General features: G+C 71.6%; 50 protein-coding genes and 1 pseudogene (1 of these 51 only partly in view). 19 read left to right on the plus strand and 32 right to left on the minus strand.

The features are described 5' to 3' along the window. Positions 1 to 232: 232 nt before the first annotated feature. A complete protein-coding gene (locus tag ACFVYL_RS31050) occupies positions 233 to 1,126 on the minus strand; it encodes a D-alanyl-D-alanine carboxypeptidase family protein (RefSeq protein WP_389721833.1) in 894 nt (297 codons plus the stop codon). Positions 1,127 to 1,295: 169 nt separating this feature from the next. Here ACFVYL_RS31050 and ACFVYL_RS31055 point away from each other — a divergent pair, with 169 nt between their 5' ends. Beyond that, entirely contained in the window at positions 1,296 to 2,042 is a 747-nt protein-coding gene (locus ACFVYL_RS31055; protein ID WP_389721835.1) for a GntR family transcriptional regulator, read from the plus strand. Then, the gene (locus ACFVYL_RS31060) at positions 2,039 to 3,358 is read left to right on the plus strand and encodes a nitrate/nitrite transporter (protein WP_389721836.1); all 1,320 of its coding nucleotides are present in this window, start codon (positions 2,039 to 2,041) and stop codon (positions 3,356 to 3,358) included. Before ACFVYL_RS31055 ends, ACFVYL_RS31060 begins: the two co-directional genes overlap by 4 nt. 57 nt (positions 3,359 to 3,415) lie before the next feature. On the opposite strand, the gene ACFVYL_RS31065 is transcribed toward ACFVYL_RS31060, so the two are convergent. After that, on the minus strand, positions 3,416 to 4,240 hold the full coding sequence (locus ACFVYL_RS31065; RefSeq protein ID WP_389721838.1) for a maleylpyruvate isomerase family mycothiol-dependent enzyme: 825 nt from the start codon (positions 4,238 to 4,240) through the stop codon (positions 3,416 to 3,418). A gap of 134 nt (positions 4,241 to 4,374) precedes the next feature. Between ACFVYL_RS31065 and ACFVYL_RS31070 the strand changes: the two genes are divergently transcribed. After that, positions 4,375 to 5,181 (plus strand): carbon-nitrogen family hydrolase, encoded by an 807-nt coding sequence (locus tag ACFVYL_RS31070; RefSeq protein WP_389721840.1) that lies wholly within the window; start codon positions 4,375 to 4,377, stop codon positions 5,179 to 5,181. Between the two features lie 184 nt (positions 5,182 to 5,365). Here ACFVYL_RS31070 and ACFVYL_RS31075 read toward each other — a convergent pair whose 3' ends face one another. The 5 genes from ACFVYL_RS31075 to ACFVYL_RS31095 all read right to left on the minus strand — a co-directional run bounded on the left by ACFVYL_RS31075 (position 5,366) and on the right by ACFVYL_RS31095 (position 9,754). Continuing rightward, a complete protein-coding gene (locus tag ACFVYL_RS31075) occupies positions 5,366 to 5,878 on the minus strand; it encodes an LURP-one-related/scramblase family protein (protein WP_389721842.1) in 513 nt (170 codons plus the stop codon). Positions 5,879 to 5,989: 111 nt separating this feature from the next. Next, a complete protein-coding gene (locus tag ACFVYL_RS31080; RefSeq protein ID WP_389721844.1) occupies positions 5,990 to 6,217 on the minus strand; it encodes a DUF6458 family protein in 228 nt (75 codons plus the stop codon). Positions 6,218 to 6,307: 90 nt separating this feature from the next. Then, the gene (locus ACFVYL_RS31085) at positions 6,308 to 7,606 is read right to left on the minus strand and encodes a M18 family aminopeptidase (RefSeq protein WP_389721846.1); all 1,299 of its coding nucleotides are present in this window, start codon (positions 7,604 to 7,606) and stop codon (positions 6,308 to 6,310) included. A 42-nt stretch (positions 7,607 to 7,648) separates the two neighbouring features. Beyond that, positions 7,649 to 7,804: a hypothetical protein gene (locus ACFVYL_RS31090; RefSeq protein WP_389721848.1), complete on the minus strand. Its 156-nt coding sequence runs from the start codon at positions 7,802 to 7,804 to the stop codon at positions 7,649 to 7,651. A gap of 123 nt (positions 7,805 to 7,927) precedes the next feature. Continuing rightward, on the minus strand, positions 7,928 to 9,754 hold the full coding sequence (locus tag ACFVYL_RS31095; RefSeq protein ID WP_389721850.1) for an acyl-CoA dehydrogenase: 1,827 nt from the start codon (positions 9,752 to 9,754) through the stop codon (positions 7,928 to 7,930). 120 nt (positions 9,755 to 9,874) lie between these two features. Here ACFVYL_RS31095 and ACFVYL_RS31100 point away from each other — a divergent pair, with 120 nt between their 5' ends. From ACFVYL_RS31100 to ACFVYL_RS31115, 4 genes are all read left to right on the plus strand, one after another. Continuing rightward, positions 9,875 to 10,366 (plus strand): SseB family protein, encoded by a 492-nt coding sequence (locus ACFVYL_RS31100; protein ID WP_389721852.1) that lies wholly within the window; start codon positions 9,875 to 9,877, stop codon positions 10,364 to 10,366. Between the two features lie 160 nt (positions 10,367 to 10,526). Next, positions 10,527 to 12,119 carry a glycerophosphodiester phosphodiesterase family protein gene (locus ACFVYL_RS31105; RefSeq protein WP_389721854.1) on the plus strand — a complete coding sequence of 531 codons (1,593 nt, stop codon included), beginning with the start codon at positions 10,527 to 10,529 and terminating at the stop codon, positions 12,117 to 12,119. 138 nt (positions 12,120 to 12,257) lie between these two features. Further along, on the plus strand, positions 12,258 to 13,214 hold the full coding sequence (locus tag ACFVYL_RS31110) for a pirin family protein (RefSeq protein WP_389721856.1): 957 nt from the start codon (positions 12,258 to 12,260) through the stop codon (positions 13,212 to 13,214). A 70-nt stretch (positions 13,215 to 13,284) separates the two neighbouring features. Beyond that, entirely contained in the window at positions 13,285 to 14,313 is a 1,029-nt protein-coding gene (locus tag ACFVYL_RS31115; RefSeq protein WP_389721858.1) for an AI-2E family transporter, read from the plus strand. 546 nt (positions 14,314 to 14,859) lie between these two features. Here the strand turns inward: ACFVYL_RS31115 and ACFVYL_RS31120 are convergent. After that, positions 14,860 to 17,037 (minus strand): SpoIIE family protein phosphatase, encoded by a 2,178-nt coding sequence (locus tag ACFVYL_RS31120; protein ID WP_389721860.1) that lies wholly within the window; start codon positions 17,035 to 17,037, stop codon positions 14,860 to 14,862. Between the two features lie 162 nt (positions 17,038 to 17,199). On the opposite strand from ACFVYL_RS31120, the gene aspS reads away from it, so the two are divergent. Next, positions 17,200 to 18,963 carry an aspartate--tRNA ligase gene (aspS, locus tag ACFVYL_RS31125; RefSeq protein WP_389721862.1) on the plus strand — a complete coding sequence of 588 codons (1,764 nt, stop codon included), beginning with the start codon at positions 17,200 to 17,202 and terminating at the stop codon, positions 18,961 to 18,963. 152 nt (positions 18,964 to 19,115) lie between these two features. Here aspS and ACFVYL_RS31130 read toward each other — a convergent pair whose 3' ends face one another. From ACFVYL_RS31130 to ACFVYL_RS31140, 3 genes are all read right to left on the minus strand, one after another. Continuing rightward, entirely contained in the window at positions 19,116 to 19,295 is a 180-nt protein-coding gene (locus ACFVYL_RS31130) for a hypothetical protein (RefSeq protein ID WP_389721864.1), read from the minus strand. Positions 19,296 to 19,387: 92 nt separating this feature from the next. Beyond that, complete coding sequence (locus ACFVYL_RS31135; protein ID WP_389721866.1) at positions 19,388 to 20,092, minus strand: TetR/AcrR family transcriptional regulator; 705 nt, start codon at positions 20,090 to 20,092, stop codon at positions 19,388 to 19,390. A gap of 101 nt (positions 20,093 to 20,193) precedes the next feature. Then, positions 20,194 to 21,120, minus strand: coding sequence for an NAD(P)-dependent oxidoreductase (locus tag ACFVYL_RS31140; RefSeq protein WP_389721868.1), 927 nt, complete (start codon positions 21,118 to 21,120; stop codon positions 20,194 to 20,196). A 108-nt stretch (positions 21,121 to 21,228) separates the two neighbouring features. On the opposite strand from ACFVYL_RS31140, the gene ACFVYL_RS31145 reads away from it, so the two are divergent. Next, positions 21,229 to 21,876, plus strand: coding sequence for a TetR/AcrR family transcriptional regulator (locus ACFVYL_RS31145; RefSeq protein ID WP_389721870.1), 648 nt, complete (start codon positions 21,229 to 21,231; stop codon positions 21,874 to 21,876). A 76-nt stretch (positions 21,877 to 21,952) separates the two neighbouring features. On the opposite strand, the gene ACFVYL_RS31150 is transcribed toward ACFVYL_RS31145, so the two are convergent. The 4 genes from ACFVYL_RS31150 to ACFVYL_RS31165 form a co-directional block, all read right to left on the minus strand. Further along, complete coding sequence (locus ACFVYL_RS31150) at positions 21,953 to 22,246, minus strand: hypothetical protein (protein ID WP_389721872.1); 294 nt, start codon at positions 22,244 to 22,246, stop codon at positions 21,953 to 21,955. 2 nt (positions 22,247 to 22,248) lie between these two features. After that, positions 22,249 to 22,635 carry a hypothetical protein gene (locus ACFVYL_RS31155; protein WP_389721874.1) on the minus strand — a complete coding sequence of 129 codons (387 nt, stop codon included), beginning with the start codon at positions 22,633 to 22,635 and terminating at the stop codon, positions 22,249 to 22,251. Positions 22,636 to 22,744: 109 nt separating this feature from the next. Continuing rightward, the gene (locus ACFVYL_RS31160) at positions 22,745 to 22,942 is read right to left on the minus strand and encodes a DUF397 domain-containing protein (protein ID WP_389721876.1); all 198 of its coding nucleotides are present in this window, start codon (positions 22,940 to 22,942) and stop codon (positions 22,745 to 22,747) included. Between the two features lie 3 nt (positions 22,943 to 22,945). Beyond that, entirely contained in the window at positions 22,946 to 23,797 is an 852-nt protein-coding gene (locus tag ACFVYL_RS31165; RefSeq protein ID WP_389721878.1) for a helix-turn-helix domain-containing protein, read from the minus strand. A 232-nt stretch (positions 23,798 to 24,029) separates the two neighbouring features. Here ACFVYL_RS31165 and ACFVYL_RS31170 point away from each other — a divergent pair, with 232 nt between their 5' ends. Both ACFVYL_RS31170 and ACFVYL_RS31175 read left to right on the plus strand, forming a co-directional pair. Next, positions 24,030 to 24,434 (plus strand): ATP-binding protein, encoded by a 405-nt coding sequence (locus tag ACFVYL_RS31170; protein ID WP_389721880.1) that lies wholly within the window; start codon positions 24,030 to 24,032, stop codon positions 24,432 to 24,434. A 52-nt stretch (positions 24,435 to 24,486) separates the two neighbouring features. Beyond that, positions 24,487 to 25,074, plus strand: a complete 588-nt coding sequence (locus ACFVYL_RS31175; protein ID WP_389721882.1) for a Uma2 family endonuclease — start codon at positions 24,487 to 24,489, stop codon at positions 25,072 to 25,074. 69 nt (positions 25,075 to 25,143) lie between these two features. On the opposite strand, the gene metG is transcribed toward ACFVYL_RS31175, so the two are convergent. From metG to ACFVYL_RS31200, 5 genes are all read right to left on the minus strand, one after another. Beyond that, on the minus strand, positions 25,144 to 26,772 hold the full coding sequence (metG, locus tag ACFVYL_RS31180; RefSeq protein ID WP_389721884.1) for a methionine--tRNA ligase: 1,629 nt from the start codon (positions 26,770 to 26,772) through the stop codon (positions 25,144 to 25,146). Positions 26,773 to 26,848: 76 nt separating this feature from the next. Further along, positions 26,849 to 27,328, minus strand: a complete 480-nt coding sequence (locus ACFVYL_RS31185) for a DUF4913 domain-containing protein (protein WP_389721886.1) — start codon at positions 27,326 to 27,328, stop codon at positions 26,849 to 26,851. Beyond that, a complete protein-coding gene (locus tag ACFVYL_RS31190; protein ID WP_389721888.1) occupies positions 27,325 to 31,611 on the minus strand; it encodes a tetratricopeptide repeat protein in 4,287 nt (1,428 codons plus the stop codon). Before ACFVYL_RS31190 ends, ACFVYL_RS31185 begins: the two co-directional genes overlap by 4 nt. A 6-nt stretch (positions 31,612 to 31,617) precedes the next feature. After that, positions 31,618 to 32,007, minus strand: coding sequence for a trypco2 family protein (locus tag ACFVYL_RS31195; protein WP_389721890.1), 390 nt, complete (start codon positions 32,005 to 32,007; stop codon positions 31,618 to 31,620). Between the two features lie 144 nt (positions 32,008 to 32,151). Continuing rightward, entirely contained in the window at positions 32,152 to 33,684 is a 1,533-nt protein-coding gene (locus tag ACFVYL_RS31200; RefSeq protein WP_389721892.1) for a VWA domain-containing protein, read from the minus strand. A gap of 350 nt (positions 33,685 to 34,034) precedes the next feature. Between ACFVYL_RS31200 and ACFVYL_RS31205 the strand changes: the two genes are divergently transcribed. Further along, positions 34,035 to 36,140, plus strand: coding sequence for a PhoX family protein (locus ACFVYL_RS31205; protein ID WP_389721894.1), 2,106 nt, complete (start codon positions 34,035 to 34,037; stop codon positions 36,138 to 36,140). A 111-nt stretch (positions 36,141 to 36,251) separates the two neighbouring features. On the opposite strand, the gene ACFVYL_RS31210 is transcribed toward ACFVYL_RS31205, so the two are convergent. Both ACFVYL_RS31210 and ACFVYL_RS31215 read right to left on the minus strand, forming a co-directional pair. Next, on the minus strand, positions 36,252 to 37,250 hold the full coding sequence (locus tag ACFVYL_RS31210; protein WP_389721896.1) for a hypothetical protein: 999 nt from the start codon (positions 37,248 to 37,250) through the stop codon (positions 36,252 to 36,254). A gap of 186 nt (positions 37,251 to 37,436) precedes the next feature. Beyond that, on the minus strand, positions 37,437 to 38,411 hold the full coding sequence (locus ACFVYL_RS31215) for a LysR family transcriptional regulator (protein WP_389721898.1): 975 nt from the start codon (positions 38,409 to 38,411) through the stop codon (positions 37,437 to 37,439). Between the two features lie 220 nt (positions 38,412 to 38,631). On the opposite strand from ACFVYL_RS31215, the gene snpA reads away from it, so the two are divergent. Further along, complete coding sequence (gene snpA / locus ACFVYL_RS31220) at positions 38,632 to 39,312, plus strand: snapalysin (protein WP_389721900.1); 681 nt, start codon at positions 38,632 to 38,634, stop codon at positions 39,310 to 39,312. 151 nt (positions 39,313 to 39,463) lie between these two features. Here snpA and ACFVYL_RS31225 read toward each other — a convergent pair whose 3' ends face one another. The 3 genes from ACFVYL_RS31225 to ACFVYL_RS31235 all read right to left on the minus strand — a co-directional run bounded on the left by ACFVYL_RS31225 (position 39,464) and on the right by ACFVYL_RS31235 (position 43,569). Beyond that, entirely contained in the window at positions 39,464 to 41,473 is a 2,010-nt protein-coding gene (locus ACFVYL_RS31225; protein WP_389721902.1) for an FUSC family protein, read from the minus strand. A 44-nt stretch (positions 41,474 to 41,517) separates the two neighbouring features. Then, positions 41,518 to 42,534, minus strand: coding sequence for an endonuclease/exonuclease/phosphatase family protein (locus ACFVYL_RS31230; RefSeq protein ID WP_389721904.1), 1,017 nt, complete (start codon positions 42,532 to 42,534; stop codon positions 41,518 to 41,520). 63 nt (positions 42,535 to 42,597) lie between these two features. After that, positions 42,598 to 43,569 (minus strand): hypothetical protein, encoded by a 972-nt coding sequence (locus ACFVYL_RS31235; protein WP_389721906.1) that lies wholly within the window; start codon positions 43,567 to 43,569, stop codon positions 42,598 to 42,600. Positions 43,570 to 43,712: 143 nt separating this feature from the next. Between ACFVYL_RS31235 and ACFVYL_RS31240 the strand changes: the two genes are divergently transcribed. Beyond that, positions 43,713 to 44,129, plus strand: a complete 417-nt coding sequence (locus ACFVYL_RS31240) for an SH3 domain-containing protein (RefSeq protein WP_389721908.1) — start codon at positions 43,713 to 43,715, stop codon at positions 44,127 to 44,129. A gap of 134 nt (positions 44,130 to 44,263) precedes the next feature. Further along, positions 44,264 to 44,656, plus strand: a complete 393-nt coding sequence (locus ACFVYL_RS31245) for a hypothetical protein (protein ID WP_389721910.1) — start codon at positions 44,264 to 44,266, stop codon at positions 44,654 to 44,656. Here the strand turns inward: ACFVYL_RS31245 and ACFVYL_RS31250 are convergent. Both ACFVYL_RS31250 and ACFVYL_RS31255 read right to left on the minus strand, forming a co-directional pair. Beyond that, the gene (locus ACFVYL_RS31250; RefSeq protein ID WP_389721971.1) at positions 44,641 to 46,071 is read right to left on the minus strand and encodes an MFS transporter; all 1,431 of its coding nucleotides are present in this window, start codon (positions 46,069 to 46,071) and stop codon (positions 44,641 to 44,643) included. The two genes, ACFVYL_RS31245 and ACFVYL_RS31250, sit on opposite strands and share 16 nt — an antisense overlap. Positions 46,072 to 46,154: 83 nt before the next feature. Then, positions 46,155 to 47,456, minus strand: coding sequence for an SGNH/GDSL hydrolase family protein (locus tag ACFVYL_RS31255; protein ID WP_389721912.1), 1,302 nt, complete (start codon positions 47,454 to 47,456; stop codon positions 46,155 to 46,157). Positions 47,457 to 47,610: 154 nt separating this feature from the next. Between ACFVYL_RS31255 and ACFVYL_RS31260 the strand changes: the two genes are divergently transcribed. Then, positions 47,611 to 48,519, plus strand: coding sequence for a LysR family transcriptional regulator (locus ACFVYL_RS31260; protein ID WP_389721914.1), 909 nt, complete (start codon positions 47,611 to 47,613; stop codon positions 48,517 to 48,519). Between the two features lie 73 nt (positions 48,520 to 48,592). Here ACFVYL_RS31260 and ACFVYL_RS31265 read toward each other — a convergent pair whose 3' ends face one another. Next, on the minus strand, positions 48,593 to 49,042 hold the full coding sequence (locus tag ACFVYL_RS31265; protein ID WP_389721916.1) for a hypothetical protein: 450 nt from the start codon (positions 49,040 to 49,042) through the stop codon (positions 48,593 to 48,595). 132 nt (positions 49,043 to 49,174) lie between these two features. On the opposite strand from ACFVYL_RS31265, the gene ACFVYL_RS31270 reads away from it, so the two are divergent. From ACFVYL_RS31270 to ACFVYL_RS31280, 3 genes and pseudogenes are all read left to right on the plus strand, one after another. After that, positions 49,175 to 50,023, plus strand: coding sequence for a helix-turn-helix domain-containing protein (locus tag ACFVYL_RS31270; protein ID WP_389721918.1), 849 nt, complete (start codon positions 49,175 to 49,177; stop codon positions 50,021 to 50,023). Beyond that, positions 50,001 to 50,048 (plus strand): annotated as a pseudogene (locus tag ACFVYL_RS31275) (hypothetical protein); the annotation flags it as partial. The gene ACFVYL_RS31270 and the pseudogene ACFVYL_RS31275, both read left to right, overlap by 23 nt. Positions 50,049 to 50,084: 36 nt before the next feature. Then, on the plus strand, positions 50,085 to 50,279 hold the full coding sequence (locus tag ACFVYL_RS31280; protein ID WP_389721973.1) for a DUF397 domain-containing protein: 195 nt from the start codon (positions 50,085 to 50,087) through the stop codon (positions 50,277 to 50,279). Here the strand turns inward: ACFVYL_RS31280 and ACFVYL_RS31285 are convergent. The 4 genes from ACFVYL_RS31285 to ACFVYL_RS31300 all read right to left on the minus strand — a co-directional run. Then, a complete protein-coding gene (locus tag ACFVYL_RS31285) occupies positions 50,248 to 51,183 on the minus strand; it encodes an SGNH/GDSL hydrolase family protein (protein ID WP_389721920.1) in 936 nt (311 codons plus the stop codon). The genes ACFVYL_RS31280 and ACFVYL_RS31285 overlap by 32 nt on opposite strands. An 88-nt stretch (positions 51,184 to 51,271) precedes the next feature. Further along, a complete protein-coding gene (locus tag ACFVYL_RS31290; RefSeq protein WP_389721922.1) occupies positions 51,272 to 52,432 on the minus strand; it encodes an abortive phage infection protein in 1,161 nt (386 codons plus the stop codon). Between the two features lie 208 nt (positions 52,433 to 52,640). Next, positions 52,641 to 53,006, minus strand: a complete 366-nt coding sequence (locus ACFVYL_RS31295; RefSeq protein ID WP_389721924.1) for a PH domain-containing protein — start codon at positions 53,004 to 53,006, stop codon at positions 52,641 to 52,643. 164 nt (positions 53,007 to 53,170) lie between these two features. Continuing rightward, positions 53,171 to 55,284 carry the 3' portion of a BTAD domain-containing putative transcriptional regulator gene (locus ACFVYL_RS31300; protein WP_389721925.1) on the minus strand. Its footprint extends 1,678 nt past the window's final position, so 2,114 of the gene's 3,792 nt are visible here — the last part of the coding sequence; its start codon lies off the right edge, out of view; its stop codon occupies positions 53,171 to 53,173.

The following is a 55,284-nucleotide window of genomic DNA, read 5'->3' on the forward strand; positions in this document are numbered from 1 at the left end:
CACACTGTCCCGTCTTTGTCCGTGCAGCGCGACGCAGGGATGGCGAGTACGCACATACCCCCACGTCCCCGCCCCCCACCACCGGACACAAGGCGCCCCGGGGGGCGGGGGGGGGGGGGCGGGGGGGGCGGGGCGTCGGGGGTGCCCCGGGGGCCCTTCCGCCCACGATCACCGCCGGGGGCCCCCGCCGGGGGCCCCGCCCCCCGCCCCTCTCGTTTCGCTGCTTTCCGGGTCAGGCGACCTTGAAGCCGTAGTCGAGGATCTTCTTCGCGTCCGCCGTGCGGTTGTTCACGGACGACGAGGTCAGAACGGTCCCGACGACCGTCTTGCCGTTGCGGGTCGCCGCGAAGACGAGGCAGTACTTCGCCTCGGGGCCGGAGCCCGTCTTCACGCCGATGGCGCCGCGGTAGGAGCTGAGCAGGTTGTTCGTGTTGGACCACGACATGTAGCGGTAGCCACCGCTCCGCGTCGTGACCTTCTGCTTGGTCGACTTCGTCTTCACGACCGTACGGAACTGCGAGTACTTCAGCGCGTTGCTCGCGAGCTTCGTCAGGTCGCGCGGCGTCGAGTAGTTGCTGCCGTTCCCGATGCCGTCGAACGAGTCGAAGTGGGTGTTCTTCAGGTTCAGGTTCTTCGCCGTCGTGTTCATCTGGCCGATGAAGTTCTTCACGCGGGCGGCGCGGGACGAGCCCTTGCCGAACTTGTCCGCCAGCGCGTACGCGGCGTCGCAGCCGGACGGCAGCATCAGACCGTAGAGGAGCTGACGGACGGTGACCTTGTCGCCGACGATGAGGCGCGCCGACGAGGCGGAGTTCCTGACGATGTAGTCGCTGTAGGCCTTCTGGACCGTGACCTTGGAATTCAGGTTCAGGTTCCGCTGGCCGAGCACGACGCGCGCCGTCATTATTTTCGTGGTCGAGCCGGTGGAACGACGGGTGTCGGCGGCCTTGGTGAAGAGGCTCTTACCCGTGCCGTTGTTCATCGCGAAGCCGCCCTTGGCGACGATCGACGGCTTCGGCGGTGCGGCCGCGTGGGCCGTGGTGGTGAGGGCGCCGCCGGCCAGCATCGCGCTCGCGGTGACGAGAACGGCCGATGTGCGACGTACGCCCTTAATGCCGGTATTCAAGTTGGATACTCCAAATGCCCCTGGGCTGCGGCTGCATGAGGATGCCGCTCACTCAGTAGACGAGTGAGGGGGGCCGATGGATGTGCCGGAACGGCCAGGAATTCTGCCGGAGGTGCCCGCGATGCGGACGGCTGTTCCTGTGTATACGTGTTGTATCTATGCTGTGCCCATGCCAGCCGCCACCACCGCCACTACCGCCACCGCTCTCACCGAGACCACCGTCGGCCTCACTGACACCACCACCGGCCCCACCGCCACCACCACCGGCCCCACCGCCGCCAAGCGTCCCCCCGCTGCCGAGCGCGTCTACGCCCACGTGAAGCAGGCCGTCCTGGAGCGCCGCTACGAGGGCGGCACGCTCCTCACCGAGGGCGAGCTCGCCGAGGCCGTGGGGGTGTCCCGCACTCCGGTGCGCGAGGCGCTGCTCAAACTGGAGGTGGAGGGGCTGCTGCGGCTCTACCCGAAGAAGGGCGCCATGGTGCTGCCCGTCTCCGCGCAGGAGATCGCGGACGTCGTCGAGACGCGGCTGCTCGTCGAGACGCACGCGGTGCGCAAGGTGGTGCCGGCCCCGTCCGGACTGATCGGCCGCCTCGCGGAGCTCCTGGACCGCCAGCGCGAGCAGGCGGCCGCCGGGGATCTCGCGGGGGCCGCGGTCACCGACCGGTGCTTCCACGCGGAGATCGTCCGCAGCGGCGGGAACGAGATCCTCTCGCGCCTCTACGACCAGCTGCGGGACCGCCAGCTGCGGATGGGGGTCGCGGTGATGCACTCCCACCCCGACCGGATCGCGAAGACCCTGACGGAGCACGAGGAGATCCTCGACGCGCTGCGGCGCGGCGACGCCGAGGCGGCGGTCGGCGTCGTCACCCGGCACGTCGGCTGGTTCCAGAACCTGGCGCGGGGTGACGTCCGATGAGTTCCGCGGATGCGGCGGGGCCCGCCACGGGCGCGCTCCCGGGCGACCCGCCCGGCGGCCGGAAGGCGGTGCTCGTCTGGTCCGTCGGCGTATCCGTCTACTTCGTGGCGGTCATCTTCCGGACGTCCCTCGGCGTCGCGGGCCTCGACGCCGCGGACCGCTTCCACGTCAACGCCTCCGCCCTTGCGACCTTCTCCATCCTCCAGCTGCTCGTGTACGCGGGCATGCAGATACCCGGCGGCCTGATGGTCGACCGGCTCGGCACCAAGAAGGTGCTGACGATCGGGGTCGTCCTCTTCACGGCCGGGCAGCTCGGCTTCGCCTTCTCGCCCACGTACGCGATGGCGCTCGTCTCCCGCGCCCTGCTCGGCTTCGGTGACGCGCTGACCTTCATCAGCGTCCTGCGGCTCGGCGGCCGCTGGTTCCCGGCGCGGCGCGGCCCGATGATCGCCCAGCTCGCGGGGCTCCTCGGCATGGCGGGCAACCTCGTCTCGACCCTCGTCCTCGCCCGGCTGCTGCACTCCGTCGGCTGGACCAAGGCCTTCGCGGGCAGCTCGCTCTGCGGAGTCGTCGTCCTCGTCCTGCTGACGCTGTTCCTGCGGGACCACCCCGAGGGCCACGAGCCGCGCCCGTCGGCGCACCGCGGAGCGGCCTATGTGCGCAGGCAGATCGCCCTGTCCTGGCGGGAGCCCGGCACCCGGCTCGGCATGTGGGTGCACTTCACCACGCAGTTCCCCGCGATGGTCTTCCTGCTCCTGTGGGGCCTGCCGTTCCTCGTCGAGGCGCAGGGCCTCTCGCGGGCGACGGCCGGTGACCTGCTCACGCTCATCGTGCTGTCCAACATGGTCATCGGCCTCGTCTACGGCCAGATCGTGGCCCGGCACCACGCCGCGCGCCTCCCGCTGGCGCTCGGCACGATCGGGGCGACGGCCACGGCCTGGGCGGCCACGCTCGCCCACCCCGGGGACCACGCCCCGCTGTGGCTGCTGATCCTCCTGTGCACGGTGCTCGGCGCCTGCGGGCCCGCCTCCATGATCGGCTTCGACTTCGCGCGGCCCGCCAATCCACAGGAGCGGCAGGGCACGGCGTCGGGCATCACCAACATGGGCGGCTTCGTCGCCTCCATGACGACGCTGCTCGCGATCGGCGTGCTGCTGGACGCGACCGGCGACAACTACCGCGTGGCGTTCTCCGCGGTGTTCGTCCTGGAGGCGCTCGGGGTCAGCCAGATCCTGCGGCTCAAGTCACGGGCGGTGCGCAGGGAACGGGAGCAGCTGGTCGCCAGCCGGGTCGAGGCCGTGCACGTTCCGGCCTGACCGCCTGACCGCCTGACCGCCTGACCGCTGGGCCTGCGGGGCCCGCTGGGCCCGCGGTCACGGGGTGACCGCGAAGTCCCGCAGGATCGCCTCCGCCAGTTCGTGGTCGCCCTCGGCCTTGACCCGGTCCGCGACGGCGCCGTACGTCACGCGTCCGCACGCGAGCCTGAAGTAGGTCTCCCAGTCGAGGGCGATGGTGGCGAGGGGGCCCAGCGAGGGCGCGTTGTCGACGGTGCCCTTGCCCTCGGCGTCCACGCGGACCGTGCGCAGGAACTCCACGGGGCCGCTCACGTCGAAGACGACCGCCGAGTTCGCGGGCGCGCCCGCCTTCTTCGCGACGACCTTGGCGAGGCCGAGGAGGAGCATGTCGCGGGCGACGTACGCGCCAGGGGAGTCGAGGTTGCCGGGCTTGCGCAGCGTCGTACGGAGGTCCTGCTCGTGGACCCACACGTCGAAAGCCCGCAGCCGCATGGCCTGTTCGAGGGTCTGCTCGGTGCCCAGCGGGCCGCGGATCTTCGTCGAGGGGTCCCGCGACTCGTTCCGCAGCTGCCGGGTGCGGCGGATGACCGTGTACTCCAGCTCGGAGGTCATCTCAGGAGCGGTGTGGTGGCGCCGCACGTCGACCTGTATCTCCATGTACCGCTGGCCCTCGGTCTGCACGTGGTACAGGTCGCGGGGCAGGGTGTGGATCGGGCGGGGGTCACCCAGCATCTCGCATTCGAGGCCTATGACGTGGGAGACGATGTCGCGCACCGACCAGCCTGGGCAGGGGGTCGCCCAGCTCCACTCTCCCTCGGCGAGCGGAGACACCAGCTCGGATATCGCTTCCACGGAATGCGTCCAGGCATCGGCGTAGGTTTGCAGGCTGGGATGGAGACTCACGGGACCCCTTGCGGTTGTACGCGGGCGGTGGGTGTCTGAGACGTTAAGTTACGCTGCCCGCAGGCACCCCGGCAGTGCTTTCGTGTGACGATCGTAGGCCGTGCCAGCGGCTCGAATGCCAGGACGGTGGTAGTGTGCGCGCCTCTCTCATCCAGATCGCCGTAGACGAGGACGAACCGGTCAATTCCCGTCGGTCGCGGGTCGCTTCGCTGGTACGCGAAGTGAGCGCGCGGGACGGTTCGGATCTGGTCGTCCTTCCCGAACTGTGGACCACGGGCGCCTTCGCGTACGAGTCCTTCGGGCGGGCGGCGGAGCCCCTCGAAGGGCCGACATACGAGGCCATGGCGAAGGCGGCGAGCGACGCGGGCGTGTGGCTGCACGCGGGCTCGATCCCCGAGCGGGACCCTGACGGACCGCTCTACAACACCTCGCTCGTCTTCTCGCCCGACGGTGAACTCGCCGCCGCCTACCGGAAGATCCACCGCTTCGGCTTCGACAAGGGCGAGGCCGTGCTGATGGCCGCCGGGTCCGAGCTGGCGACGGTCCGCACGCCGGACGCCACGCTCGGCCTCGCGACCTGCTACGACCTGCGCTTCCCCGAGCTCTTCCGGGGGCTCGTCGACGCGGGCGCGGAGATGTTCGTGGTGCCCGCGGGGTGGCCCGCGCGGCGCCTGGAGCACTGGCTGCTGTTCGCGCGGGCGCGGGCGGTCGAGGATCAGGTGTACGTGCTGGCCTGCGGCACGGGCGGGGCGCACGCGGGGGTGCCGCAGGCCGGACACAGTGTGGTCGTCGACCCGTGGGGCGAGGTGCTCGCGGAGGCGGGCGACGGCGAGGAGGTCCTCACGGTCGACCTCGATCCGGCGAAGGTTGCGGCGACGCGGGAGCAGTTTCCGGCGCTCAAGGACCGCCTGCTCGGTCAGGCACTGCCGCCCCGCCCCTGAGTCCCGGCTGCGCCGGGCCGCCTAAGTGGGGGTGCCTCCCTGTCCCGGCTCGCGGCTGCGGGTTCGTCGTGGCTGGTCGCGCAGTTCCCCGCGCCCCTTGGACGCGGCTGCGCCGCGCCTCTTGAACGCGGTGCGCCGCGCCTCCTGAACGCGGTGCGCCGCGGTCCTCGGGTGCGGCGCCGGCTCAGTCGTCGTTGCCCTCGCCCTCGCCCTCGCGTTCCTTCTCCGCCAGGCGGATCACGCAGACCGCCACGGCCAGCAGCAGGGCGGGGTCGGCGTCCTCCCGGACGATCTGCAGGCCGTACGTCTCGCGTACGTGGAACCAGCGGCGCGAGATGTCGGCAAGGAGTTCGCCCTCGTACTCGATGGCGAACTCGCGGTCGAGGATCTTGCCGCTGACGTCCAGTTCGGTGCCGTCGACCAGCGAGACGCGGTAGTGGTTGCGCAGCAGCGACAGGCGCTTGCGCTTCACGCGGGCGAGCGCCTCGCCCGCGCGCTCGATGACCATCGTGTCGCGCAGGGCGAGCAGCTTGGCGTGGATCTCGATGAGGATCCTGCCCTGCATGTCCTTCAGCTCGAAGGTGTCGCGCAGGCGCATCGCCTTGCCGTCGACGAGGAAGACCTTGCGGCCCTGGTCGTCCTCGATCCAGTAGTCGTCACCGATGCCGAGCATGCGGTCGCGTACGAGAAGTCTCATGACGCCATGACTACCCCGAAGCGCCGCACACCGGACATCGTGAGCAGCTTGAGCAGCTTGAGCAGCTTGAGCAGCTTGAGCAGATGGACCAGCTTGAGCGGCTGAGTGGCCTCAGTAGCCGCGGGGCTGCTGGTCCGGGTCGACGACCGTGGTCTGCGCGACCGGCGGAGCCATCCGCCGGCGTCGGGCGATGCTGGTGAAGACGGCGACGCCGATGAGCCCCACGGCCATCATGATGACTCCGGCGACGGTGAGGTTGACCCCCTCCATCTCCCAGTCGGTCGCGAACGTGAGGATGGCACCCGCGGCGATCAGAATGATGCATCCGCCCAGGCCCATGAGGACCGCCTCCCTGCTGTAGTGGCTACGAAGTCACCGTGTACCCGGGACCTTCGCAGCCACACAGACATTCGGGGGCCGGCCCTCCGCTCAGCCCTCCAGGAACGCCACGAGCGCGTTGGCGAGCAGGTGCGGATCGTCCGCGCCGCACAGCTCGCGCACACTGTGCATGGACAGGATCGCGACGCCGATGTCGACGGTCTTGATGCCGTGCCGCGCCGCGGTGATGGGGCCGATCGTCGTGCCGCACGGCATCGCGTTGTTGGAGACGAACGACTGGAACGGCACGCCCGCCTTCTCGCACGCGGCGGCGAACACCGCGCGCCCCGAACCGTCCGTGGCGTAGCGGTTGTTGACGTTGACCTTCAGGATCGGGCCGCCGTTGGCGCGCGGGTGGTGCGTCGGGTCGTGCCGCTCGGCGTAGTTGGGGTGCACGGCGTGGCCGGTGTCGGAGGAGAGGCAGATGGTCCCGGCGAAGGCGCGGGCCCTGTCCTCGTACGAACCCCCGCGCGCGAACACGGACCGCTCCAGGACGCCGCCGAGCAGCGGGCCGTCGGCGCCGGTGTCGGACTGCGAACCGTTCTCCTCGTGGTCGAAGGCGGCGAGCACGGGGATGTAGGGGAGGTCCTCCTGGGCGGCGACGGCGGCGAGGGCGGCCGTCGCGGCGTGCACGGACAGGAGGTTGTCCATGCGGGGGCCCGCGAGAAGGTCGCGGTCGCGGCCGAGGTAGGCGGGCGGCTCGACGGAGTACGTCATGAGGTCCCAGCCGGTGACGTCGCCCTCACCGAGGCCGGCCTCCTCCTCCAGGAAGCGGATGAGGTCGCCCTCGTGGACGTCGTCGCCGAGGCCCCAGACGGGCTGCATGTGCTTCTGCTTGTCGAGCTTGAGCCCGTCGGTGTGCACGGACCGGTCCATGTGGATGGCCAGCTGGGGCACGCGCAGCAGCGGCCGGTCGATGTTCACGAGACGGGTGGTGCCGTCGCGCAGGGAGAGGCGTCCGGCGAGGCCGAGGTCCCGGTCGAGCCAGGAGTTGAGCAGCGGTCCGCCGTAGATCTCGACGGCGACCTGCCGCCAGCCGTGGGCGCCCGCGTCGGGCTGCGGCTTCACGCGGAGGTTGGGGGAGTCGGTGTGCGCGCCGACGATGCGGAAGGGGGTGTGCGCGGTGGCGTTCTCCGGGACGTACCAGGCGATGATGGCGCCGCCCCGCAGCACGTACTTCCCGCCGGTCGTGCCGTCCCAGGCCTCGGTCTCCTCGACCTGCCGGAAACCGGCCTTCTCAAGACGCTCGGCGGCGCTCGCCACGGCGTGGTACGGCGTGGGGCTCGCCGCGAGGAAGGACATGAGGTCTTCGGTGTGGCCACGATCGAAGGGCCCGGAGGGTGTGCGCATGCCAGCCAGCCTAATGGCGTCGGCGTGCGGGTGGCGGGGGGCTCAGAGGCGGTCGATCTCGGTGAGGTCGATGTCGATGGTGAACGGCACCGCGAGCTTCAGGCGGCCGTGGTGGATGCCGGTGGGCGTGTAGGCGCCGGTGTGCGGGTCGAGTTGGAGGCCGAGGGCGAAGAAGTCGTCCGCCGTAAGGCTGTCCATGGGCGGGATTCTCGGCCGTTCCGTCAGCGTACCCAGCCCATACGACGATGCCGCCACCCGAAAGGATCGGCTGGCGGCATCGTGCTGACGTGCGAAAAGCAGGGGTCCCGTACGGCCGGCGTACTAGAACGCCGCCTCGTCCAGCTCCATCAGACCCAGCTCCACGCCCTCGGCGAGCTTCCGCTCGGTGGCGACGCCCGGCAGGACGTTCGCGGCGAAGAACTTGGCCGCGGCGATCTTGCCCTCGTAGAAGGCCTTGTCCTTGGCGGAGGCGGTCGCGAGCTTCTCGGCGGCGACCGCGGCACCGCGCAGCAGCAGGTAGCCGACGACGACGTCACCGGAGACCATCAGCAGGCGCGTGGTGTTCAGGCCGACCTTGTAGATGGACTTGACGTCCTTCTCCGTGGCCGCGAGGTCGGTCAGCATGACGCCGACGATGGCCTCAAGGTCGACCGCGGCCTTGGCCAGCTCCTCGCGGGCCCCGGCCAGCGTCTCGCCGCCCGTGCCGACCGCGAGGAACTTCTTGATCTCCTCGGCGAGGCCGTTAAGCGCGGCGCCCTGGTTGCGGACGATCTTCCGGAAGAAGTAGTCCTGGCCCTGGATCGCCGTCGTGCCCTCGTAGAGGGTGTCGATCTTGGCGTCCCGGATGTACTGCTCGATCGGGTACTCCTGGAGGTACCCCGAGCCGCCGAACGTCTGGAGCGACTGCGCCAGCTGCTCGTACGACTTCTCCGAGCCGTAGCCCTTGACGATGGGCAGGAGCAGGTCGTTCAGGGCGTTGAGCGCCGACGCGTCCTCGCCCGCCGCCTCCTTGACCTGGATCTCGTCCTGGACGGCCGCGGTGTGCAGGACGAGCGCGCGCATGCCCTCCGCGTACGCCTTCTGCGTCATCAGGGAGCGGCGCACGTCCGGGTGGTGGGTGATCGTCACCTTGGGCGCGGTCTTGTCCATGAACTGGGCCAGGTCCGGGCCCTGCACGCGCTCCTTGGCGTACTCCAGGGCGTTGAGGTAGCCCGTGGAGAGCGTCGCGATGGCCTTCGTGCCGACCATCATGCGGGCGAACTCGATGATGCGGAACATCTGGCGGATGCCGTCGTGCTTGTCGCCGATCAGCCAGCCCTTGGCGGGGTGCCGGTCGCCGAACGTCATCTCGCAGGTGTTGGAGGCCTTGAGGCCCATCTTGTGCTCGACGTTCGTGGCGTAGACGCCGTTGCGCTCGCCCAGCTCGCCGGTCTCCCAGTCGAACTCGTACTTCGGTACGAGGAAGAGGGAGAGGCCCTTCGTGCCGGGGCCGTGGCCCTCGGGGCGGGCGAGGACGTAGTGGAGGATGTTCTCCGACATGTCGTGCTCACCGGACGTGATGAAACGCTTCACGCCCTCGATGTGCCAGGAGCCGTCCTCCTGCTGCACGGCCTTGGTGCGGCCCGCGCCCACGTCCGAGCCGGCGTCCGGCTCGGTGAGGACCATCGTCGAGCCCCACTGCTTCTCGACGGCGATCTCGGCGACCTTCTTCTGCGCCTCGTTGCCCTCTTCGAAGAGGATGCCGGCGAAGGCGGGGCCCGAGGAGTACATCCACACGGCCGGGTTCGCGCCGAGCAGCAGCTCCGCGTAGCCCCAGATGAGGGAGCGGGGCGCGGTGGTGCCGCCGATCTCCTCGGGCAGGCCGAGGCGCCAGTACTCGGAGTCCATGAAGGCCTGGTAGCTCTTCTTGAACGTCGCGGGCACCGGGGCGGTGTTGGTGGCGGGGTCGAAGACCGGCGGGTTGCGGTCCGCGTCCTCGAAGGACTCGGCCAGCTCGTTCTCGGCGAGGCGGCGCAGTTCGTCGAGGATGCTCTTGGCGGTGTCGACGTCCATCTCCGCGAACGGGCCGGTGCCGTACAGCTTGTCGCGGCCGAGCACCTCGAAGAGGTTGAACTCGATGTCGCGGAGATTCGACTTGTAGTGGCCCATGGCGAAGGCTCCGTAAGCAGGAAAAGGGATGAATACCGGCAAGTAGCTACGATGATGCTACCCGCCGGTAATAAGACGCAACCCCTGGGCGCCCATCTGTGACTCAGTACGCTTACGCGCATGTACGGCTACGACCAGAACCCCGGCGCCCAGCAGCAGTACGCACCGCCGGGGGCGCAGCCACCGCCGCAGCAGATGTCGGGCATGCCCGGCGGTGGGTACGGCCAGCAGCCTCCGCTCTATCCCGAGCCCTCGCCGCCGTCCCTCGCGGACGCGGTGCGCGCCTTCACCACGGGCTCGATGTCCGCCGAGGACTTCCAGCAGGCCTTCGCCACGTCGAAGGTCTACTGCCCGCGCGGTGACAACCCCGGCTTCCTCGCGCTGCACAACACCCAGCAGCCCGTGATCCCGATGTTCACCTCCCTCAAGGAGCTGCGCCGGTACGCGGGCAAGGACTCCAAGTACTTCGTGATCACCGGCGCCGAGGTCATCGACCTGCTCCCGACCGGGTACGGCTTCGTCCTGGACATGGAGGGCGAGCACCGCATGGTCTTCGACGCGAAGGCCGTGGAGCAGATGGTCGACTTCGCGATGCGCCGCATGTACGGGTGAGGCTTGGCCGGTACGGGTGACGCTCCGCACTCCGTACCGGCGGCGTTGCTCCCCCCCGGCGGCCGGACGGGGTACGGCGGTGCCGCCGCGTCAGGTGAACGGGTGACGGGACCCCTTCGGGTCGTGGACGGGCGAGGGGTCGGCGCCGATGCTCTGACCTATGCCGTCGACCATGATCGCGCGTCGCCGTCCCGCCCTGTCCGTGTACGAGTACGTGTCCGCGAGCGTGGCGGTGGCCGCCGTCGTGTGTGCGGCACTGCTCGGCGCCGCTCCGCCGACGGGGGCGACACCCGCGCCCTGGGCCCTCGCGGCTTCCGTCGAGCCCGTGCCCCCGTCCCCGCCCCCACCCCCGTCTCCCGTCGAGCCCGAACCCGACCGGCCCGGGCCCGGGCTCGCGGCCTCCGCCCGGCCCGCACCCTCCGCGCCCTCCGCTCCCGCTCCCGCCGAAACCGCCGCCGAGCGCGCCCGCCGCGCCTTCCTCGATCACGGGCCGAAGGCCGGGGTGCTGATCGCCGCCCACCGGGGGCAGTGGCGCAAGGCACCCGAGAACAGCGTCGCCGGGATCCGGGCGGGCTTCGCGGACGGCGCCGCGATCGTCGAGACGGACGTCCGGCTGACCAAGGACAAGGTCCCGGTCCTGATGCACGACGCGACCGTGGACCGCACCACGAACGGCAAGGGTCGCGTCGCCGACCTCACCCTCGCCCAGCTGCGCGGCCTCCGGCTCCGGGCGGGACGGGGCGGCGGCCAGGCCCCGCTCACCGCCGAGCACGTCCCCACGCTCGCCGAAGCCATGACGGCCGCCCGCACCCTCGGCCTCGTCAATCTCGACCAGGCATGGCGGGACCGCGAGGCCGTCTGGCGGGTCCTCGAACAGACCGGCACGGTACGCACCGGCCTCTTCAAGTCCCGCGCCCCGGTGCCCGAGGTGCGGGCGTTCCTCGCCCGGCACCCGGGCGCGCTGTACATGCACCTGGTGGACGACGCCAACGCCGCCTCCGTGGCGGACTTCGGGAAGAGCAGGCCGCCCGCCTTCGAGGTCGTCTTCGACGACGTCCGGGACAAGGTGGCCGCCCCGGCCTTCGTGCGGGGGCTGCGGTCGACCGGCCGCGTGTGGTTCGACACCATGTGGGACGGCCTGGCCGCCCGGTACACCGACGAGGCCTCGCTGATCTCTCCCGCGCGCGGCTGGGGAAAGCTGCTCGCCGACTCCAAGGCGACCGTCCTGCTGACCGACAACGTCGAGACGCTGAGGGCCTATCTGACCAAGGGCGCCGGGGACCCGGTGCCGCCCGGCGCGGTGCGCGTGCAGGGCGAGAACTACGCCCCGGGCGGCGAGGGCGTGGCCTACCACGACGTCGACGCGGGGAACCGTGGGGACGGGCCGGGTCGGCGCGGCGACGGCGTCGACGTGTGCGACCACGACGGAGCCGTGGTGGTGTGCTGGATGCGCGGCTCGGAGTGGCTCACCTACGGCGTGGATGTGCCGAAGGCGGGGCGTTACACCCTCAAGGTCCGGGCGTCGTCCCCGTACTCGCCCGCCGGGACCTACCGCATCGCCTACGACCGCGAGGGACCCGGCAAGGCCGTGCAGGTGGCCAACACGACGAGCCACCACGCGTACGCACTTCAGGACAGCCGTGATCCGCGGCAGCTCACCCGCGGACGCCACACCGTGCGGCTGTCCCTGGACGCGGGGGCCCGCCAGAACTGGAACCTGGACTACCTGCAACTGGAGCCGGTCCGCCCTTAGAGCCGGCGCCCCATGCACAAGATCCAGCCACGCGCACAGCCTCGTGAGGCCCGGAGGGAATGCCCTCCGGGCCTCGTTCGTTCAAGTGGCAGAAAGTTCTACGTTCAACTAAAGTGGACGCACAAGGAGGTACCGACCATGCCTGCAGTGACTGTCGAGAACCCGCTGACCCTGCCCCGGGTGGTGGCACCGGCCGACGCGACGGCGCGCCCCGTGCTCGCCGTGACCACCGCGCCGAGCGGCTTCGAGGGCGAGGGGTTCCCGGTGCGCCGGGCCTTCGCGGGGATCAATTACAAGTACCTCGACCCGTTCATCATGATGGACCAGATGGGCGAGGTGGAGTACGAGGCGGGCGAGCCCAAGGGCACTCCCTGGCACCCGCACCGCGGCTTCGAGACGGTCACGTACCTGATCGACGGCACCTTCGTCCACCAGGACTCCAACGGTGGCGGCGGCACGATCGGGAACGGCGACACCCAGTGGATGACGGCGGGCTCCGGCCTGCTGCACATCGAGGCGCCGCCCGAGTCCCTCGTCATGTCCGGCGGCCTCTTCCACGGCCTCCAGCTGTGGGTGAACCTGCCCGCCAAGGACAAGATGATGGACCCCCGCTACCAGGACATCCGCGGCGGCCAGGTCCAGCTGCTCTCCACCCCCGACGGCGGCGCGCTGCTCCGCGTCATCGCCGGCGAGCTCGACGGGCACGAGGGCCCCGGCATCACGCACACGCCGATCACGATGATCCACGCGACCGTGCGGCCCGGCGCCGAGGTGACGCTGCCCTGGCGCGAGGACTTCAATGGACTCGCGTACGTCCTCGCGGGGCGCGGCACGGTCGGCGCCGAGCGCCGCCCGGCCCACATGGGCCAGACGGCCGTCTTCGGCGCGGGCTCCTCGCTGACCGTCCGCGCGGACGAGCGACAGGACGCGCACGCCCCCGACCTGGAGATCGTGCTGCTCGGCGGACAGTCCATCCGGGAGCCGATGGCCCACTACGGGCCGTTCGTGATGAACAGTCAGGCGGAGCTGCGGCAGGCCTTCGAGGACTTCCAGAAGGGACTGCTCGGCACGGTGCCGGCGGTGCACGGCATGTAGCGGTACGGGTGCGCGGCAGGTAGCCGTACATAACGTGCGGGACGGGGGAGCCCGTGTTCGGGTAGGAGGGGTGAGTACCCTCCTGCCCGAGTCCGCGCGTCGGATCGCCGCCTGGTGTGTCGTCCTTCTCCTCGTCACCGGCGTGGCCGCCGTGGGGGTCTGGCTCTGCGTCACCTTCAAGACAGCCGTGACTCCGGTCCTTCTCGCGCTCCTCGGCACCGCGCTCCTGGGCCCGCTCTACCGGCGGCTGCTCAAGCTGAGGGTGCAGCGTTCCCTGGCCGCCGGGCTGACCTGCGCGGCCGTCGTCGCCGTCGTCGGTGGGGCCACGTACATCGTGGTCAAGGCGCTGATCGACAGCGGCGACCAGATCATCTCCTCCCTCAAGCAGGCCGCCACGGACCTCTCGAAGTACTTCGGGGCCGCGGGCACGTCGCTCGACGACATGGCGTCCAACGCCAAGGAGCTCTTCGGGAAGTTCGGCGGGACGGCGGCGTCCGGCGTGATCAGCGGGCTCAGCACCGTCGGCGAGATGATGGCGATGGCCGTCCTCGCCCTGCTCCTCGTCTTCTTCTTCCTGCGCGACTCGGAACGCGCGATGGGCTCGCTGCGCGCGCTCGCGCCCGGTGACAGCGCCGACTCCATCGAGGCGATGGCGCGCCGCGCCTTCGAGGCCATCGAGGGCTTCATGCGCGGCACGACGATCATCGCGTTCATCGACGCGCTCTGCATCACGGTGGGGTTGCTGATCCTCGGCGTTCCCGGTGCCTGGGGCCTTGGCGCGCTGGTCTTCGTCGGCGCCTACATTCCGTACCTGGGGGCGTTCCTGTCCGGCGCCGTCGCGGTCCTGGTCGCCCTCGCGGACCGGGGCTTCGCCATCGCCCTGTGGACGCTGGGCGTCGTGCTCGCCGTGCAGGTCCTCGAAGGCCACATCCTTCAGCCGATGATCCAGAGCCGTACCGTGCAGATGCATCCGGCGGTGGTGATGCTGGCGATCACGGCGGGGGCGTCGGTGGCGGGCATCCTCGGCATGCTGCTCGCGGTGCCGCTGACGGCGGCCGCGTTCGGTATCGCGTCGGAGTTGCGGGGGCGGTACGCGTAGCGTCCCGCTGGGGGCGGGCCCGGGCATCTGCGGCCCATCTCCCGGATGGGTGGGGGGCTGGGGGCGGACTTCTGCGTGCGGGCCGGTTCTCGGCTGGTCGCGCAGTTCCCCGCGCCCCTGACGGTGTCTGTAGCCGGACTTTGCGTGCGGGCCGGCTCTGGGCTGGTCGCGCAGTTCCCCGCGCCCCTGGAGGGTGGGCCTGGGCGTTCGGTTTTGTCTGCGGGGCGGTTCTTGGCTGGTCGCGCAGTTCCCCGCGCCCCTGAGGTGACCTTCGGGTGCCCCGCCCGGTACGGCTGGCGCCCCGTCAGGGGCGCGGGGAACGGCGCGCTAAGCCACCGCCGGTCGGCACCCGGCCAGAGGCGTCCAGCCCCACCAGGGGCGCGGGGAACTGCGCGCTCAGCCACAGCAGGCCGGCACTCGACCAGAGGCGTCCAGCCCCACCAGGGGCGCGGGGAACTGCGCGCTAAGCCCCCACAGGCCCGCACCCGACCAGAGACGTCCAACCCCCCGACCACCCCCGACCCCCGACCCCCGACCCCCGACCCCTTACTCCCCCTCCCCGCCGGAGGCCTCGTACAGCTCGAACCAGATGCTTTTGCCGTCCCCCCGGGGGTCCACCCCCCACGCCCCGGCCAGCAACTCCATCAGGACCAGGCCCCGCCCGGACGAGGCGAGCTCGCCGGGATCGCGCCGGTGCGGCAGGTCGTCGCTGCCGTCCGCCACCTCCGCCCGCAGCCGCCGCGCACCCGGCTCGCCCGTGACCTCGGCGACCAGGAGCGCGTCGCCGTCCGTGTGCACGAGGACGTTCGTGAGCATCTCGGAGACCATCAGGACCGCCGAGTCGACCTGGTCGTCGTGCGCCCAGTCGTGCAGCAGGTCCCGGAGATGGCGGCGCGCCCCCGCGACCCGCTCCGGTTCGGCCTGGGCGACGGTCAGGACGGTGCGGCGGGCGTCCGTGCGCTGTTCGGGGCGGCCCGCCCGGCTCAGCAGCAGTACCGCTATGTCGTCCTCCCTGCGGTCCGCGAGCGGGCCCGTGGTGTGGTGCGAGGACGGCCCGTGCACGGCCTGTACGAGGGAGTCCGCGAGCTGCTCCAGGGCGTCGGGCTCGCCCTGCCCGGGGTACGCCTCAAGGATCTCCCTGATCCGCGACCAGCCGCTGTCCAGGTCGTGGCCTCCGGTCTCGATGAGCCCGTCGGTGCAGATCAGCATGGTCTCGCCGGGTTCGAGGACGAGCCGGGTGGTGGGGTAGTCCGCGTCCGGGTCGATGCCGAGCGGCAGGCCCCCCGCGGTGGGACGCAGCAGAATCGTTCCGTCGCTCATGCGTATCGCGGGCTCCGGGTGCCCGGCGCGGGCGATCTCCAGGACGCCGGTGGCCGGGTCGGCCTCCACGTACAGGCAGGTCGCGAAGCGCGGGTCGTACTCCGTGGCCCGGTCGTCGCTCGTGCCGCTCGACCCGTAGGTGATGGACTCCGTGATCCCGGAGAGGAAGCGGGTGGCGCGGGACAGCACCGCGTCGGGGCGGTGCCCCTCGGAGGCGTACGCGCGCAGCGCGATCCGCAGCTGCCCCATCAGGCCCGCCGCCCGCACGTCGTGCCCCTGCACGTCGCCGATGACGAAGGCGATGCGGCCGCTGGGCAGCGGAATCATGTCGTACCAGTCGCCACCGACCTGAAGGCCGCCGCCGGTCGGCACGTACCGGGCGGCCACGCTCATCCCCGGGATCTGCGGCCCGAGCATCGGCAGCATCGAGCGCTGCAGCCCCTCCGTCAGCTCTCGCTCGGACTCCGCGACCCCGGCCCGCGAGAGGGCCTGCGCCAGCATCCGGGCGACCGTCGTCAGGACGGAGCGCTCGTCGGGCGTGAACGAGACGGGATACGTGAAGGCCGCCATCCACGCGCCCATCGTGCGGCCCGCGACGGTCAGTGGCAGGAACGCCCACGACTGCCGCTCGAAACGGCTGGCCAGCGGCCAGGCGGCGGGATAGCGCCTGCGGTAGTCCTCCGGAGTGGAGAGGTAGACGGCCCGGCCGGTGCGCACCACCTCCGCGGCCGGATAGTCGGTGTCCAGGGGCATCGCAGAGAAGGGGCCGTCGTCGCCGGGCTGGTGGCCGTGGTGCCCGATGATCGTCAGCCGTTCGCCCTCCACCCCGAAGACCGCGAGGCCGTCCGGCGAGAACCCCGGCATGGAGAGTCCCGCGGCGACCCTGAGTACTTCCTCCGTGGACCGTGCCTCGGCGAGCGCGCGCCCCGCGTCGAGCAGGAACGCCTCGCGGGAGCGGCGCCAGTCGCCCGTGACCGGCGTGCGCGCCGCGCTTCCCGGCGCGGGGTCCGTGACCTCCTGGAGGGTGCCGATCAGCTCGTACGCCTCGGTCGTCCCGTGCAGCACGGGCTTGGAGCGGCTGCGGACGACCCGCAGGACGCGCCGTCCCGTCTCGTCCATGACCCGCAGGCGGGCCTCGGCGAGGGTGCCCTCGGCGACGGCGAGCTGGACGGTTCCGTAGATCTCGTTCCAGTCGACGGGGTGGAAACGGGAGCGCACGCCCGCCTCGGACAGGGTCTGGGGCCGTGCGGGCAGACCGAGCAGCCGGGCCGCCTCGGCATCGAGCGTGACGGTCCCCGAGGTGTTGTCCCAGCGCCACAGTCCGGTCGCGATGGCCGTCAGGACGTCCCGTACGGGTGGCAGGGAGTCGTCCCCCACCGGTGGCAGGGGATCGTCGGTGCGCATTGACCCACTTTAGGAAGATGTACCTCCCCACCGCCACTGAGCCCCGTCGTATCGGGCCCCCGGCGGGCGGCCCGCGCGGATATCCGGAAACCGATCTTCGCCCGGACGGTAGCCTTGTGAGGTCTGCTCTCTCCCCTATTCGCGAAGACTGGATGAACGACGATGCATCGGTACAGGTCCCACACCTGCGGCGAGCTCCGCGCCTCTGACGTCGGCACCGACGTCCGGCTGAGCGGCTGGCTGCACAATCGCCGAGACCTGGGCGGCATTCTCTTCATCGATCTCCGCGATCACTACGGGATCACTCAGCTGGTGGCCCGCCCGGGCACCAAGGCCGCCGAGGTCCTGGACAAGCTGTCCAAGGAGACGGTCGTCCGCGTCGACGGCAAGGTCGTCTCGCGCGGCACGGACAACGTGAACCCGGAGCTGCCGACCGGCGAGGTCGAGATCGAGGCCGCCGAGGTCGAGGTGCTCGGCGCGGCGGGCCCGCTGCCCTTCACGATCAACGCCGAGGACGGTGTGAACGAGGAGCGCCGCCTGGAGTACCGCTTCCTCGACCTGCGCCGCGAGCGCATGCACCGCAACATCATGCTGCGCTCCGCCGTCATCGCCTCCATCCGCTCCAAGATGGTGGCCCTCGGCTTCAACGAGATGGCGACGCCGATCCTCACCGCGACCTCCCCCGAGGGCGCACGCGACTTCGTCGTCCCCTCCCGCCTGAACCCCGGCAAGTTCTACGCGCTGCCGCAGGCCCCGCAGCAGTTCAAGCAGCTGCTGATGATCTCGGGCTTCGACCGGTACTTCCAGATCGCGCCGTGCTTCCGCGACGAGGACGCCCGCGCGGACCGCTCGCCGGGCGAGTTCTACCAGCTCGACGTCGAGATGAGCTTCGTGGAGCAGGAAGACGTCTTCCGGCCCATCGAGAAGCTCATGACGGAGATCTTCACCGAGTTCGGCAACGGCCGCGAGGTCACGTCTCCCTTCCCGCGCATCCCGTTCCGCGAGTCGATGCTGAAGTACGGCAACGACAAGCCGGACCTGCGCGCCAAGCTCGAACTGCACGACATCACGGACATCTTCGAGGGCTCCGAGTTCAAGGCCTTCGCGGGCAAGCACGTGCGCGCGCTGCCGGTCCCCGACACGGCGTCGCAGTCCCGCAAGTTCTTCGACGGCCTCGGTGACTACGCGGTCGAGCAGGGCGCGAAGGGCCTGGCCTGGGTGCGCGTCGCCGAGGACGGTTCGCTGACGGGCCCGATCGCGAAGTTCCTGACGGAGGGGAATGTCGAGGAGCTGACCAAGCGCCTCTCCCTCGTCCCCGGCCACGCCGTGTTCTTCGGCGCGGGCGAGTTCGACGAGGTCTCGAAGATCATGAGCGCGGTGCGCGTCGAGGCGGCCAAGCGCGCGGGCCACTTCGAGGAGGGCGTCTTCCGCTTCTGCTGGATCGTCGACTTCCCGATGTACGAGAAGGACGAGGACACCGGCAAGATCGACTTCTCCCACAACCCCTTCTCGATGCCGCAGGGCGGCATGAAGGACCTGGAGGAGAAGGACCCGCTCGACATCCTTGCCTGGCAGTACGACATCGTCTGCAACGGCATCGAGCTCTCCTCCGGCGCCATCCGGAACCACGAGCCCGAGGTCATGCTCAAGGCCTTCGAGATCGCGGGGTACGACGCGGAGACCGTCGAGCACGAGTTCGCGGGCATGCTGCGCGCGTTCCGCCTCGGCGCCCCGCCGCACGGTGGCATCGCCCCCGGCGTCGACCGCATGGTCATGCTCCTCGCGGACGAGCCGAACATCCGCGAGACGATCGCCTTCCCGCTCAACGGCAACGCGCAGGACCTGATGATGGGCGCGCCGACGGAGCTGGACGAGTCGCGGCTGCGGGAGCTGAACATCTCGCTGCGGAAGCCTGCGGCGCAGTAGCGGTTTCCCCCTCGGCGGGGGGCCGTCACGGCGAAGCCCCCGGAACCTCTGGTTCCGGGGGCTTCTTCTTTGTTCGTTGTCGGGTGCGGGCGCGTCGTGGCTGGGCGCGCAGTTCCCCGCGCCCCTGAGCGACCCCTGACGGGGTGGCTGTCTCAGGCGGCGTGTGTCGGGGAGGAGTTGGCTTCTGCTTCTGCCCACTCCGTCACGAGCCGTTCGTACACGAGGCGTTCGTCGGCGCGGAGGCGCCCGCCGGCGCGCAGCCACAGCGCACGGATGTCCTCGTTGACCTCGTCGGCGGTGCGTCGCCGGTCGGGGGAGGGAGTCGTGGCCATGTCGTGAAGCTTACGTAGGCAGGTGTGAAGGCGGCGTCAATTTAAGCCGTCTCCTCGCATGACTTAGCTCACCGTGATGCTTGGCAACCGTTTCAGTGGGCAGTCGCACCGAGTCGGACCTGCAGTCCGTCGAGAACGCGCTGGAGTCCGTAGTCGAAGGTCTCCTCGCGCTCCTTCGCCGGGTCCCCGGCGTGCGCCCCGCGCGCTCCGTCCGTCCCCCCGTCCCGCAGGCTTTCCGCGAACTCCCGTTCCGACCTGCCACTTCGGGCGATCAGCGAGAGGTAGGCGGCCTCACTGGTGGCCATCCCGATGACATACGAGATGACGGTGCTGAGGGCCAGTTCGGTTTCGTCCGCGGGGAATCCGGCCGCCCGGAACACGGCGGCCATGCGCTCCGACATCTTCGTCACGTTCGGCCCGAGGTGGATGAGGCCGACCTGACCGAGCACGGAGGCGACCCAGGGGTGGCGCAGAATCATCGCTCGCAGGCTGTACGCACTGCGCCCGGCGGCCTCGCGCCAGTCCTCGGCGCCCTGTGCGGTGGGCACGGCCAACTCGCCGTACACCTCGTCGACGACCAGCTCGATCAGCTCGTCCTTGTTGGCGACGTGCCGGTAGAGCGAGGTGGCGCCGGCGTCGAGCCGGGTGCCGAGCTTGCGCATGCTGAGCGCTTCGAGCCCGTCCGCGTCGAGCAGCCGCACGGCCTCGGCCACGATCTGCTCCCGGCTGAGCTGTTCGCGCTGCTTGCGGGGGCGGGTCCACACCGAGGCGATCTCGGGCTTCGGGTCGGCGGGCATGGGGCCTCCTGGGGTGTGCACGTCTGGGGGCCCCACGATAGCGCGCCAGCGCACGCCGTACGCATCGTGCGTACGGCGATCCGCCGCCTGGCCGGGGCGCGTCAGCCCTTCTGCCCCATGAGCTCCACCGCCCGCGAGAAGCTGTCCGCTCCCTGACCCGCCGCCACGACCCGCTGGAAGATCTCGCGGACCGCCGCGGGGAACGCGGGGTCCACGCCCGCGTCGGCGGTCGTGTGGACGACGTGCTCCATGCTGGCGAGCCCCATCGAGGTGCGGTCCACGTCGCCCGCGTGGTTGCCCGCGTCGATGCGGGGCGAGTAGAAGTCGATGAAGTGCCCCATGCCCGCGAAGTTCTCGGCGGCGTAGGGGGCGATGTCCGTGGCCTTGAGGCCGTGGGCGCCGGCCAGGGCGACGGCGTGCCAGTAGGCGATCATCGACGGCCAGAAGATGACCATGTTCAGCTGGTACATGAGCGCGGCGAGCCCCTGGTCCTCGCCCCGGTAGTCGGTCTTGCCGGTGATGACTTCGAGGGCGGGGCGGAACGTGTCGTACGCCTCGCGGGGCCCGCTGTAGAACGTCGACGTGTCCGGGGTGCCGATCAGGGGCGGCGGGCAGAGGACGCCGCCGGTCAGGTGCGTGCCGCCGAGCCCGGTCACCCAGCGGGCACCGGCCCGCGCCTTCTCCGGGGTGTCCGAGCTGAGGTTCACCAGGGTGCGGCCCGCGACGGCCGCGGCGGCGGGCTCCAGGATCGCGTACATGGCGTCGAAGTCGGTCAGGCTGAGGATGACCAAGTCATTGGCGAGCAGGGCCTCTTCGACGCTCCCGGCGAGTACGGCGCCCTGTTCCACCAGGGCGTCGGCGCGGGACGGGGTGCGGTTCCAGAGGGTGACGCGGTAGCCGCGGTCGAGGTAGGCGGCGGCCATGGCCTGACCCATGGGGCCGAGGCCGATGACGGTGACAGAGGAGGGGGAGTGGGTGGGGGCATGGGTGGGGGCCTGGGCGGCTGCGGCCTGCGGTGCGGAAGGCATGCGGGACTCCGGATGCTAATAAAACGATCGCTCTATTTAGCGCGTGGCAAGAACGTAGCACGCCTCTAGAACGAACGCTCTACTTACTGCCTGGGTAGAGTAGAAGCCATGCCCCGAACCTCCCGAACCTCTTCCTCTTCCCTCTCCCCTTCCCCCTCCCCTTCCTCCTCCTCGGAGTCCGGCGCGGCACTCGGCACCCGCGACCGGATCGTCGCCGTCTCCGCACGCCTCATCCAGCGCCAGGGGTATGTGGGTACCGGCATCAAGCAGATCGCCAAGGAGGCGGAGGCCACGCTCGGCTCCGTCTACCACTTCTTCCCCGGCGGGAAGGAGGCCGTGGCGGTGGCCGCGATCAAGTACAGCGACGAGGAGTTCGCGGCGGTGCTGCGGGACGCGCTGGCGCGGGAGGCGGACCCGGGGGCGGCGATCGAGGCCTGTGCGGCCGAACTCGCCGTCGCGCTCCGGGAGTCGGGCTGGACCGACGGGTGCCCGGTCACGGCCGCCGCGCTGGAGACGCTGGGCACGGATTCCGAGATCCAGCGGGTGTGCGCGCAGGCGCTGCGCGGCTGGGAGGGCATCGTCGAGGAGAAGCTGCTCGCGTCGGGCTTCGGTCCGGCCGATGCGCGGGAGGTGGCGACGACGGTGATCAGCGCGCTGGAGGGCGCCGAGGTGACGGCTCAGGTGGCCCGCAGCGAGGAGCCCTTGCGGGCGGCGGGGCGGCAGTTGGCGCGGCTGGTGGGGACGTACGGGGGGTGAGGCTGACCCCGTAGGAGGCTGATCCCGTAGGAGGCTGGCCCCCTGGGCGGCCAGCCCCGTAGGCGGTCGTCTGGGCTTACTCGCCTTGCTCCTGGGAATCTTCCCGATCTTCCCCGTCGCTGAACAGGTCGTCCGCGTCGGTGGCTGTGGCGGTGCGGGTCAGCCAGTGGTCGAGGGTGGGGAGGTCGGTGCAGCTCTTGATGCGTTCGCGGGCGGTGTCGGGGATCGGGACGCCGCGGAGCGCGAGAAAGCTGAGGATGGCCTCGGCCTTGCCCGCGGCCTTGCCCTTGGCCTCCCCTTCGGCGACGCCTTCCAGGTACTTCTGCTCGGCGAGGGTGCCCTGCCCGGGGAAGTAGATGTCCGCAGCCATCTTCACCAAGTCCTTCCAGGCGGCTCGGGCCGGGGTGTCCCCCAGGCCCGCGTCCAGTAGTTGCCAGTAGTGATCGAACGTCTTCCGGTCGCCGGCCAGTCCCAGGGCGGTAGGTACGACAGGTAGTACCCCCAGCTCAGCGCCTTCTCCGGGTCGCGGCGCTGTTGTGCCTCGATGACCAGCAGGAAGGCGCGGCCGTTCGGTTCGCTGACGCGGAGCAGGGTGTCGATGCGGCGCTCGATGGGCCGGGTCTCGGTGACATCCGTGGTGATTACCTCGACGGTCGGCCTCTCGGGGAGTGCCACGCCCAGGATCCGGAAGACCGGCTCCAGGAGCTCGGGCCGCTCCTGGAAGATCCGGTGCGAGGCCTCGTGTTGCGATGTGACCATGTGAGGAACGTAGGCGTTCCGGCGGCCGGAAGTGCGGGCTCACGAGGGTGATCACTCTTTCGAGTGCGGACGAAACGTTCGCGCAGTCCCGGGCCCTGGTCGGTGGGGCTCACCCCTCGCCGATGGCCTTGAGGGTGCGTATGAGGTTCGACAGGGTGGCAGAAGTGGTGGTGAGTTCGGCGGTGGGTGCGTCGCTTTCGCGGAGACGTATGGTGCCGCCGCTGGTGGCCAGTTCCACGCAAGTGTTGCCGTCGCCTCCACCGGAGAAGGACGACTTCTGCCAGCGGGTGGCCTGGATCATGCTCATGCCTCACAGTTCCTTGGTCATGCGATGGATGAAATCCCGTGACGACTCGGGGCTCAGGGCTGTCTTCTCCAGCTTATTGAGCAGCCCGCGGAACCGTGCCAGTTGGGACTCCGCATCCAGAAAGGCTGTTCCGTGCGGGGCGTCTCGCAGTGCGGTGTCCAACTGTGGGATCGGCCCGCCTACGTACATCATCTCGACCCCGGCCCCGGCGAAGCCCTCCCTGTCGAAGGGGATGACGCGGACCGTGACGTGCCCCTTCTCGACTTCTGCGAGGATTTCACGGAGTTGGCTTTGAGCGACCTTACGATCGGCGACCAGGATGCGGAGCGCCGCCTCGTGGATGACCGTCTCGTACGGCGTCGGCCCGGCGCGGTCGAAGACTGCTCGTCGCTGCATCCGGTGCTCGATCCGGGGCCCCAACTCGCTTTCCGGGAGTTCAGGGACCATGTACCGAAAGACCGCCCGCGAGTAGTCCGGGACCTGGAGAAGTCCTGGTACGTGGGTGATGACGACCTCACGTAGGAACGTCGCATGGTGTTCGGCCTCCGCGACGTCCAGGAACACTTGAGGCAGGACGCCCCGGAACTCGCTCCACCAGCCGTGCGTCCGGTCGGTCGCCATTGAGACCAGCGCGTCGATCAAGTCCGCGTCGGCGCAGGCGTAGTGGGCGGCGAGGCGGCGTACACGCTCCTCACTCACTCCTGCGACCCCGGATTCGATCTGGCTCATCTGGACGGAGTTCGCTCCGAGCAGGGAGCCGGCTTCGCGCGCTTTCAGGCCGGCGGCCTCTCGTAGCTTGCGCAACTCGGCGCCCAGGCGGACCTGCCGAGCGGTGGGGTGCCGCCTCGTCGCCATGTGGCTCCTCGGTGAATTCGTCTGCTGGAGTGCCCCGTTCGGGTGCCAGATTAAAGGAACGGCTTGAGCGGTCATAACTTTCAGGCGTACCGTCAGTGACGCGTCGCACACGCTGCGAGACCCGGGACCCCGGAAGCGCACCACTCCGTCATGCCATGGCGGACGTGACACCGCCACCGCCCACCCCTCCGCCGCGTCCCGTAACTCCCCGCCCCCCGACAGGAGTTCTCGCATGGCTGGAAGCGAAAGCGAACCCTGGGAGTACACCCTGTACATCCCCCACGACCTCCGCGCCGTCACGATCTGCCGTCGTGCCCTCCGTCTCATCCTCGCCCTGCACTGCCTGCCCCAACTCACGGACATAGCCGAGCTGTTGGCGACGGAGCTGGTGTCCAATGCCGTCAGGCACACCAAGGGGCCCGCCGCCCTGCGCGTCCGGTGTGCCGACGGGGTGCTGCGGATCGGGGCGTGGGACGCGGATCCGACGCCGCCCGCCCCGCCTCCACGCGTCGCCGACGCGGGGGCCGAGCGGGGGCGGGGCCTCGACCTCGTGCGGGCCTGCGCCGACGGCTGGGGCTGGCACCCCGTGGCCACGGACGACGGCAAGTACGTCTGGTGCGAACTCGGCGCGGCGTAGCTCGTCGGTCCCCGTAATGTGGATGACGTCACCGGATCCGAAGGAGGCCGTCATGAGCGTCGTGGATGGGCGGTCCAGTGTTTTGACCCAGGACGAATTCGAGGAACTCGCGCGCCACGCCATACGGACGAACGAAGCGCTGCGGCTGGAGTTCGTCAACGGGAAACTGGGGGTCAAGGCGGTGCCGGACGGTGACCACGGGCGGATCATCGCCTGGCTGACACAGATCTGTATCCAGTCGCGGCAGGGGCTATGGCTCTTCCCCGACCAAGGTCTCCGCGTGGACACCTACTGTAAGGGGAACGCCCGCCCCGATGGCTGTCTCGCACCTATCGACACCTTTGTGGGGCAGGGTGAGTGGGCGTCCACGGACGGTCTGCTCATGGTCGTGGAGGTCACCTCGGGCGATGCCGACACCGATGACCGCGACCGGGTCGAGAAGCCGCGGGCCTACGCCGAGAGCGGCATCCCCGTCTACCTGCTGATCGACCGCGACTCCTGCGAGGTCAAGGTGCACTCCCAGCCCGACGGGGAGCGGTACGAGGTGGTGGTGACGGTGCCGTTCGGCAAGGCCGTCGCGTTGCCGGATCCGGTGGGCATCGACCTGGAGACCGAGGCGTTGAAGGACTGGGTGCACTGACCGCAGCATGGCGAAGGGCCGGAAACCACCCGGTGGTTTCCGGCCCTTCGCCATGCGGCAGGCGTGCCGTTACGCGGTCGGCTTCTCCTCCAGGCGCGGGAACAGCACCGCGCCCTTCGTGACCGTCGCGCCCGCGGGCAGCGTGCCCCACGTGCCGGCCGCGCCGAGCTCCTGGTCGGCGAGGGCGCCCAGGAGGGGCTCCGCGCCGAGGGAGTCCCAGAGCTTCTGGGAGGTCTCGGGCATGACCGGGTTGAGGAGGACCGCCACGGCGCGCAGCGACTCCGCGGCCGTGTAGAGGATCGTCGCGAGGCGGGCCTTGCCCTCGTCGGAGTCGTCCTTGGCCACCTTCCACGGCTCCTGCTCCGTGATGTAGCCGTTGACCTGCTTCACGAAGTCGAAGATCGCCAGGATGCCGCCCTGGAAGTCCAGCTCCTCGCCGATCTTCCGGTCGGCCTCGGCGACCGCCTTCGTCAGGCCGTCCTCGACCGCCTTCTCGGCGTCGCCGGACGCCGTCGCCGCGGGCAGCTCGCCGCCGAAGTACTTGCCGACCATCGCCGCGACACGGGACGCGAGGTTGCCGTAGTCGTTCGCCAGCTCGCTCGTGTAGCGGGCGGAGAAGTCCTCCCAGGAGAACGAGCCGTCGCTGCCGAACGCGATCGCGCGCAGGAAGTACCAGCGGTACGCGTCCACGCCGAAGTGCGAGGTCAGGTCCTGGGGCTTGATGCCCGTCAGGTTCGACTTCGACATCTTCTCGCCGCCGACCATCAGCCAGCCGTTCGCGGCGACGCGGCCCGGCACCGGCAGGCCCTGCGCGAGCAGCATCGCGGGCCAGATCACCGCGTGGAAGCGGAGGATGTCCTTGCCGACGAGGTGCACGTTCGCGGGGAAGGTCGAGGTGAACTTCTCCTCGTTCGCGCCGTAGCCCACCGCCGTCGCGTAGTTCAGGAGCGCGTCGACCCACACGTAGATGACGTGCTTGTCGTCCCAGGGGACCTTCACGCCCCAGTCGAACGTCGACCGGGAGATGGAGAGGTCCTGAAGGCCCTGCTTGACGAAGTTCACGACCTCGTTGCGGGCCGACTCGGGCTGGATGAAGTCCGGGTTCGCCTCGTACAGGGCGAGGAGCTTGTCGCCGTACTCGCTCAGCTTGAAGAAGTAGTTCTCCTCCTGGAGGAGTTCCACCGGCTTCTTGTGGATCGGGCAGAGCTTCTGTCCGGAGAACTCGCCCTCGCCGTCGATCAGGTCGCCGGGGAGCTTGTACTCCTCGCAGCCCACGCAGTACGGGCCCTCGTAGCCGCCCTTGTAGATCTCACCCTTGTCGTAGAGATCCTGGACGAACTCCTGGACGCGGTCGGTGTGACGCTTCTCCGTCGTACGGATGAAGTCGTCGTTCGCGATGTTCAGATGCTCCCAGAGGGGCTTCCAGGCCTCGGTGACGAGCTTGTCGCACCACTCCTGGGGGGTGACGTCGTTCGCCTCGGCCGTGCGCATGATCTTCTGACCGTGCTCGTCCGTGCCGGTGAGGTACCACACCTTCTCGCCGCGCTGACGGTGCCAGCGCGTGAGCACGTCCCCTGCAACGGTCGTGTAGGCGTGGCCCAGGTGAGGAGCGTCGTTTACGTAGTAGATGGGGGTCGAGACGTAGAACGCCTTCGCGTTCTCGCCCGCTCCCTGCTTCTCGGATCCAGTGGCCGCCATGGTCGAAATCCTAACGGCCGGATGGAGATCGACTCACCTCGGTTCGCGGCGGCCCGGGCGGGGTCCCGGTGCCGTCTCAGGACGTGGGCAGGTTCAGGGGCGTGTCGGGGAAAGGGCCGTCGTCGATGAGTACGAAGGCCGGGTGGTCGAAGGTGCCAGGGGGCGCCGGTTCTGTCGGCAGGGGGCTGGGGGCCTGGTGGCCGAGGCTTGTCCCGCAGGCGTGGAAGGGGCCGTAGGGGCTGAGGAGGACGGCCAGGTGCGGGTCGGCGTGGTGCAGCCACCAGTTGGTCATGCCGAGCGCCGAGTCGCGGCTGAGGTACTCGAAGGCCCGCCACAGGGCGGTGAGACGGGCGATGGCCTCGGCATGGGCCCACCAGCACGGGCACCAGACGTGGCTCCCGTCGTCGGTGCGGCGCTGCACGAGGTGGACGAGGTAGTCGTTCACGAAGTCCTCCACCGAGGGGAAGACGAGCGTGGCCCGCCGCTCGTCGTCCCTGATGGCCTGCTCGTCCGTGGCGTCCGGCTCGCTCCAGGTCCCCGGCTCGTCCGTGGTCATGCGGTCTCTTCCGTCGTCGGTGGATGCTTCCGTGGAGGTGGAGGCGGAGGCGGTAGCAGAGGTAGACGCGCAGGCGCAGGCGGCGGCGCCAGGCGGTCGCGTACGTCCGCCGCCTCCGCGCGGCGGCCGAGCCCGTCGAGCACGTCCGCGAGGCAGAGCGCGGTGTCCCGCAGCTCCCACGCGTGGGCCCCGGGATCGGCGGTCCAGCGGTGGCGCACGACGGCCAGCGCCTCCTGCGCCGGGGCGAGCGCCGCGCGGGCGGTCCGCATGCTCCCGGTGCGCCGGGCGCACTCCAGGAGGGTCTCCGCCTGGAGCCGCAGTGTGGCGGTGATCCTGTGCGCGGGCTCCGCCACGGCCGCCGCGCGGCGCGCGACCGCGACCCCCTCGGCCGCCAGCCGTTCGGCCTCCGCGCAGCGGCCCGTACGGGAGTACGCGCGGGCCAGCTGGACGATCTCCGGCCCGAGCGGCGGCGCCTGAGCGGAGTCCTTCTCGTGCTCGTGGCGGACGAGGGGGACGACCCGCTCGGCGCTGCGCGCCGCCGCGGCGTACCTGCGTACCTGGTACTGGGACTCGCGCAGCCGCACCAGGTACGCCCGCAGGTTCGCGACGGCGGCCTCCGGCCCGGCCTCCCGTACGACCGCCTCCTCCAGCGCGACCGCCTCTTCGAGGAGGAGCAGGCCCTGGCGTCGGTACGTGGTCTCGCGGTACGCCTCGCCCAGGTCCGCGAGGCAGGAGGCGAGGGCGGAACGCCGGGCGGGTTCCTGGGCCGCGCGCCGGCGCAGCATGGGCAGGGCCGCGCGCAGGAGGACGCGCTGCGGCCCCGCGTGGCCCGCCTGCCGGTAGCAGCGGGCGAGGCCGTCGACGGAGACCCACAGTTCGTCGTCGTACGCCTCGGGGTCGGGCGATCCTGCCGCGGCGCTGCGGTACAGCGTCACGCTCTCCCGCAGCGCCGCCATCGCGGCCTTCAGCAGGTCGTTCTCGGCGCGTTCGCCGGCGGCCGAGGCGGAGAGGAGTTCCTGGCACCGGCCGAGCCGCTCCAGCTCGGAGGCGAGCTCGGCCCGCGTGTCAGGGCCGGGCTCCGCGGCGAGCACCGCCCGGTGCGCGGCCACGGCTTCCCGGAAGGCCGCGACGGCTTCCCGCAGTCTGTCGTCGTCCCTCAGCCAGCAGCCCAGCCAGGACGACGAGGCGCCCGAACCCCGCGAGCTGCGGGCGCCGGGCGCGCTGGAGCAGAGGGCCCTGCGCAGGTCGGCGGCCTCCCGCATGTGGCCGAGGGACGCCTCGCGGTCGCCCCTGTCCCGCTCGATGAGCGCCAGATTGTGCAGGGCCTGGCCCAGCAGGCGCTCGTACATCTCCGGGTAGTCCGCCGCGTACCCGCGGTAGATCTCCACCGCCTGCCGGCACAGGACGACCGCCTCGTCCGTGCGTCCCGTGCTGTCGTAATTGAGGGCCTGGGAGTGGAGGGCGGCGGCGTAGGACGGGGCGTGCGCGTCGGGGTTGACGGCCATCTGCTCGCCGAGGAGGTGCAGGGACTCGCTGGTGACGCTGATGGCGTCGGGGAACCGCTTGGCGTGCCAGTGGTTGATGCTCTGGCTGTCCAGGATGTGGGTGAGCAGTCCCAGATGACGGCCCGGTTCGGAGACTTCGAGGAGGCGGCTGAGCCCGGCGGCCTCGTCGCCGAGGCGGGCGGACTCGTCACGGTCGCCCGCGTACCACTGGATGTAGCAGGCGGTGCGCAGGCAGCGCACGAGCTGGAGGCGGTGCTGTTCCGGGTCCTCGCGGTGGAGGCGGCGCTGGATGAGCAGGGCCCGGTCGATGCGGTGGCGTGCCACGTCCATCCGCACCTGGGAGAGGGTCCGCGCGGACAGTTCGCAGCTCGCCGCGAGATCGGACTCGTACGTCTCCGGGTCCTGGCGCGCCAGGTTCTCGCGCAGGTGCAGGGCGGTCTCGGAGGTCTGCACGGCGTCGGCCCAGTGGGACGTGACCCGCAGGTGGTGGGCGAGGTTGTGCAGATCGCCCGCGCGCTCGGCGTCGGTGGGCGGGCGGGCCCCGGCCGGGGTGGCCCGCGCGTGCCGCTCCACGAGGACCTCGGCCACCCGCAGGGCGAGCCGGCTCAGGACGTGCGACTCGTTGGGCAGCGCCTCCGAGCAGGCGCGGAGCGCCGGGAGGCCCAACGGCGCCCGGTCTATGTGGTCAAGGACGTGATCCAGCAGGGCGAGGACGGCGCGGGCCGCGTCGGGGCGGGACTCGTTGGTGTGGGCGACGACCGCGCGGGTCAGCACCGTGAAGGCGTTGGTCCACTGCTCGTCGGAGGCGCCGTCGAGCAGCGCGGGCAGCAGTTCCGGGTCCTCCACGACCTCCGCGGACGCCTGGAACTCCGCCACCCGGTCGGGGTGCAGCGCGCCCCAGTGGCGGCCCGGCGCCGCCGGATAGAGGGTGCCGAGCCAGCGGTCGAGCTTGTCGACCGGGACCGGGCCCGGGTGGGGCAGCCGGGCGAGCGTCGTGCGGCCCTCCGCGCGGTCGACGGCCCCGCACAGGGTGGCGGCGGCGACCGCACGGCGCAGCAGCCGGGCGTCGTCGACGTCGTGGTCGGCGTCGAAGCCGAGGGCGGCGGACGTGCTCGACCAGTAGGACGCCTCGTGGTCGAGGAGGGCGGGCTCCACGGAGCTTCGGCTGGTGGCGCGCACGGGGTCGCCCGCCGCGTGCCCGAGCAGCGCTTCAAGGGCCCGCATCTGTAAGGAGAGCGGGGTCTCGCGGCCGTCGTCGAGGGGCGGGGTGGAGATGCGCGCGGCCAGTTCGGACCAGTCCACGTCACCGTGGCGGTGCGCGCCGGGCGGCACCTGGCCGAGGACCTGCGCCAGGTCGGTCAGGGCGAGCCGGAACGCTTTGGCGGCCGGTCCCGGCGCCGTGTACAGGGGGCGCAGCACGAACTCCGGCGCACTGTCCCGCATGCCGTACGCCAGGGCGGAACGGCCGAGCGCGGTGTCCACCCACGCGCCGACGGACCGGGCAAGGAGCAGCACGCGGAACCGGTCGCGGGCGCTGTCGGCCAGGCCGATCAGCTGGCGGACGAGATCGGGCCGGGTCTCGGCGTAGTCGACGATGACCAGCGTGGGGTGCACGACGCCGTGCAGCGGCCGCAGGGCGTCGGCCGTGGTGAGGCTCCCGCCGCCCCGCACCGTCTCATGCCGCAGCCGGCCCGCCACCCAGCCCTCGCCCCGCAGTCCGGCCGCCAGTTCGCGCGCGATACGGGATTTTCCCTGGCCGCCAGGGCCCACCAGCGTGGCCACCTGGTGCACGGAGTCGTCCGCCACGCACCAGCGCCGCAGCTCCCCCAGCTCCTCCTCGCGCCCCCGGAACGCGACCGCCTCCACGTCCGCGCGCAGCACCGTCAGGGGTGACTTCAGATCGCGCTGCGCGGCGGCGGGGGCGAGCAGGCCGACGAGTTCCGCGGCCTCGGGTTCGGGCGGCAGGCCGCCGTTGTGCTCGCTGACGACGGCCCGGAACTCCGGGTCGCGGAGCAGGTCCTCGGCCCGGGTCACCGCGAGCCGTACGCCGGTCGCGGCGCCCCGGTCCGCCCGGACGACGCCAAGGAGCAGTTCGCCGGGGCGGAGTTCGCCGGGGGTGCGGGTGGGCTCCGCGGTGAAGACCGCGGCGCCCGAGAGGCCGGCCCAGGGCGAGTCCGCGCCGCGGGCGGCGCCGAACGGTCCTGTGGCGCCGGTCAGTTCGTACCGCGGGGCCGGGAAGCCGCTGAGCGGGTTGATGCGCGCGGAGAGCTGTTCGAGGCGGGCGCCGTCCCGCGCGTCGCGCTGCACGCGGGCGAAGCCGTGGCAGCACACGGGCTGCCCCATGGTGTCGGTGACCAGCCGGCCCCAGCGCTGCGGGCGCCTGCGGGCCCGGCCCAGGAAGGAGCCGGGTGGCTGCCAGGCCGGGTCGGTGATCTCCAGCAGGGCGGCGTCGGGGCCGCCGTCGAGCGCGCCGGTGCGGGCCGTGGTCCAGCGCAGCGTCGTGGTGTACGGGTGCGGGTGCGGGTGTGGATACGGGTACGAGTGCGGGTCTCCGGCCGTGGTCACGCAGGGGGTGGCCTCGGCGGTGGTGTCCGGGACGAGGTGGGCGGCGGTCAGGACGAGGCGGGGTGCCACGAGGTAGCCGGTGCCTGAGGGGTGGGGGCGGGCGGGGCTGCCTGGGGTGTCTGGGGTGCCTATGCCGTAGGGGCTGTCCGGGCTGTCCGGGCTGCCGGGAGCGGGGGCCCGCGGCACGATCCGTACGACGCGGTCGACGTCCACTCCTGGCTACTCCTCCCAGTCGCCGATGGCGACGTCCCCGGCCCCGGCGTCACGACCGCGCGGTCTCAGGGTGAGGCTGACGCGCTGGGTGGCCCTGTGGGCGCTCTCCGCGCGGCCCTCCGCCTGGACGACGGCGAAACGCAGGCCGCCGCCCGCGGCGCGGGTGCGATGGAGCTCCAGCTCGAAGTCGACGGTGATTTCGCCGACGTCGAAGCGGATGTCCGCGGTGCGGGCGCGGCGCTGGGATTCGGCGATCTGGGCGCGGAGCAGGTCGAGGGCGTCGGCGAGGTCGAGCCAGTCTTGCGGGTCCTGCGGGTTCTGCGGGTCATGCCGGTTCTGCCGGTTCTGCTGGTTCTGCTGGTTCTGCGGGTTCTCGGAATCTGGTTCGTCCGCCATTGCGTTCCCCCTGGTCGGCCCGTGTTGGAAGGTGTCAACACCATAGATATGGGGGGTCCGTTGGTGCTACGGGGATGCGGGAGCGGGCCGTGGGAATGTTCCACGGCCCGCTGTGTCTGGTGCGCTTGTGCTTGGGGTTTGGTGTTACGGGCGCCAGTTCGCCAGGAGGCCCTCGTAGAGCTCCTTGTCCGTGAGCTCGCGAGGGGTCGGGCCCGCGTGGAAGAAGGCCGCGTTGTCCGCCTTCAGTTTGCGGAGGTAGTCGAAGGCCTTGTTCTCGTGCTCGCCGAACGCAATGAACTGGAAGAAGAGGGGGTGCGCGGCGGCTTCCGTCAGGGCCTGGGTCGCCGGGCCCTTCGCGTCCGGGGCGCCGTCCGTCTGGAAGATCACGAGGGCGGGTTCGCCCGCGTGGTCCGACTTCTCGTAGTGCGCCACGACCTCTTCGATCGCGCGGTGGTAACTGGTGCGGCCCAGGCGGCCCGCCGCCGCGTGCAGCTCGTCGATGCGGCCCTCGTACTCGGGGAGCGTGAGCGTGCCGGTGCCGTCGATGTCCGTCGAGAAGAAGACGACGTGGACGGTGGCCTCGGGGTCCGTGTGCGCGGCGAGGGCGAGGACCTGCTCGCCGAGGCTCTGGGCGGAGCCGTCCTTGTAGTACGGGCGCATGGAGCCGGAGCGGTCCAGGACGAGGTAGACGGGGGCGCGGGTGCCGGTGAGGCCGTTCTTCTTCAGGGCGGTGGCGGCGGCCTTGTAGGCGTTTGCTAGCCCCGGGGCTTTGGACCGGATGTGGGTTGCGGGGACGGCGGGCTTCGGCTTGGGCTCGGCTGCCTGGTGGGGCTCGGCCTTCGGCTCGGGGTCGACCTCTGCGGGTTGCTCAGCCTTCGGCTCGGGGGTGGTGGGGGTCTTCGTCTCCGGAACGTCGGCCTTCGGCTCGGGGGTGGTGGGGGTCTTCGTCTCCGGAACGTCGGCCTTCGGCTCGGGGTCGACCTCTGCGGGCTGCTCAGCCTTCGGCTCGGACTCAGGGACGCCGTCTTCATCGCTGCCCGGCACCGGGGGCTGTGCCCACCCGTCCCGCCCTGCGGGACGTTTGCCCACAGCGGTGGTGGCAGCGGTGGCGGGCTGCTCGGCCTCAGCCTCAGCCTCCGGCTCGTGAGCGGCCGCGGGCTGCTCAGCCTCCGGCTCGGAAGCGCCAGCGGTCTGCTCGGCCTCCCGCTCCTCGGCGTCAGCCTCCGGCTCGGGGGCAGTCGGGGCCTCCGTCTCCTCGGCGTCAGCCTTCGCCTCCCCGGCGGCAGCCTTCGGCTCGGGGGCAGTCGGGGCCTCCGTCTCCCCGGCGTCAGCCTTCGCCTCCCCGGCCTCAGCCTCCGGCTCGGGAGCAGGCGGGGTCTCCGTCTCGCCGGCGGCAGCCTTCGGCACCGTCACGTTGTCGAACGCCGCTGCCACCAAGTCGTCCACCGCCGAAGGCGAAGGCTCCTGGCTGGGGGCGGGGACCGAGGCCTTGCGGGGCGGGTCCGGGGTCGGCTCGGACGAGGGGGACGGCAGCGTCACCGTCTCCGGCAGCGTCACCGTCTCCGGCGGCGTCGCCCCCTGCTCCGGCGCAGTCGCACGCTCAGGCTCCCGAGCCTCCGGAACGCTCTCCTTGCGTGACCGTCCGAACGCGTTCCGCAGGCGGTTCAGAATGCCCATGTGCGCAACCCTTCGCGTGAGTTGATTCCCGATAATCCCTGGCCAGGGCGGACACGTAAGGTTAGCCGCCGCCGTACGTGATCTTGGGCAGGGTCGCCCTCCGTCACCCGCCCGAACCACCTTCCGGTTCCGGCCCTGCTCCCGGCCCGGCCCCCGGCCCGGCCACCGGCCGCGGTTCCGGCCCAGCTCCCGGCCCCGGCCCCGCCCCCTCACCCACCCGGCAACTCCTCCCCGGGCGCCATGGATTCACCGCCCGTTCACCCGCAGGCCGCCGCCCTGCCGGAACCCGCGCCTAGCCTCACGGCGGAATCAAGCCACGTCCACGAGCACGCCACAACGACGGAGGACCCGTGCGCACACCGCTGCCGATCATCACCTCGCATCAGGGGAGCGGCGGCCGTTCCGCCCTGACCTGCCGGTTCCGCTGCGGTGACGCGTGCTTCGGCGAGGTGCCGAACACCAGCGACAACGCGTACGTCGGCGACGTCATAGCCGGTGCCCTCAGCCGCCGTTCGATGCTGCGCGCCGCCGCCGTCGTGACGGTCGCCACCGCCGCGGGCGGCGCGGTCATGGCGGGGCCCGGCGCCCCGGAAGCCGTCGCCGCCGCGCCCGCGGACCGTACGGGTGACCGCCCGGGTGGCCGCCCGGACAAGGGAGCGCGCGGACTGCGGTTCGCGCCCGTCGCGCCCAACACCACCGACGCCGTCACCGTCCCCGCCGGGTACGAGCAGAACGTCGTCATCCGCTGGGGCGAGCCCATCCTGCGCGGCGCGCCCGCCTTCGACGCGGAGAAGCAGACCGCCGCGGCGCAGGCCGGGCAGTTCGGGTACAACAACGACTTCCTCAGCCTGCTGCCGCTCCGCCGCGAGCACGGGCGCCAGGTCCTCGTCGCCAACCACGAGTACACGGACGAGATCCTGATGTTCAAGGGGTACGACCCCGCGAACCCGACCCGCGAGCAGGTCGAGATCGCCTGGGCGGCCCACGGCCTCTCCGTCGTCGTGGTCGAGGGCGAGCGGCGCAGCGGCAAGCTGCGCGCCGTCTCCCGGCACCACCTCAACCGGCGCCTCACCGCGACCAGCCGCTTCCGTCTCTCCGGCCCGGTCGCGGGCAGCGAGCTCGTGCGCACACAGGCCGATCCGCGCGGTACCACCGTCCTCGGCACCCTCAACAACTGCTCGGGCGGCACCACCCCGTGGGGCACCACGCTGCACGGCGAGGAGAACTTCAACCAGTACTTCGGCAACGCCGCGAAGGTAACCGATCCGACCGCCGCCGCACGGCTCAAGCGCTACGGCGTGACGGGCGAGGCCTCCGAGCGCAAGTGGGAGCGGTTCGACCGCCGCTTCGACCTCGCCCAGGAGCCCAACGAGGCCAACCGTTTCGGCTGGGTCGTCGAACTCGACCCGTACGACCCGGAGTCGACCCCACGCAAGCGCACCGCGCTCGGCCGCTTCAAGCACGAGGCGGCGCAGCCGCGCCTGACGCACGACGGCCGTCCGGTGGTCTACATGGGCGACGACGAGAAGTTCGACTACTTCTACAAGTTCGTCAGCAGCAAGCGCATGGCCAAGGGCACCTCGCGGGCCGCCCACGAGCACAACCTCTCGCTGCTGGACGAGGGAACTCTGTACGTCGCCAAGCTGACCGGTGACTCCCCGGCGGACGAGATCGACGGGAAGGGCACGCTTCCGGAGGACGGCGAGTTCGACGGAAGCGGCACGTGGATCCCGCTCGCCACCGCCGGTCCCGGCGGGAAGGCCGTCAGCCATGTCGACGGCATGACCGCCGAGGAGGTGTACGTCTTCACGCGCCTCGCCGGTGACAAGGTCGGCGCCACGAAGATGGACCGGCCCGAGGACATCGAGCCGTCGCCGCACACCGGCAAGGTGTACGTCGCGCTGACGAACAACTCCGACCGCGGCAAGGCGGGCAAGGCCGGTGCCGACGAGGCCAACCCGCGCAACCTCAACAAGCACGGGCAGATCCTGGAGCTGACCGAGCGCAGGGGCCGCGCGGACGCCACCACCTTCGGCTGGTCGCTCTTCCTCGTCGCGGGCGACCCGGAGGACCCCGCGACGTACTTCGCGGGCTTCCCCAAGGAGCGCGTCTCGCCGATCTCCTGCCCGGACAACGTCGCCTTCGACCCGCACGGCAACCTGTGGATATCCACCGACGGCAATCAACTCGGCTCGCACGACGGCCTGTTCGGCGTCGCCACGCGCGGCGAGCGGCGCGGTGAGCTCAAGCAGTTCCTGACCATGCCGACCGGCGCGGAGACCTGCGGGCCGCTCGTCCAGGACCGCCGGGTGCTCGTCTCCGTGCAGCACCCGGGCGAGGTCGACGGGGCGTCGGTCGAGAAGCCGGCGAGCGCCTGGCCGGACGGGCCCGGCCGGATCGTCCGCCCTTCGGTCGTCTCGGTGTGGCGCGAGGACGGCCGCGACATCGGCGTCTGACCGTACGTACGTATGTATGTACATCGCAGGCAGGTGAAGGGGGCACTCCGCCGTTGCGGGGTGCCCCCTTCACCTGGTGCTGGTATCCGTCAGCCGTTCTGCTTGCGTCCGTCAGCCGTTCTGCTTGCGGCGGTAGAGCGCGAAGCCGAGGCCCGCCGCGCCGACGGCCGCCATGCCGCCGCCCGCCGCGATCAGCGGGGCGTCGTCGGAGGCGGGCGTGACGCCGTCGGCGCCTGCCTTGACGCCGCCCCTCGGGACGGTCCGGTCCCCGTTGCGGTGCGTCTCGTGCTGGGGCTGCGGCTTCGTGCCGTTGTGGTGCGTGCCGCCGCCGTGGGTCTTGCCGTCGACCCAGCCCTTCATGGTGCCGTCGGGGTTGAGCACGAAGTGGGCGCCGTTGTGCTGGCCGTACGCCGCCTTGCTGCCCGCCTGCTTCAGGGTGTCCCAGACGGTCTTCTTGCCGCTGTCGGGAGCCTTGGCGATCATGTCGGCCTCGTAGCCGCCCTTGACCTTGTAGACCTTGGCGTCGAAGCCGGTGCCGCCGAGGTTCTTGTACTCGCGGACGAGGGTGCGCTTGTGGTCAGGCTGCGGCTGCGGCTTCGGCGGGGTGGGCTTGGCCTGCATGGTGACGGCGCCGCTGGGCGTGAGGGTGAAGGTGTTGCCGTCGATCTTCGTGCTCGTGGACTTCTCGTACGCGGTGAGGGAGCCCTTGGCCTCGCCGTTCAGGGAGATGGCGGCCTTGGCGGTACGGGCGGAGGCGTTGACGTCGACCTTCGCGGACCAGCCCTTGCCGAGGTCGGTCGTGCCCTTGGACTCCCAGCCGCCGGGGACCGGCTTGTCCTTGTCCTTGTCCTTGTCCTGACCGGTCTCGTCCTTGCCCGTCTCGTCCTTCTGACCGGTCTCGTCCTTCTTGCCGGTGTCGTCCTGGCCCTGGTCGTGGCCCTGGCCCTGGTCCTGGTCCTGGTCCTTGCTCGTCTGGTCGTCCTGCGCGACCTGGCCGTGCGGCGTCGGCGTCGCGTCCGCGGCGAACGCCGCCGTGGTCGGGACGGCGAGCGCGGCGATGGCTCCGGTGGCGATGGCGGCGGTACGGAAGGTACGGCGAGTGGCGCGCATGTGGTGACTTCCCTCGTGGCTACAGATCGAGCTGTCCGTTTTTGTGCCCCTTTGCGGTGGCGACAGACATGAAGTTACGGGCGCGATGTGTGCGTCATCCGTAGGAAAGGTAACAAGTGGCCTCAGGGTGTGACCCAGTACCGTAAAACGGTTAAAAGTGCAGGTCGGAGGGGGTGCGGCCGAAGGTCATCGGCTGGCCGGGACCAACGTCCCGCCCGCGCTTCCCCGGGTGTCGCCGGACCGCAGCAGCCACTCCCTGTAGGCGGTCGCCTGGCGCGCGGCCTCCCAGTACGCGGCCTCCAGCTCGCCGTAGACCGCGTCGAGCTCCTCCTCCGTGCGGGCCACCAGCATGAGGCGCACGCCGAGGGGGTCGCCGTACAGGGGGCGTACGGCCATGTCGGTCCTGCCGCGCGAGGTCGGCTGGCAGAGCGCGACGACCTCGCCGGTGGCGACGAGGGACGCCGCGGTGAGGTAATCGCCGTGCAGGACACGGGGGTTGAGCCCGGCCGAGGTCAGGACGCGGCGCAGGCCGTCCCACTCGCCGTCGACCGTGGGGTCCACCATCCAGCGGTCGTCCGCCAGATCGGAGAGGCGTACGACGGGCCGGTCCGCCGCGGGGTGGTCCGCGGCGAGGGAGACGAACTGCGGCTCCCGGTCGAGCAGCACGCGTCTTCGCAGGGCCTCCGGCATGCGCAGCGGGCAGCCCTCGACCTCGTGCACGAAGGCGATGTCGAGCTGGCCGGCCGCCACCATGCGCAGCAGCGCGTTCGCGGACACGTCCATCTGGAGCGACATCTCGGTCCCCGGCAGGCGCGACCGGAGCCTGCGCAGCCAGCCCGGTATGGCGCGGCTCGCGGTGGAGCCGATGCGCAGCTGCGGGCCCTCGGCGGCGCGGGCGGCGGCCGCCCTGGTCTCCGCGACCAGCGCCCGCATCTCCGTGACGAGGGGGCGGGCGCGGCTGAGCACGACCCGGCCGAGCTGGGTGGGGCGGCAGCCGGTGCGCTCGCGGGAGAAGAGCTGGCCGCCGAGCGCGTGCTCGATGCGCCGCAGCTGGGTCGTCAACGACGGCTGGCTCATGCCGAGCTGGCGCGCCGCCTTGTGCAGGCTGCCGGTGTCGGCGATGGCGCACAGCGCGCGGAGGTGCCTGACGTCGAGCTCCATGGCCGTGAGCGTAGAGCCGGTACGGCCGTCGCACCAGACGCTCAAACCCCATGAGAACCGGCCGTTCTGGGCAGGCCGGGACCGGGTGATAGGGCCGTGCTATCGCGAGTTGCCATCATTCCCACGCGCCCCACGCTCCCCGACACTCACCGGTACCGAACCGTTCACCTTTCATCGACCGCCCCACGCGGCCGTGGAACGAGTAGGGAGCCCCCCACACATGAACAAGCGTTACCTGTCCGTCGCCGCCGTCCTCGGCCTCGCCGTCACCGGACTCGGCGCGACCTCGGCCTCGGCGTCGACCGCCACGCACGACATGGCGTCGGCCACGGCCACCACGTCCTCGTACTCCCCGTCATCCCCGTACCAGGGCTCGGCCGCGGAGGCCAAGAACAACAAGGCGTTCTTCGAGGCCGTCGTGAAGGCGGTCGCCGAGAAGCGCGCGGCCAACCCCGGCGCGAAGTCCGTGACCGTCGTCTACGACGCGTCCGGAGCCCCCACCTTCGCCCAGCAGATAGCCAGCTCCGCGTCGATCTGGAACGGCGCGGTCTCCAACGTCAAGCTCCAAGCGGGTACGTCGGGCGCGAGCTTCGAGTACCGCGAGGGCAATGACCCGCGCGGCTCGTACGCCAGCTCCGACGGGCACGGCAATGGTTATGTCTTCCTGGACTACGCGCAGAACAAGGAGTACGACTCGACGCGGGTCACCGCGCATGAGACCGGGCACGTGCTGGGGCTGCCGGACACGTATGACGGGCCGTGCAGTCAGCTGATGTCGGGTGGTGGGCCCGGTCCTTCCTGCACGAACTCCCAGCCGGATTCCGCTGAGCGGGCGCAGGTGGAGCAGTTGTGGGCCAATGGGCTCGCCAAGGCGCTGCACAAGGTGAACGCGGGGCGCTGAGCGCGGGCTGTAGCGGGATTCAGGGGTGTGGGGAGCTGCGGGCCGGTTGTGGCTGGTCGCGCAGTTCCCCGCGCCCCTATTTTGCGCAGTTCCCCGCGCCCCTTTTTTTGCGCAGTTCCCCGCGCCCCTTTTTGCGCGGTTCCCCGCGCCCCTAGCTGGTCCTCGGGGATGCCAGTGCTCTTGCCGCGTTGACCTCTTGGCGCAGGGGTTCCAGGACGCCGGCCTCGTTGTCGGTTCTGAAGTTCGTCCGGCCCTTTTCGAGGTGGACCGACGTGCGCAGGCGGGTCGCCAGGGCGTGGAGTTCCTGGGCGACTTCGGCCACCTCGTCCTCTGCGGGAGCCTCCGCTCCGTGCTTGATGCGGACCCTGGCCGCCGTCGTGGCGTCCAGGATGCGTTCCACGGCCACGACCAGCGGCCACCAGGCCGCCGCGCGCGTGCCGGTGGGCGGGGGCTCGGTCAGGGCGCGCTGGAACTCGGAGCGGATGGCGGACAGGTCGCGGTAGAGACCGCGGCGCATGCGGGCGCGGGCGGCGGGGTCGCCGTCGGCGCCGAACGCGCACTCCACGTACCGCGCCGTGTCCGCGACCGCGTCGGCGAGGCGGTCGCCGATCCGGGTGCCCCAGCTCTCCGGCCAGAGCAGGTACCCGGCGACGAGCGCGATGCCGCAGCCGATCAGGCTGTCCACGAGACGCGGCACGACGAGGCCGAGCCCTTGGTGGTTGAGGATGTCGGAGAGCAGCAGGATGACCGGGGTGATCGCCGCCGTCTGGTAGCCGTAGCCGCGGGTGGTGAGGGCCGGGATGAGCGGGGCGAGCAGCATCATCACCGGCACGTCCCACCAGCCGTGCGGTACTTCGGCGAGGACCGCGGCGGCCACGACCAGGCCCGCGGCGGTGCCGAGCGCGCGCAGGACCGCGCGGGAGAAGACCGAGCCGAAGTCGGGCTTGAGGACGAACGTGACGGTGAGCGCCACCCAGTACGACCGGGGGACGTCGACGAGCGAGACCAGGGCCTGGGCGATGCCGATGCAGAGTGCGAGGCGCAGGCCGTAGCGCCAGGAGGTGCTGGAGAGGACGACGTTGCGGGCGGCGCGCCGGGCGCGGACCCGGAGGGCCGCCGGTCGGCCGAGGCGGTCCTCGGTCTCGATGACGCCGAGCGGGTCGGGGTCCTCCAGGGTCTCCGCCGCGTGCAGGACGGCGTGGTCGAGGGCGCGGGTGGCGTGGTCCTGGGCCTCGGGGATCCGGGCCGCGGCGCGCGCGGCGCCGGGTCCGCCCCCGGCGGCGTGCGCGGTCCCGCCCCGCTCCACCGCCGCCGCCAGCGCGCGGACCGCGTCCGGCACCTCCGCCGGAAGGCGTACGCAGGCGTGCCGGGCGGCCTGGTCGGCGGCGGGGGCCGCTTCGATGACCGGGGTGAGGGCATTCAACTGGGCGACGAGGCGGACCAGTTCGGGGTTGCGGCCGTGGTCGCGGGTGCGCCGGGCGAGGACGAGGTCGTAGCTCTGGTTCAGGGCGGCCGTCACGGCGGTGCGCGCCTCGCCGTACGCGTCCGTGCCCGCCGCGTCGAGCAGCGCGGCCACCGAGCGGTAGGAGGCGGCGACCGCGGCGCGTTCGGGGACGCCGGAGCGCAGCGGCCAAGCGAGCAGGGCGAGCGCGAGGACGAGGAGCCCGCCGCCGGTCATCAGGAGCGGGGCGAGCCACCACTGCCCCGGCATGGGCAGCCCCGCGCCGACCACGGAGTTGAGCAGCAGGAGCAACCCGGACACCGAGGCGACGGCGCCGATTGTCGACATCATCCCGGAGACGAGCGCGACGAGGGTGACCGCGCCGACCGCGACCCAGCCGTGCCCGAAGACGAGCGAGCCCAGGGTGACGCCGAGGGCGCCGAAGAGCTGCGGCACGGCGATGTTGAAGATCCGCATCCGGTAGGCGTCGGCGGTGTCGCCGATGACTCCGGAGAGGGCGCCCATGGAGGCGAGCGCTCCGTAGGAGGGCTGTCCGGCGAGGATGCCGAGGGCGAGGGGGAGGGCCATCGCCACGGAGGCGCGGGCCACGGCCGCCCAGGGGATGGGCGCGGACTGCGGCTTGAGGGACCTGACCAGCCAGTCGGGTGGGGCGAGCGGGCTCAGTGAGACCGGACGGGACGGGCGGGGCTCTCGGGGCATGCGCCCATTATCGGCGCTTTATGTGACGTGTCCTGGTCGGTGGATCAACGCTCCGTTTCGGCTTCGTGGAGGATCAGGGTGACGGCGAGCGCCCGGTGGTCGGTGTTGCCGATGTCCAGGAAACGGGCGTCGCGCGCCGCGAAGTCCGGCGTGGCGAGGACGTGGTCGATCTGCGCGCCGAGCGGCGCGGGCGCGGCGGCGGGCCAGCTCGGGGCGCGCGAGGTCCCGGCGAGCCGGGCGGCGTCGCGCATCCCCGTGTCCAGGACGGAGCGGAAGGCGGCGTGGTCCTGGGTGGCGTTGAAGTCCCCGGCGACGATGGTGGGCGCCCCGTCCCCGGCGGCGGCGTAGTCCCGCAGCTCCCGCATCTCCGAGCGCCACAGGCCGACCCCGCGGGGCACCGGAGGCATGGGGTGCGCCAGCTGGATCCGGACCTCGTGTCCCCGTACGTCGGCCACGGCGCCCGGCATGCCGAGCGTGCCGTCGATGCCGGGCGCGCTCTTCAGCGCCACCTTGGCGAGGATGACCGAGCCCTCGGCGCCGGACGCCTCGACGGACTCGCGGTAGGGGTAGTCGGCGCGGGGCAGCTCCTTGCGGAGCAGCGCGGAGCACGCGAAGTCGCACTCCTCGACGAACAGCAGGTCGGGCCGCTCCTTGCGGACGGCCCGGATCAAGCCCTCGGTGCCGCCGCCGAATTCGACGTTCGACGTCAGGACGCGCAGCTCGGCGACGGCGGGCCCGTCCGGTGCGTCGGTGTTCCCGTAGGGGTCCGTGTACCAGGCGAGGAGGCCGAGCACGACGACGCTCCACAGCATCCCGATCCGCCACCGGCCGAGCACGGCGAGCAGCAGGGCGGCGCCCGCGGGCACGAGGAGCCAGGGCAGGAAGGCGAGCACCTGCGGGACGGGCGTGAACCCGTCGGAGTCGGCGATCCGGAACCCGAGGACGGCGCTGACCCCGGCAAGCAGCAGCCCGGCACCCCACGCGGCGGCCCGGCTCACCCGCCGCCGCTCGCCCCCGCCCGCCTCGTCCTCGGCGTCACGGATGACCGTCGTGGTGTCCAAGGGGCCGGCCTTTCGTCGAGGGTCGTGCTGCGCGCGTCTGGTTCCTGCTGCGCGCATCCTCCCTCAGACAGGACGGGTCTCGGCGGGGCCCGGTTCACGACCCCGGGCGAAACGCCGGCGCAGCCGGGGAAAGAGCCAGGTGCCGAGGGCGATGACGAGGGTCGCCGCGACGATGATCCAGGCCGTCGTCCGCACCGTCTGGGTCAGTGCGTCGTAGACCGCGCCCGCCGCGTCGCGCGAGAGGTCGGACGGCAGGTCGTCGAGGGTGACGGCGCGGCCGGTCGCGACGGCGGCGAGGAGGACGGCGGCGCCGAGCGCCATGCCGAGCGCGGTGGCGACGACCGCCCGGCGCCGACGGGCCGCGAGCAGGACACCGGCGACGGCGAGCACGGCCGCCGCCACCGCGGGCCAGGCACCGGCCACCTGCAGCGCGTGGAAGCTCCGCCACAGCCAGCCGAGGTCCTTGGACTGCAGGACCGTGACCTCGGTGTGCTGCACCGGGATCTTCGAAGCGAACGGCACGCCGTCGTCCTGCAGTTGCTGTTTGATCTGCTGGGTGATGGGGGCGAGGTCGATGGTGACCTCGCCGCTGTCGTCGTGGTTCAGCTCCGACTGCACCGCGTCGTGCGCCGCGCGGTTCGCCGCGTTCCAGGCCGTCTTGAACGCCGCCGTCTCGGTGAACGACCGCACCGCGTCGCGTACGAACGACTCGACCGTGCCCTGCAGCGGGCCCACGTCGATCTCCTTCATCACCGAGCCGGTGACCTCGTCCGCCACCGCCGTGCGCACCGCCGGGTCCGAGGCGAGCGGCGCCATCGTGGCGACGTAGCTGTCCCGGTCGCCGATCTCGAACTTCGCCCAGGCGGAGAGCGCGCCGACGGGGACAAGGAGGCAGGCCAGGACGAGGAGCACGGCGGACAGGACGGCTCGGACGCGGGACGTACGGGGGAGGGTGCGGGACGTATGGGGGACGGGGCTGGACGTACGGGGGACGGCGCGGGACGTACGAGGGACACGGCGGACGCTTTTCGGCACGAGACCAAGGCAAGGCCCCGGCCCCGCGGGGCGCGACCGGGGCGACTGCATATGGGGCAACGGCGCCGGGCCGGGGCGGCGGGCCCAAGTGGAGCGCTGGGCCGAACGGGTGTTTCCTGGATGAGGGGGCGAGGAGGTCGATCATGCGAATCGCTCTGAGCCCGGTGGCGGTGGCCGCCGCGGCGCTGCTGACCGCGGGAACCGCCACCGCGGCCACCGCCGCGACCACGGCGATCCCCGCGCACCACCACGACGACGTCATCTGGGGCACCGTCGTCTCCGGGCCCGACCTGAAGGTCAGGGACGAGCCGAGCACCCACGGCGAGATCCTCGCGAAGCTGCCGCCCGGCAGCCAGGACCGCGTCAAATGCGCCGTCTCCGGGATGACCGTGCGCGGCGACCCGCACTGGTACTGGCTGGAGGGCGTCCGCGGCTGGGTGAGCGCGGCCTACGTCGACACGGGCGGCCACCACGTGCCCGCCTGCCCGTCCGCGGACCCGTGCCCGCAGTGGCGCGACCGTGACTGCCACCAGGACCCGTGCGACCACCACAACCACTGACGGGCCGGGCCTGAACCCGGGCTCTGAACCCAGCCTCCGAGGGCCCTGAACCCAGCCCCCGAGCTCAGCTTCCGAGCCCGGCCCCCGAACACTGACGCCCCGCCGTGTCCCGTACGCCTACGGAAGGACTCGTCATGGCACACGCCGCACCCGTCTACACCGCCCCCGGCTCCCGGGCCACCGGCACGAGCGCCCTGTGGGCGGGCCTGCCCCTGCTCCTGGGCATCGTCTACGGCATCTGGACCTCCGGCATCCGGCGCGACGGCGGACCGATCACCACCGGCAACGTCATGTTCGGCGTCGTCACCGGTCTCCTCTTCGCCGCCGTCTTCTTCGTCCTGCACCGGATGGCGCCCGCACTCCCCCGCGAGGTGCGCGCCCTGTCCTGGATGGCGTTCACGGGCATCGCGTTCGGTTTCCTCTACAGCCTCACCGGCGCCAGCGTGCTGCGGTCGGTGGTGATGGCGCTCGTGGTGTCGGCCGCCGTGTTCGCGGTGATCTTCTACCGGTACTACACGACGGAGTGACCGGCGTGATGACCGGAGTGACCGGAGTGACCGGAGCGGTTCGCCGGGGCCCCGCGCCCCAAGGCGTACGCCACGAGCAGTGAACCCGCGAGGACGACGAGGGAGTTGACGAGGACGGCGGCCGTCACGCCGGAGAGCACGGCGTCGGGCGCCGTCCCCGTGCCCGTCCGGGCCGCGGCGACCGCGCTCATCACGGGGATGCCCAGCACGATGCCGACCTGCTGCGTCATCGTGGCGAGGCCGGTCGCGAGGCCCTGCTCGGCGTCGGGCAGGCCCGACGTGGCGGTGACCATGAAGCCGACGACGAGCAGCATGTTGCCGACACCGCCGACGAACGTGGCCGCCAGCAGCAGATACAGCCAGCCCCCCGACGTGCCGAGCGCGACCAGGGAGACCGTGGCGGCGGCCTGCACCACCCCGCCCCCGAGGATCGTGGCGCGCCCGCCGAAGCGGCCCACCGCGCGGCCGCCCAGCGTCCCGCCCACGACGGTGCCCGCCCCGAGGACGCCGAAGGCCAGGCCGGTGGAGAGAGCGGAGAAGCCGAGCACCTCCTGGAGGTAGAGCGTCAGGAGGAAGACCAGCGAGGTCTCGGTGGCGAAGGCGATCAGGCCCGCCGCGTTGCCCCAGACGACCGTGCGGCGCCGCATGATGCGCACCGGCACGAGCGGCGCGGCCGAACGCCGCTCCACGAACCGGAAGGCGACGAGCAGCACCGCGCCCGCCACCACGGCCATGAGGGCCACCGGGTCGGACCAGCCGCTCCCGCCCGCCCGCGTCAGACCGAGGGCGAGGGCGAGCAGTCCGCCGGTGACGGTGACCGCGCCGGGCAGGTCCAGACGGTGCCTGCAGACCAGGCGCGAGTCGCTGAGGAGGGACGGCGCGAGGGCGACGGCCGCGGCCGCGACGGGGACGTTGACGAAGAACGCCCAGCGCCAGGAGAGCAGTCCGGTGAGGAGCCCGCCGAGCACGGCGCCGGTGGTGAAACCGGCCGACATCAGCGCACCGTTCAGGCCGAGCGCCCGGTCGCGCAGCGGCCCCTCGCGGAACGCCGTGGTGAGCAGGGCGAGCCCCGCCGGGGTGACCGCCGCGGTCGCCAGGCCCTGCAGCACCCGGGCGGTGAGCAGGACCTCGGGCGTGGTGGCGAGGCCGCCCAGGGCCGAGGAGAGGCCGAGGAGCGCCATGCCGCCGATGAACAGCCGCTTGCGGCCGTAGAGATCGGCGATCCGGCCGAAGAGGAGCGTGCAGCCCGCCGCCGCCAGCGCGAACGCGGTGGCGATCCACTGGAGGTTCGCGAGGGAGAAGCCGAGTCCCTCGCCGACCGCGGGCAGGGCGACGTTCAGGACGGAGAAGTCCACGGCGACCATGAACTGGGAGCCGAGGAGCAGCGACAGGACGAGCTTCTGGCGCCGGGTCATGGCGGCCCCGGCCCCGGCGGCGACCGGGCGCGCGGCCGCCTCGACGCCGCGGACAGTGCGAACGGCGCCGGTGCCGGTGCTCGTCACAGCGTCTTCAGGTCCACCGCGCGGGCCATCGCCCGGTACCCGGCGTCGTTCGGGTGCAGGTGGTCGCCGCTGTCGTACGCGGGCGCGATCCGCTCCGGGTCCGCCGGGTCGGCGAGGGCCTTGTCGAAGTCGACGTACGCGTCGTACTCGCCGGACGTGCGCACCCAGCGGTTGAACGCGTCGCTCACGGCGGCCGAGTGCTTGCCGTAGTGGTCGGAGCCGCCGAGCGGGAGCAGCGTCGCGCCGACGACCCGGACACCCTTGGCGCGGGCCTGACGTATCAACTCCCGGTGGCCGTTGATGAGTTCGCGGGCGCTCACGACCGGGGCGGGCTTGTAGGTGGGCTTGTCGGTCTCGCTGAAGCCGATGTCGTTGACGCCTTGGAGGACGACGACCGTGCCGGCGCCGGGCAGGTTCAGGGCGTCCCGCGTGAACCGGTGGGCGCTCTTCTCGCCGTACCAGGCCGAGTCGTTGAGGACGAGGTTGCCGCCGATGCCGGAGTTGAGGACGGGCCGCTGGTCGCCCGCTGCGGCGAGGCGTTCGGCGAGGGCGTCGGACCAGCGCCGGTCGCGGTCGGTGGAGGAGGCGAAGCCGTCGGTGATCGAATCGCCGAAGAGGACGACGCCGTCGCGCTTCGCGGGCTTGCCGGACCCGGTTCCCACGTCCACGCCCGACAGGTAGTACCAGGACTCGGTCGACTCGCGGAAGGCCCGGCCGCCGGTGTCGGCGGTGTGGTCGCCCACGGCGCGGTAGCTGGTCGCGAAGGACTGGGCGTGGAAGGTGGCGGGGCCCGTGGTGCCCGCGAGGTGCAGGGTGACCGTCACGGACTCGAAGGCGTCGAGGTCCAGCCCGGCGGCGTCGCTGGAGAGCTGCCCGTGGGCGGGGATGCTGACGGCCCGCTCGCCCCCGAAGGTGAGCCGCCGGACGGACCCTTCCTGAACTGAGGCCGAGGCCGAGGCGTCCCGCTTCGTACGGGCGATGGTGGCGCCCGCGATCCGCAGCGGCGAGGTCCCGTACGCGTTGGAGAGCCGGATGCGCGCTCTGTCGCCGCCCTCCGTGACGCGGACGACCTGGCGCAGGGTCTGCCCGTCGAAGCCCGCCTCCGACCAGTTGGGCTTGAACCCGGTGCTGGGGCGCTGCGGGGCGGCGGCCCAGGCCGCGGTCCAGGCGGCGGCCCCCTTCCCGCCTTCGTGGCGGTCGGGGGAGGCCTGGGCGCCGGTGACGGCGAGACCGGCGGTCAGGGCGAGGGCGGTGGCGGCGGCGGTGGCGACGAGGGTCGTGCGGGCACGCGAAATCATCGGGATCTCCGGGTGGTTGAGAGGTCGGGTGTCCGGTCCGGCGGTCGCCGTCCTGACTCCTCAAAGATCCGCCGATCGCGACCGCCCATCAACGGCGATCTGTGGAACGATCAACACGCGCACGCTTATCGATGCAGGTCACAGGGGGTATGTGGTGGAACGGCAAGAGCTGGAGACCTTCTTGACCCTGGCCGAGGAGCTGCATTTCGGCCGCACCGCCGAGCGCCTGCTCCTCTCCCAGGCCCGGGTCAGCCAGACGCTGAAGAAGCTGGAGCGCAAGATCGGCGCCCCGCTCTTCGAGCGCACCAGCCGGGTGGTGCGGATATCCCCGCTGGGCCGCCAGTTGTACGAGGATCTGGCGCCGCTGCACGTGCGCATGGAGGCGGCCGTGGCGCGCGCCAAGGACACGGCGCGGGGCGTCGGGGGCGAGCTGAACGTCGGCTTCCTCGGCTCGGGCGCGGGCACCCTGACGGGCCCGATCCTGGCGACGTTCCGGGAGCGTCTCCCGGGGGTCGAGGTGCGGATGCGGGAGACCCAGTACCAGGATCCGCTGGGCGCGCTGCGCGGCGGCGAGATCGACCTGCTCTTCACGTGCCTGCCGGTGCGGGAGCCCGACCTGACGGTCGGCCCGGTCGTCATCAGGGAACCGCGCCTGCTCGCGGTGCCGGTAGGCCACCCGCTCGCCGGTCGGACCTCCGTCTGTCTGGAGGACCTGGCGGGCGAGACGTTCTTCGGCCTGGTGAACGGCGCGCCCGCGTACTGGTGGGACTCCCACGTGCCGCGGCGCACGCCGTCCGGCCGGGAGATACGGCGGGGCCCGTCCGTCGCGTCCTTCCAGGAACTGATGACCATGGTCGCCACGGGCCGGGGAATCTCCCCCGTCCTGGCCTCGGTCGAGAAGTACTACGCCCGCCCCGACGTCATCTTCCTCCCCCTGACCGACGCCGCCACGGCCGAAGTGGCCCTGCTCCACCGCACGACACCACTCACCCCCCAGGCGGCGGCCTTCATCCAGGCGGTCCACGACACGCTGAAGGCGAACGGCGGCCCAGCGGAGTACTGACCCCCCGGGGGCCTCCCAGGGGGTCGGGGTCGGTGAACTGCGCGACCAGGAACCAGCCGTGGCCCGCCCTCGGTCAGGGCCCGGCGATGTCGGAGCGGTCGTTGCACAGCGCCCAGATGACGAAGACGCCGATGGCGATCGAGATGAGCGCCCAGACGGGCGTGTACGGCAGCCACAGGAACTGCGCCACGATGGCCAGCGCGGCAAGCGCGACCCCGCTGCCCTTCGCCCAGCCCGCACCCTTGAGGATGCCCCAGCCGACGACGGCCACGAGGATGCCGAGGATCAGGTGGATCCAGCCCCACGTCGTGAGGTTGAACTTGTACACGTAGTCGCCGATGCGCTCGTACACGTCGTCCTTGGCGATGCCCGCGATGCCCTCGAAGATGCCGAGGATGCCGTTCACCAGCATCAGCACACCGGCGAACATCGTCCCGCCGGATGCCCAGACGCTGTCCGCCTTCGTACCGTGGTGATCCGGCTTCCCGTGGTCCGGCTTGCCGGGAGCTGCTGCGCTGCTCATGGCCACACCTTTGTCTAGCGGTCAGGGATACACAGCCTCCGGCGGCGTTGGCGGGGCGGCGAGCGGGCGTGGGCCGAACGGGTTGTGTGATTCAGGCCACCCGAGCGGAGTCGGTTGGTTACGCTGGGCTACATGGTAAAAGCGCGGGATCTCGACCCGAGTGCGTCGCCCCTCGATTACTACGGCTCCGAACTGCGCCGCCTGCGCGAGGCGGCGGGCCTGAGCCAGCCCCAGTTGGGCTCCTGTGTCTTCGTCACGGGGTCACTCATCGGCCAGATCGAGACGACGAAGAGGGTGCCGACGAGGGACTTCTCCGAACGGGTGGACGCGGCGCTGGGCACGGACGGGGCGTTTTCGCGGTTGGTGGGGCTGGTGTTGCGGTCCCAGTTGCCGTCCTGGTTCCAGGCGTACGCGGAGATGGAGGCGCGGGCGAACTTCATCTCCACGTACCAGTGCCAGTTGGTGTACGGCTTGTTGCAGACGGAGCGGTACGCGCGAGCGGTGCTTGGCGTAGAGCACAGGGAACGGCTCGACGAGCTGGTGGCGGCACGGATGGAACGCCAGCGGATTCTGAGCCGGGACAACCCGCCCGCGCTCCTCGTCGTGCTGGACGAGGCGGCGCTGTACCGGCAGATCGGCGGTCCGGCTGTCATGCGCGAGCAACTGTCCCGCTTGTTGGAGTTCCGCGACAGCCCTTGGCTGCATCTGCAAGTGCTGCCGTTCTCCGTGGGGCAGCATGCGGCGGTAATGGGGTCGTTCACTCTGCTGCGCTTCGACGACGACCCTGACTTGTTCTACTCGGAGAGCTACGACTCAGGCCACATGACTGCCAACCCACGTGTGATCAGGGAGCGTTCGCTCGGTTACGCTCGCCTGCAAGGCACGGCCCTCTCGCGGGAGGACTCGGCCACGCTGATCGCTCGCGTGATGGAGGAACGGTATGGGGAGCAGCCAGAGCCTGACAGACGCGCGGTGGCGTAAGTCGTCGTACAGCGGCAGCAGTGGTGGTGAATGTATCGAATGCGCCCCCCTCAACGGCGCCATGTGGCGTAAGTCGTCGTACAGCGGCAACACCGGCGGTGAATGCATAGAGCTCGCCCAAACTCCCTGCACCGCCACCATCGCCCTCCGCGACAGCAAGAACCCCGAAGGCCCCACCTTCACCGTCACGGAGGCCGCCTTCACCCACTTCGTGACCGCCACCGTCAACGGAGATCTGCACGGATCCTCTCGGTGATCGCCGAGGCCATCCTCCGGATACCCGGCGAACGGACAGGACAGGGCCGGGACTTGGCCGTGGTCGGCGCCAAGCAGAAGTGCAGGTAGTCGTCCCCGCTCCGGTGCAACGCCGCCCGCCCCGTACGGCAGTACGCCGCGTGCGACCGCTCGTACGCCGTGCAGGGCAACGACTCGACCCACGTATAGCGGTCGGACGCGGGAGCGACCGACCGCCCCGCGTCGGCGACGAGGTCACCCGTGGCCTTGGCCTGCGCCTCGTAGAGGTCGTTGACGCCCCGTACGCGGTCCGGCGTGATCGGATCGGGCCCCTGAAGAACCCACACCACACGCGGCCCACTCGCCCCGCCCGCCCCGTGGATCTGCGAGGCGAGGCGCCGCGCGTCGGCCGCGTACCGGTCGTAGTACTTCTCGCGCTGCTTGTCGTACGTGATGCCGTCCATGCAGGGCGTGTAGCCCCACGCGTTGCCCCAGAACTGCAGGACGACGTAGTCGGGCCGCTCGGCGAGTACGAGGGCGGCGGCCTTGTCCTTGTCGGGGACGAGGGAGTCCTCGCCGGTGCCGTCGAGGTAGTCGCAGAGGGTGGTGCCGGAGTAGGGCGCGCTGCGGTAGCGGGCGCCGAGGCGGTCGCGGAGGTCGGCGCCCAGGACGTCCTGGTTCTCCATGGCGAGGGAGTCGCCGAGGTAGAGCACCTTGGGGGCCTTGGCCCGGTCGACGTTCTCGGCGGCGCGCCGCCGCGTCGTGGAGGACGGACCGGGGGAGGCGGAGGGGTCGGGCGGCGCCGCGCTGTGCGGGGCGTCCGGGAGGTCGGCCGGTGCCGCGTCCCCGGAGCCGGGGTCCCCGCAGGCGCCCAGGGTCAGCAGCCCGGCGAGCACCCCCGCACTCCACAGATTCCGCTTGCGCATGCGGCAACTCCCGCCCCAGACAGCCGAAATGGCCACCAGGCAAGCACACCCGCGCGGACGACGGAAGACATCTGTCCGCCAAGTCGGGTCAGGGGCGGGCGGCCCGTTCGAAGTGGCGGGCGAGCGCGCGGTAGGACTCCTTCGGCTCCCAGTGCCAGCCGGCCGCCGGGTCGTCGGGCCGTTTCCAGAGGGTCTTGGTGATGCTGTAGCCGGCCATGTCGAGGTCGTGGCGCGGGTCCTCGGGGCGGTGCGGGGCGTCCGGGGTGACGAAGTCGTAGACGAGGGCGGCGTGCAGGTTCATGGACTCGAAGACGTCGAAGACGTCGAGGAGGTACGCGGCCTGGGTGCGCTCGCTGCGCTTGAGGTCGCCGGTGATCTCCGGCGGTTCCTTGGTGTAGTCGACGGCCTCGTGCCAGCCCATGCCACCGTCCTTGGGCGCTCCGGCGTACGTGCAGGAGCCGCACTCGGTGATCGCCACGGGCTTGCCCCACCGCTTGTAGGGGGTGAGTTCCTTGACGTAGGCGGCCCGAGTGCGGTGGTACGCGTAGTAGTTGACGCTGACGACGTCGAAGAGGGACCAGTCGACGTCGTCGTCCTGGGCGGCGCCGTAGGTGAGGGGGCCGCGGAAGACGGAACGTCCGGTCTTCGCGGCGCGCGCGATGAACTCGCGCAGCCGCCGGACCATCTTCTCCGGGTCGAAGTTGCCCTTGAGGAGGTTTTCGACGCGCTCCAGGGCGTTGTCGCCCGGCACGATCCCGGGGACGAACAGCACGAACTCGGCGCCCACGCTGAGGTGGACGTCCGCGCCGTGGCGCCGCATGCGCTCCGCGTGGCGCCCGGTCTCGGCGAGGTGGTCGAGGATGTCGCGGTGCGGGACGTCGGCGAGCCGGGGCTGCAGCCAGACGTTCAGGCCGCGCTCGGCGGCCTCGGAGGCGGTCGCGGCGAGCCGGTCGACGCCCGTGCCGAACACGGAGACGGTGTTGGCGTGCAGGTCGTGCCGGATGGCGCGCAGGTCGCCGCGCATCCGGGCGGCGTTCCAACCGGTCGCGGCCGACTCCCCGTCCCCGACCTCGTAACCGACCCCTCGGTGGGCGAGCCCGCGCCGCCCCCGCGCGACGGCGGGAGCGGCGCCCCCCACGGCGCCGAGCGCCCCCAGGGCCCCCGCCCCCAGGACCCTCGCCCCCAGGACCCCCGCTCCCGCCCCCGCCAGAAACCGCGCCCTGCTGATGCCGCCGCCGCTCTGCCGCATGCCGCCACCTTCCCGTCGCCTCGCCTCGCCGCCTGCCGCCGGGGCAGACGCCCCACGGCATGACCGTCAGCATCGTGCGGGCAGGGGCGCGGGCTCATCGGCCTTTGGTCGAGGTGGCGGCGTCTTTGGTATGAACGGGCGGCCCGGGGGACCGACTTACGTCGATGTGGCGGGTCGTCCGGCGGCCGCTGGACCCGTCAGAAGGACCCTAGCGGGCGACGAACTGCGTCAGGATCGCCTGCACTTCGTAGATGTCGACGCCCTTCGTGAACGTCTTCTGCATCGGCGTCGGGTTGCTGGAGATCCAGATCTTCAGCTCCGCGTCGAGGTCGAAGTGCCCGGCCGTCTCGACCGCGAAGTGCGTGATGCTGCGGTACGGGATCGAGTGGTACTCGACCTTCTTGCCGGTGATGCCCTGCTTGTCGACCATGATCAGCCGACGGTCGGTGAACAGCATGGTGTCGCGTATCAGCGTGTACGCGGCGTGCACCTGCTCACCGTGCCCGAGCAGGCGCGCGTACTCGTTCTGCGCCTTCGTCGGGTCGACGGTGTGCGCGTTGCCGAACAGTGCCATTTCAGTCCCCCTGTGGATGAGTGCCGCCCGTGTCCCGCCGCACGGGTGCCTCATGGGTGAATGCTGCGAAATGCGGGATCTCGCCACTGTATCGGGGGTGGGGTGGGGTGGTCGAAGGTCTGTGCGAGGGCGTGTGGGTGGGGGCGGGGGGTGCGTAACCGCGCTCAACTATCTCCGCTCAACTCCCCCCGCGCCCCTCGCTCCTCCCCTAGGGAGGCTGATCGGGCACTCCTCCCGTACGGAAGCTGCTCGGGAGCGGCCTTCGCCCCGTGCGCGAACTTCTCCTCGAACTCCGCGTCCCCGAGAGCCGCCCTCGCCGCCGCCGTGATCCGGTCGACGTCGCCGCGCTCGGCGGGCGGCAGCGGCGCCCCCACGCCGCGCCGGGCCGCGTCCGCCGCACCGAGCAGCAGGGCCGCGCGGTCCGCCGCCCCGGACACGGCCGCCGCGCCCGCCAGTCCCTCCAGGGAGAGGGCGAGGGCGCGGGGCTCGGCGAGTACGCGGGCGGCGCCGAGGCCGAGGAGGTGGTGGGCCTCGGCACCGGCCCCGTCGCCGCGGAGCTCGGCGATGAAGCCCAGCTCGGCGTGGTGCAGGTGGTCGCCCGCGGGCGAGGACACGTCGGCGTGGCGGTCGCGGATGCGCAGGAGGTGCGCCTCGGCCGCGCCCAGGTCCCCGGAGCGGCGCGCGCCGAGGGCGAGACCCATCTCCGCGTGGATCTCCCCGTACCGGTACCCGTGCCGTGCCGCCAACTGCTGCGCTTCCTCGTGCAGTTCGTTCGCCCGCTCCCCGCTCCGGGTGAGCAGCGCGATCCGCCCGAGCCCGGACAGTCGGGCGGCGACTTCCGCGTGGAGGCCGAGGTCGCGGGCGATGGCGAGCCCCTCCTCCTGGCGGCGCGCGGCCTCGGCGTAATCGCCCTTGATCTCGGCGAGCACGGCGAGCGGCGTCACGGTCTGCAACGCGCCCCACCGGTCGCCCAGCTCCCCGAAGATCCCGGCCGCACGGGCCCCGTCGGCACCGATGGTGTCGAGGTCACCCCGGAGCAGGGCGTGCATGGCACGCAGGGCGAGCGAGGCGGCGAGGCTCCACCGGTCGCCGGAGGCGGTGGCGCGGTCGAGCGCGCATACGGTGACCTCTTCGCTGCCGCGCGTGTCACCGGCACTGAAGAGTCCGTAGGCGGTGAGCCAGAGGGTGCGGGCGGGGAGTTGGGTGGTGGGGGTGGGGAGGTCGGTGGTGCGGGCGGGGAGCTCGGTGGTGCGGGTGGGCAGCTCGGTGGTGCAGGTGGACAGCTCGGTGGTGCGGGTGGCGTCCCGTCCGGTCGGAGGCGTGGGCCGTTCGCCGGTTTCGCCGGTTTCGCCGGTCAGCAGCGCGAAGGCGTCGCGGAGAGCGGGGAGCTGGGTGGTGACGGACGTGGCCACCGGCCCGGCCCCCGCCGCCGCAACGCCCCACGTCGCCGTCAGCGCGCGGCGTGCCTCCGTGAGGTGGCCGCGGAGCAGCCACCACCAGGACAGGGCCGTGGCCAGGCGGGCCGCCTCCTCGGGGAACGGGGCGCGTACCGCCTCGTCCAGCGCCCCGCGCAGGTTCGCCGCCTCGGCGTCCAGGCGGTCGAGCCATGCCGACTGGCCGCCGTCGCGGAGGTGGGGCTCGGCCCGTTCCGCGAGGGCCAGATAGTGGCGCAGGTGGCGTTCGCGGACGCCGGTGAGGTCCTCCGTCTCCCGCAGCCGCTCCATGGCGTACGCGGCCACGGACTCCAGGAGCCGGTAGCGCGGCGCGGTTCCGGCGCGGCCCGGCGCCATGACGACCAGGGACCGGTCGACGAGGCGGGTCACCAGATCCAGGACCTCGTCGCGGGTCACCCCGTCCCCCGCACACACCGATTCCGCCGCCTCCAGCGTGCAGCCGTCACGGTGCACGGCGAGGCGGCGCAGCACGATCCGCTCCGGCGCGCTCAGGAGCTCCCAGCTCCAGTCGATCATCGCGCGCAACGTCTGCTGACGCGCCGGCGCGCCCCGCCGCCCGGCGGAGGTGAGCAGCCGGAAACGGTCCCCGAGCCGCCGAGCCAACTCCCGTACGCCCAGGGCCCGTACCCGCGTGGCGGCCAGTTCCAGGGCGAGCGGGATGCCGTCGAGGCGGCGGCAGATCTCCGCGACGGCCTCCTCGTCCGCGGGGTCGGCGAGCGCGAAGCCGGGGGCCGCGGCAGCCGCGCGGGCGGTGAACAGGCTGACGGCGTCGGCCGCCGCAAGCGGCTCCACCAGGAACACCGCCTCGCCCGTGAGGCCGAGCG

The organism is Streptomyces sp. NPDC058308, assembly GCF_042880275.1.
Classification (GTDB): Bacteria; Actinomycetota; Actinomycetes; order Streptomycetales; family Streptomycetaceae; genus Streptomyces.

Excerpts from the sequence above, each read along its gene's own strand:
- ACFVYL_RS31055 (WP_389721835.1), top strand. The coding sequence starts at position 1,296 with ATGCCAGCCGCCACCACCGCCACTACCGCCACCGCTCTCACCGAGACC.
- ACFVYL_RS31060 (WP_389721836.1), top strand. The coding sequence starts at position 2,039 with ATGAGTTCCGCGGATGCGGCGGGGCCCGCCACGGGCGCGCTCCCGGGC.
- ACFVYL_RS31075 (WP_389721842.1), bottom strand. The coding sequence starts at position 5,878 with ATGAGACTTCTCGTACGCGACCGCATGCTCGGCATCGGTGACGACTAC.
- ACFVYL_RS31080 (WP_389721844.1), bottom strand. The coding sequence starts at position 6,217 with ATGGGCCTGGGCGGATGCATCATTCTGATCGCCGCGGGTGCCATCCTC.
- ACFVYL_RS31085 (WP_389721846.1), bottom strand. The coding sequence starts at position 7,606 with ATGCGCACACCCTCCGGGCCCTTCGATCGTGGCCACACCGAAGACCTC.
- ACFVYL_RS31090 (WP_389721848.1), bottom strand. The coding sequence starts at position 7,804 with ATGGACAGCCTTACGGCGGACGACTTCTTCGCCCTCGGCCTCCAACTC.
- ACFVYL_RS31095 (WP_389721850.1), bottom strand. The coding sequence starts at position 9,754 with ATGGGCCACTACAAGTCGAATCTCCGCGACATCGAGTTCAACCTCTTC.
- ACFVYL_RS31100 (WP_389721852.1), top strand. The coding sequence starts at position 9,875 with ATGTACGGCTACGACCAGAACCCCGGCGCCCAGCAGCAGTACGCACCG.
- ACFVYL_RS31105 (WP_389721854.1), top strand. The coding sequence starts at position 10,527 with ATGCCGTCGACCATGATCGCGCGTCGCCGTCCCGCCCTGTCCGTGTAC.
- ACFVYL_RS31110 (WP_389721856.1), top strand. The coding sequence starts at position 12,258 with ATGCCTGCAGTGACTGTCGAGAACCCGCTGACCCTGCCCCGGGTGGTG.
- ACFVYL_RS31120 (WP_389721860.1), bottom strand. The coding sequence starts at position 17,037 with ATGCGCACCGACGATCCCCTGCCACCGGTGGGGGACGACTCCCTGCCA.
- aspS (WP_389721862.1), top strand. The coding sequence starts at position 17,200 with ATGCATCGGTACAGGTCCCACACCTGCGGCGAGCTCCGCGCCTCTGAC.
- ACFVYL_RS31130 (WP_389721864.1), bottom strand. The coding sequence starts at position 19,295 with ATGGCCACGACTCCCTCCCCCGACCGGCGACGCACCGCCGACGAGGTC.
- ACFVYL_RS31135 (WP_389721866.1), bottom strand. The coding sequence starts at position 20,092 with ATGCCCGCCGACCCGAAGCCCGAGATCGCCTCGGTGTGGACCCGCCCC.
- ACFVYL_RS31140 (WP_389721868.1), bottom strand. The coding sequence starts at position 21,120 with ATGCCTTCCGCACCGCAGGCCGCAGCCGCCCAGGCCCCCACCCATGCC.
- ACFVYL_RS31145 (WP_389721870.1), top strand. The coding sequence starts at position 21,229 with ATGCCCCGAACCTCCCGAACCTCTTCCTCTTCCCTCTCCCCTTCCCCC.
- ACFVYL_RS31150 (WP_389721872.1), bottom strand. The coding sequence starts at position 22,246 with ATGGCTGCGGACATCTACTTCCCCGGGCAGGGCACCCTCGCCGAGCAG.
- ACFVYL_RS31155 (WP_389721874.1), bottom strand. The coding sequence starts at position 22,635 with ATGGTCACATCGCAACACGAGGCCTCGCACCGGATCTTCCAGGAGCGG.
- ACFVYL_RS31160 (WP_389721876.1), bottom strand. The coding sequence starts at position 22,942 with ATGAGCATGATCCAGGCCACCCGCTGGCAGAAGTCGTCCTTCTCCGGT.
- ACFVYL_RS31165 (WP_389721878.1), bottom strand. The coding sequence starts at position 23,797 with ATGGCGACGAGGCGGCACCCCACCGCTCGGCAGGTCCGCCTGGGCGCC.
- ACFVYL_RS31170 (WP_389721880.1), top strand. The coding sequence starts at position 24,030 with ATGGCTGGAAGCGAAAGCGAACCCTGGGAGTACACCCTGTACATCCCC.
- ACFVYL_RS31175 (WP_389721882.1), top strand. The coding sequence starts at position 24,487 with ATGAGCGTCGTGGATGGGCGGTCCAGTGTTTTGACCCAGGACGAATTC.
- metG (WP_389721884.1), bottom strand. The coding sequence starts at position 26,772 with ATGGCGGCCACTGGATCCGAGAAGCAGGGAGCGGGCGAGAACGCGAAG.
- ACFVYL_RS31185 (WP_389721886.1), bottom strand. The coding sequence starts at position 27,328 with ATGACCACGGACGAGCCGGGGACCTGGAGCGAGCCGGACGCCACGGAC.
- ACFVYL_RS31195 (WP_389721890.1), bottom strand. The coding sequence starts at position 32,007 with ATGGCGGACGAACCAGATTCCGAGAACCCGCAGAACCAGCAGAACCAG.
- ACFVYL_RS31200 (WP_389721892.1), bottom strand. The coding sequence starts at position 33,684 with ATGGGCATTCTGAACCGCCTGCGGAACGCGTTCGGACGGTCACGCAAG.
- ACFVYL_RS31210 (WP_389721896.1), bottom strand. The coding sequence starts at position 37,250 with ATGCGCGCCACTCGCCGTACCTTCCGTACCGCCGCCATCGCCACCGGA.
- ACFVYL_RS31215 (WP_389721898.1), bottom strand. The coding sequence starts at position 38,411 with ATGGAGCTCGACGTCAGGCACCTCCGCGCGCTGTGCGCCATCGCCGAC.
- snpA (WP_389721900.1), top strand. The coding sequence starts at position 38,632 with ATGAACAAGCGTTACCTGTCCGTCGCCGCCGTCCTCGGCCTCGCCGTC.
- ACFVYL_RS31225 (WP_389721902.1), bottom strand. The coding sequence starts at position 41,473 with ATGCCCCGAGAGCCCCGCCCGTCCCGTCCGGTCTCACTGAGCCCGCTC.
- ACFVYL_RS31240 (WP_389721908.1), top strand. The coding sequence starts at position 43,713 with ATGCGAATCGCTCTGAGCCCGGTGGCGGTGGCCGCCGCGGCGCTGCTG.
- ACFVYL_RS31245 (WP_389721910.1), top strand. The coding sequence starts at position 44,264 with ATGGCACACGCCGCACCCGTCTACACCGCCCCCGGCTCCCGGGCCACC.
- ACFVYL_RS31250 (WP_389721971.1), bottom strand. The coding sequence starts at position 46,071 with ATGACCCGGCGCCAGAAGCTCGTCCTGTCGCTGCTCCTCGGCTCCCAG.
- ACFVYL_RS31255 (WP_389721912.1), bottom strand. The coding sequence starts at position 47,456 with ATGATTTCGCGTGCCCGCACGACCCTCGTCGCCACCGCCGCCGCCACC.
- ACFVYL_RS31265 (WP_389721916.1), bottom strand. The coding sequence starts at position 49,042 with ATGAGCAGCGCAGCAGCTCCCGGCAAGCCGGACCACGGGAAGCCGGAT.
- ACFVYL_RS31270 (WP_389721918.1), top strand. The coding sequence starts at position 49,175 with ATGGTAAAAGCGCGGGATCTCGACCCGAGTGCGTCGCCCCTCGATTAC.
- ACFVYL_RS31280 (WP_389721973.1), top strand. The coding sequence starts at position 50,085 with ATGTGGCGTAAGTCGTCGTACAGCGGCAACACCGGCGGTGAATGCATA.
- ACFVYL_RS31285 (WP_389721920.1), bottom strand. The coding sequence starts at position 51,183 with ATGCGCAAGCGGAATCTGTGGAGTGCGGGGGTGCTCGCCGGGCTGCTG.
- ACFVYL_RS31290 (WP_389721922.1), bottom strand. The coding sequence starts at position 52,432 with ATGCGGCAGAGCGGCGGCGGCATCAGCAGGGCGCGGTTTCTGGCGGGG.
- ACFVYL_RS31295 (WP_389721924.1), bottom strand. The coding sequence starts at position 53,006 with ATGGCACTGTTCGGCAACGCGCACACCGTCGACCCGACGAAGGCGCAG.